This is a genomic window from Syntrophotalea acetylenivorans, from assembly GCF_001887775.1.
GTDB lineage: Bacteria > Desulfobacterota > Desulfuromonadia > Desulfuromonadales > Syntrophotaleaceae > Syntrophotalea_A > Syntrophotalea_A acetylenivorans.
Map to the genome: position 1 here is coordinate 519043 of NZ_CP015519.1, position 57671 is coordinate 576713.

Here is a 57671-nt window from a genome sequence, read left to right on the forward strand (position 1 = left end):
TTAGCCGCCGATTGCTTAGCCATATTTATATCCTTGGCAGTGGCGAGGCGGAGTACACTCTTTAGTTTGTCAGGGGCCTGGGAGGGTTCGCATTCCCTGGGCGAGGAAACGACGGTACCAAGGGATTGGCCGCGGTCTGTCTCAACGATGACTTGGTCTTGAGCAGCAAGGTCCAGGTTTTTGCACAGGAAGTCGTATTGTTTTCCGGCAGTGCGGAATTTAACCGAAACGATTCGAATCATAAGGCGTGTCGAATTGTCCTATCTGGGGAAAGCGGGTTTATAAAGCCGTGGTTGGTTTGCTCAAGCGACCAAGCGCATGAGTAAAACTTCAACGGCCAGTTGTCGATTGACGTTGCGGGCAAGCTGTCTGCGTGTCTGGTCCAGCGCAGACAATTTACCAAGCAGCGAGGATGTTGATTCTTCACTGGCGACTCGATGTATTTTGTTCATCAGGTCGATATTGACCAGTTCGTTTTCGGAACGCCCGTAGTGATAGAGGAGCAGGTCCCGATAAAATGCCTGAAAAATCTCGAGGATTTCCGGCAGAAGTTCTTTGTTCTGGGCCAGTTTTTCCGCAAAATTGAATAGTGGCAGTACGCTGCCCGGCGTCAATCCAGTCAGGGTCTTCAGCAGGTCGCGACGACCTTCTATATAGAGTTCGCGATCTTTGCCCAGGGCTTTTTTAAAGCTGCCGTTGGCTAAAGAGGTCAGGATGTGCGCTTCGGTTTCATCAATTGCCAGCTGCTCACAGAGGACCTCCATGAGACGTTTACGTTCAATGCGGGCAAAGGGCAGGCGCTGGCAACGGGAACGAATGGTAATCAACAGAGCGTCCGGCTGAGCCGACAGCATAATAATCAAGGTGTTGGCTGTCGGTTCCTCCAGAGTTTTTAGCAGGGCGTTCCCTGCTGCCAAATTAAGTTTTTCAGCGTCATCGATCACGCAGATTTTCTTGGGTGCTTCAAGGGGCCGGTAAGAAAGTTCCTTTTGCATGGTTCGAATCTGTTCGATTTTGATACTGCTGCCATCGGCTTCGACAAAATGCAGGTCGGGGTGATTGTGGTGGTCCACCTTGCGACAGGCAGCGCAGTCACCGCATCCGGTACCCTGTTGGCAAAAAACCGCTCTGGCCAGGGCCAGTGCCATAAGCCGTTTACCGATCCCCGAAGGGCCTTCAAAAAGGTAGGCGTGGGACAGCCTGTCGCTTGAAAGCGCTCGCCGGAGCAGGTCTTTCTGACGGTCGTGTCCGATGATGCTGGCAAAGGTCATGAGCCTGTTCCAGAATCAAGGTACGCTTGCAGGCAGGCGATCAGTCGTTCGCTCACCTCGGCCGGGGTGCCGGTGGCGTCGATTACCTGCATGCGCTGCGGATCTTTTTGGGCAAGGAACAGGTAGCCTTCCCTGACCCTCTTGTGGAAATCGAGAGACTCTTGTTCAAATCGCCCTTCGTCGCACATGTTTTGCGTGTCGTTGCGTTCTAAAGCCCTTTTCAAGCCGGTCTCGTGGGGCATGTCGAGTAACAGGGTTAGGTGAGGCCGACAGTCGCCACTGGCCAGTGTATTCAGCTCCTCGATAAGATCAAGGTCGAGACCGCGACCATAACCCTGGTAGGCTAGAGTCGCATCGGTATAGCGATCACAAAGTACGATTTGCCCCTGCTTCAGGGCCGGTTGTATGACTTCCGCTACATGCTGGGCTCTAGCCGCAGCGTAGAGCAGTAGCTCAGCGCGATTCTCAAGAGCATCGTTGGCGGGGTTAAGTAAAATTTCTCGTATGGCGTTGGAGATAGGGCAACCTCCCGGCTCACGGGTGGTAACAACATTATAGCCTTGGCCACGAAGAAGTTCTGCCACCTTAGCAATCTGGGTTGTTTTTCCGCTGCCTTCAATGCCTTCAAAGGTAATGAAATGTGCCATGCGCAGAGTGCCCCTTAAGTAAATCGTGCAATTATAGGAACGGGCCGGTCAAGAATCAAGAGTAAAAGCTGTAAAGGGTCAGCATGTTGTTGCCTTAATCGGACCCATTGTGTAAGATTATCGCTTGTTCTCAGCCGTTTAACCTCTAAGTTTTGCTCGATTTGGAGATGCTTTGCAAACAGATCAAGACATGCAGTGTCTGCAGGATAATCTCGGCTATCGGTTTTCCGATAGTTCTTTGTTGATCGAAGCTCTGACCCATAAATCGTATAGTAACGAACAGCGCGGAGATCTCGTAGCTTGTAATGAGAGGCTGGAATTTTTGGGCGATGCGGTACTGGACCTGGTTGTCAGTCGCTATATGTTTCGATGTTTCCCTGCAGCCCAAGAAGGAGAGCTTACCCGGATTCGGGCCGAGGTGGTTAGCGAAAAAGGTCTCTCCATAGTCGCCAGGACATTGCAACTCGGCCACTTTTTACGTCTTGGGCGGGGCGAAGAGCGCAGTGGCGGTCGAGAAAAAGACAGTCTGATGGCCAATGCCCTTGAGGCCTTGCTGGGTGCGGTATTCAGCGACGGCGGTTTTGATTCGGCCTGTGTCCTGGTTGAGCGGCTGTTCGCCAAGTCAATCGCCGAGGCGGCCCAGCGTAAACATGGACTCGACCATAAGACCCATTTGCAGGAGATAACCCAGGCTCGTTACGCTCAGATTCCCGACTATGTGCTCGTTAGCGAGGATGGGCCAGAACATCGGCGACACTATACTGTCGAGGTACGGTTGGCTGATAAACCTCTCGGTCAGGGGCAGGGCAGTACAAAGAAAAAGGCCGAGCAACTAGCTGCTTTGGTTGCTATCTCCAGATTATCGGATAGCGAGGGATGAAGGTCTACCCCTTTTTTATTCCTCATGTGGGCTGTCCTCATCGATGCCGGTTTTGTCAGCAACAGAAAGTGTCCGGCCATTCTTCAGTTCCATCGCCCGAACAGGTCGCTAATGACCTGCCCTTGCTGTTGCCCGAGAAAGGCACCGGCGAGGTAGCTTTTTATGGGGGCAGCTTCACTCTTCTGGAGCCAGGCTTGCAGATGGATTATCTGCAGCAGGTGGAGCCTTTTATCGCGAACGGTCAGGTTTCCGGTGTTCGAATTTCGACTCGACCGGATGCGATCGGCGAAGAGCAGCTTAACCTGTTGCAGCAGGGCGGTGTAACCACGGTGGAGTTAGGCTGTCAGTCTTTTTCCGGTGAAGTGCTGGAGGCCGCTGGAAGAGGGCACGGTCCGCAAGTAGTAGCGCCTGCTGTTGCTCTGCTTCGTTCCCGATCTTTTCAGGTCGGGCTGCAATTGATGCCCGGCCTGCCGGGTTCAGACTCAGGGGAAGCCCTGCAATCGTTACGCAAGGCTCTGGATCTCAGGCCGGACTTTTTGCGTATTTATCCAGCGGTTGTACTGCGAGACACAGCACTGGAAAATGATTTCCTGCAAGGGCGGTATCGGCCTCTTTGTCTAGATGAGGCCGTCGACCTCTGTGCTGAAATGCTTTGGCATTGTCGAGAAGCCGGTGTTCCGGTTATTCGTTTAGGCCTGCAGTCCACCGCTTCTCTTGTGCCCGATGAGGCGCTGGTCGCCGGGCCTTTTCATCCCGCTTTTGGTGCTCTGGTGCGATCTCGCCTCTGGCGGCGGGCTTTGACCACGGTATTGGCAGGGCAGGGGAAGTTTCCGGTTCAGGTACATCCTGCCGATCTGAGCGATGTGCTCGATCAACGACGGGGCAATCTGGATTTTTTTGAAACACGGGGTCAATATTTGGTACTGCAAAGCGACCCTGGAATGGGGCGGGATCATTTCGAGGTTAACGGCCAAATCCATGCGTTGCAGACAGCTGTAAATTTTCCTCCCATTCAGACTTTTTGAACACCTTTCGGTTGCGGCATGGCCGACAACAATAAGAAGGCATATGCACATGAGCACAGATGCAAAAGGATTTCGCTCGGGATTTGTTTCCATTGTCGGCCGGCCCAATGTAGGAAAATCTACACTGCTTAACGCCCTGTTGGGACAAAAAATCGCCATTGCGAGCGACAAGCCACAGACGACCCGTAATCGCATCCTTGGTATCTATACCCGGGAAGAAACGCAGATTCTGTTTCTGGATACTCCCGGAATTCACAAGGCCAAAGGCAGGCTCAATAAATTCATGGTCGAGCAGGCCCTGTCGACCTGCAAGAATGTCGATGCGGTGCTTTTTTTGGTAGAGGCTACCGACCAACCTGGCGGCGGAGACGATTTTATTCTGGATCTGCTGTCCAAAGGCAAAGTACCGGTAATTCTCGGAATCAATAAAGCGGATCTGGTCGACAAGCCTGCCTTGCTGCCTCTTATCGCCGCTTATGCCGAACGGTTGGACTTTGCCGGTATCTTACCCCTGTCCGGTCTTACCGGCGAGGGAGTCGAGGGGCTGATCGATCTGGTGCAGGGGCTGCTGCCGGAAGGGCCCCATTATTATCCCGAAGATATGATCACCGACCAGCCAGAGAGATTTATCGTTGCCGAGATGATTCGGGAGCAACTGCTCAAGCAAACTCACGACGAAGTGCCCTACGGCGTGGCGGTGGCAGTAGAGCGGTTCACTGAAAAACCGAATAAAAACCTGGTTGTGATCGAGGCAGTGATTCACGTTGAACGGGAAGCCCATAAAAGCATTGTGATTGGTAAAAAGGGTGCTAAATTACGGGCGATAGGGCAGGCTGCTCGTTATGACATCGAACGGATGCTTGGAACTCGGGTGTTTTTAGAACTGTTTGTACGGGTCGAGAAGAATTGGACTCAGTCCAATCGATTGTTAAAGGAATTCGGTTACGAATAGCCGCCCGTATTGTCTGTCCGTTGTTTTTTGTTTCTTCCTGTTGAGAGGTAAGGTTCACCATGTCCGTAGTTGCTATCGTCGGTCGTCCGAATGTGGGGAAATCGACACTTTTTAATCGTATTATCGGCCAGCGTCGGGCCATTGTCGAAGATGTGCCTGGGGTAACGCGCGATCGCAATTATGCCGAGGTGACCCGCTATAGTACGCCATTTATCCTCATCGATACCGGCGGCTTTGAACCGATTAGCGAAGATCGTTTGCTGGTACAAATGCGCGAGCAGTCGCAGCTGGCAGTAGAAGAGGCTGATGTCATTCTGATGGTAATGGATGGCCGGGAGGGTCTAACGCCATCTGACGTTGAAGTAGTTTCTGGTTTACGTCGTGCCGGAAAACCGGTTTTTTATGTAATTAATAAGGTCGACGGTCCCAAGCAGGACGCCGAAACCGTAGATTTTTATTCCCTCGGTGTTGATAAGGTGCATGCCATATCGGCGGAACATGGTCGTGGAGTCAGCGACCTGATGGATGAAGTCCTGGCCGTTCTGCCTCATGATGAATTGGCGGCCGAAGAAGAGGCTTCGGAAGTACGACTGGCAGTGATTGGCCGACCTAACGTTGGCAAATCATCACTGGTCAATCGTTTGCTCGGCTACGAAAGAGTGGTGGCAAACGCCACCGCCGGGACCACTCGGGACAGCATTGACTCCCCCCTTGAATACAATGACCAGCGTTATGTGCTGATTGATACGGCCGGTATCCGCCGCAAGGGCAAGGTAAGCCAAAAGCTGGAAAAGTTCAGCGTGGTGCAGGCTCTTAAGGGTATGGACCGGGCTCATGTGGTCCTTGTGGTAATTGACGCCTCCGAAGGGGTTACCGAGCAGGATCTGACCGTGGCTGGGTATGCCTACGAAAAGGGTCGCGCGGTAATCTTGGTGGTCAATAAGTGGGATCTGATAGTTAAGGACCACAAGACCATGGGGCAATATACCGCTGATTTGCGCGATTCTTTCAAGTTTTTGCCTTTTGCCCCCGTATTGTTCGTCTCAGCTTTAAGCGGGCAGCGCACAAATCGGATTATGGGTATGGTGGAGAAGGTGGCTGCGGAGTTTAATCGCCGTATTCCTACACCGGAACTGAACCGGGTTTTGAAAGAGGCTACGATCAGTCACGCACCGCCTATGTCTCAGGGCAAACGGGTCAAATTGTTTTATATCACTCAGACAGCGGTAAGGCCACCGACCTTTGTAGCCTTTGGCAACCGGACCCAGGGCATACATTTTTCCTACCACCGCTATTTGGTGAACCAGTTGCGCGAGGCCTTTGGTTTTGAGGGCTGCCCCATTCGACTCTTCTTTAAGGATCGCGAATAAATGAGTCTTTCTGGTCGCCTGGAAGATCTACAGTTAAGGGATCTGTTGCAAATCCTTGGATTAAGCCGGAATAGTGGTCTTCTGCAACTGACCAGCGGCGAAAATAGGGCCGAATTATTGTTTAGTGAAGGCTTGGTTGTTTCTGCTTTGCAAAACGTGGAAGAGAGCAGTCACAATGCCCCACTTCCCAGCAATAGCGATGATATGGCATTGCGTCGCCGCGCCATGAGCCAACTGGTCAGAGAATTAATGCATTGGGATCAGGGGGACTTTTCTTTTAAAGCTGTCCAGGTAGCGGAGACTATTCATCATACTGCCTCAGAAGAGCATGTTTGTCTTGATCAAGGGGTGAGTCTGGACGAGCTACTTCGTGAAGAACCTATTGTGTTACCTCTCTCCGGGAGTGCGCCCGAAGAACCGATTCTGGTCCATAAACAGAATAATAGTGTTAAGCCTGAGTCCGTAGGCCGTGCGGGTACTATGCCAGATGTTCTGCTGGTCGACGATGATGCAGGGGTTGCAGAGAATTTGGTTAAGGCCTTGGTCCGGAAAGGACTCAACGCGCGAGCCTTTAGCTGCGGCAAGGCTTTCCTCGATGCTGCAACGTCTGCCTGGAAAGACGATCACTCTCCGCTTCTTATAATTGATTTGATTATGCCCCGTTTGCATGGCGGTGGCATTCTCGGCGGGCTGGAACTGGTCGAGCAGGTTCATTCTTTGCGTCCTGATCAATTGTGCCTGGTGTATAGCGACACTCCCTGCCCTGAAGTTGAACGGCGTTTGCAGAAATTAGGGGTGGCCGAACTTCTAAGTAAGCCAATGTCTCGTATATCCGGCGGTGACGACGATTCTGCTGCAGTAAATGATTTTTGTGACGCTATTGCAAAACAATCAGCCGTTCTTTTAGGAGTACCTTCTCCAGCCCCTGAAGAGAATTCTTTGGAAGAGACGGCCTCCGCCGCATCCTCTGTTGTGTCTTCAGCCAATAGCGGAACTATGATGGATGTTCCTAGTGCCGGGATGGGGGTCCTTAAAGGGATGCTGCAAGAGTTGCAGGCTGCCGAGAGCAGAGAGCAGGTAATGTTGCTGGTCCTGCGATTTGCTTCGGAAGTGTTAGGCAGGGCGGTGCTGTTTTCTGTCGGCAAGGAACATATTGTCGGACTCGGTCAATTCGGCTATGGGAATGCCGAGGTTTCGGTTGACGAAAAAGTGCGCAAAATCAGGTTGCCTTTGGCGGAAACCAGTTCTCTTTCCGATATTCTTGAACGGCCTGGAATCCGATACGGGCTGTTGGGAGAAGGGGCTTGGGACACTTATTTGCGCCAGGAACTTGGACTTAGCAAGGACTGCGAGGTTTTTATTGGCTCTCTTGTAAGTGACGGCCGGGTTTTAGCTATCCTTTGTGGCGACAAACAGGACGCTCAGCAAGACATAGCTGATAGCTATGCCCTTGAGATATTTCTTCAGCAGGCAGGAATTATTCTCGAAAATCTGCAAATACGTGGTCAACTGCAGGGTCTGGCCGATTTGCTGGGTAAAACCTTTGATTGTTGAAGGCCGTTTTTTGTTGTGCCTGCCACTGGACAAATGCTTGATAGTTGCCATAATTAGTCCTCTGAAAACATAGAGTACTTCTGCGCATAAAAAGCATAGATTATAGGTTCCAGATAAAATGTCAGCTTGTAATTTGGCACACTGACAGGTTAGTCTTACTTGCCTGTCTGATGCTTTGTTGTCTTAACGGTAAAGAAACATTCGATATCCCTGTTGGTTCGAGGGCCAAAAAGGAGCTTCCCTGTGGGAAAGAACAAGATTCTGGTTGTCGAGGACGAAGAAAGTCTACTCAGGCTGGAAAGTATTTTGTTGACCTCGAAGGGATATGATGTCATCGGGGCCAGTAATGGCCAGCAGGCCCTTGATGCGGTCATCTCAGATCGTCCCGACCTGGTATTGTTAGACATCATGTTGCCGGAGATTGACGGTTTCGAAGTCTGCAATCGCATCAAGAACAATCCCGAAACCAAGGGAATTCCCGTTATTATGGTAACTGCCAAAAAAACCGGGGAAGATATGGCTCGCGGCGAAGCTGTTGGAGCTGACTGGTATATCACCAAGCCTTTCAAGTCAGCCATGGTAATCGAAACAATTCAGCGTTTTCTCCCCTGACCACTCAATTGTGCACGGTTTCGAATGTTCCTGTTGAGCATCTGCCGATAGCTCATAGGTGCGGGACTCTCTTCCTTAGGAACTTCCCCTCAGCGAGCCCGACGGACTGCCAGGTATGATTATCGCCTTCAAGGGGCGGCTGCCTTATAGCGGTGTTGCTTGAGGGGACAAAGGCCTATTCGTAAAACATTTTATCTTGCCCGGGTTTAGCACTATTTCTTGACAATAGCCTGGGAGATTATGTTAAATATTGCAGGTTTGTAGCCCATTTTTAACGATTTTAATATCGGACCATCTGAAGGAGGCTCCATTGGCAAAAGAAGAAGCGATCGAAGTCGAAGGCGAGGTTGTAGAGCCGTTACCCAACGCCATGTTCCGGGTCAAGCTCGACAACGGACATGTTGTGCTGGCGCATATTTCCGGAAAAATGCGCAAATTCTACATTCGCATCCTGCCCGGTGACCGGGTAACCGTAGAATTGTCCCCCTACGATCTGACTCGGGGCCGGATCACCTATCGCGAAAAATAATCGACCATACCCTGTCGCCCGTCTCTCGAAGGCTTGTCCCTCCGGACACGCTTTTTTACCGTTGCGGTTTTTAGACACGCGACAGTCCTGATTTTGTTTACTTTTATGTGATGCCGGCGCAGGCCGGCTTTACTGTTTTATTTGACGGCCCTGCAGTGGGTGCGGAGGAATTATGCAAGAACGCTACGATGCAGCTGCCATTGAAGAGAGATGGCAACAGCAATGGGATGAACAGCAATCTTTTGCCGTTACGGAGGATTCCGCCAGGCAGAAATATTACCTGCTGGAAATGTTTCCCTATCCCTCGGGGCGTATCCACATGGGACATGTGCGCAACTATTCCATCGGGGATGTTGTGGCGCGTTTCAAGCGCATGCAGGGCTTCAATGTACTGCACCCCATGGGGTGGGACGCATTCGGTATGCCAGCTGAAAATGCGGCTATCCAGCATGGCACCCATCCGGCCAAGTGGACCTACGAAAATATCGCCCATATGCGTTCGCAGCTGAAGAAGATGGGCTTCGCCTACGATTGGCAGCGGGAGTTTGCCACCTGTGATGTCGATTATTATCGTTGGGAACAGCTGATCTTTCTTAAGATGTACGAAAAGGGGCTGACCTATAAAAAGAGTTCTTTCGTCAACTGGTGCGAGCCCTGCCAGACCGTACTCGCCAACGAGCAGGTTGAAGACGGCCGCTGCTGGCGTTGCGATTGTGAAGTCGAGCAAAAAGAACTGGAGCAGTGGTTTTTTAAAATCACCGATTATGCCCAGGAACTACTCGATGAAACGTACAATCTCAGTGGTTGGCCAGACCCTGTATTAACCATGCAGCGCAACTGGATCGGCCGCAGCACAGGCTGCGAAATCGATTTTCCAGTGGATGGCTCCGATAACGCCATCACCGTTTTTACCACCCGGCAGGACACCCTTTTCGGGGCGACCTTTATGAGTCTTGCTCCCGAACATCCCATGGCCCTTGAACTGGCCTCGGCCGAACAACGGTCGGTCGTGGAAGCATTCATTGCCAAGGTAAGACGCCAGGATAAGACCAAACGGGCCAGCGGTGATTATGAAAAGGAAGGGGTTTTTACCGGAGCCTTTTGTATCAACCCGGTAACCCTGCAGCGAATCCCTGTGTATCTGGCTAATTTCGTGCTTATGGATTACGGCACCGGCGCGGTCATGGCTGTACCTACCCACGATCAGCGGGATTTTGAATTTGCTGGCAAATATGACATCCCATTACAGGTTGTTATTCAGCCCGAAGGCGAGGCTTTCGATCCCGCAACCATGACCGAAGCCTGGACAGGCCCGGGCGTGATGGTTAATTCCGCCCAGTTTGATGGCCTCGACAATGAAGCGGCTAAAGAAAAGATCGCCGATTACCTTGAACAGGAAGGTATCGGCAGGAAAACCGTTAATTTCCGTCTTCGCGACTGGGGAGTTTCTCGGCAACGATACTGGGGAACGCCGATTCCGATTCTTTACTGCGACGTATGCGGGGCGGTGCCGGTCCCGGAAGACCAGTTGCCGGTTGTGTTGCCTCAGGATGTATCGGTCTCCGGTGAAGGAGGCAGCCCCCTGGCCCGCCATGAGGCCTTCCTCTATACCGATTGTCCCCAGTGCGGGGGCAAGGCCCGGCGCGAAACCGATACTTTTGACACTTTTGTTGAAAGTTCCTGGTATTTCGCCCGTTACGCCTGCCCGCAATTCAGCGACGGTCCCATTGACCGCTCGGCCGCCGATTACTGGCTGCCCATCGATCAATATATAGGCGGCATCGAACATGCGGTCATGCATCTGCTCTATGCGCGCTTTTTCACCAAAGTATTGCGGGACCTGGATATGATGACCGTCGATGAGCCTTTTACCAATCTGCTCACTCAGGGCATGGTCTGCATGGAGACCCGGTCCTGCCCCGAGCATGGATGGCTCTTCCCCGAAGAGGAAGTGGATGGTTGTTGCAGCAAGTGTGGTCAAAAGGTCATCCTCGGCCGTAATGAAAAGATGAGCAAATCGAAGAAAAATGTTGTTGATCCAGATCAACTCATCAATCGCTATGGCGCCGATACTGCCCGACTTTTCTCACTGTTCGCCGCACCGCCGGAAAAAGACTTGGAATGGAACGAGCAAGGGGTAGAAGGTTGCTACCGCTTTCTTAACCGCGTGTGGCGGGCGGTTTATGATAACTTCGACCTGGTATCCGATGCTTCGCTGCAAAGGGAATCCAGCGATGGGGGCAAGGCTCTGCGACGACAGACCCACCGCACTATCAAGAAAGTTACCGAGGATATCGATGGTAGCTTTCATTTCAACACAGCAATCTCCGCAGTGATGGAGTTGGTCAATGCCATCTACGGTTTTGACGCCAAGGAACAGTGCCCCGGCGTCATGCGAGAGGCACTGGAGACAGTGGTACTGCTGCTGGCGCCCTTCGTGCCCCATTTCAGCGAAGAGCTTTGGTCGGTACTTGGCCATACTGGTGGGATAGAACAGGCCGGATGGCCCACCTTTGATCCTGCAGCTTTGGTGGAAGATGAAAAAACCATCGTGGTACAGGTTAATGGTAAAGTGAGGGGCAAGGTAACGGTGCCCGCCGATGCCGCCGAAGAGGCAGTCCAGGCTGCGGCCCTTGCAGAAGATAACGTCATCCGGTTTATAGAAGGTAAAACCGTACGAAAGGTGATTGTGGTTCCAGGCCGTTTGGTCAATGTGGTGGTCTCATGAGCCGGTTTATTGTTTCGTTAATTCTGGCGGTGTTGCTCTTGTCCGCATGCGGTTATCGATTGCAGGGGCGATCTGATTCCCTGCCGGGAGATGTCCGCAGCCTCCATGTGGAACTGTTCCGGAACGATACCTATGAGCCCCTTATAGAAAATAGCGTCACCAACGAGGTGGTTGAGCGGTTTGCTCGCCATGACCGGTTGGAGCTCGTGGAAGAGCCATCACGGGCCGAAGGTATTCTCGGTGGCCGCATCGTTAAATATTCCAACCGCGCTATTTCCTATGATCGGGATGATGATATTGCCGAAAAAAGATCTCAAATGACTGTTGAGGCAGTATTGCGCCGCGTTGGCAACGGTGAGGTGTTATGGAAGGGGACTGTTGTGTGGCAGGAAGATTATTCCGTCAACATCGATAAGGTAGTGCAGGATGATCGCGAACAAGCCGCTATCCAGGTAATCAGCCAGCGCTTGGCCGATGAGCTCTTTTCGCACATGATCGATAAGTTCTGAGTGCTATGGCAAACAAGCCGATGACTCCCGGTGAGTTAAAAAGGGCTTTAAAAGCTCGTCAGTTTCCTTCATTGCTTCTGCTTTACGGTGAAGAACGCTTTTTTTTAGAAGAAACCCTGGAGAAACTGCTAAAGCTGGTTGTCCCCAGCGAAAGTAGTGATTTTAACTACAATTTGTTTCACGGCAAAACGGCCAGGGGATCCGAGGTTTATGATGTAGCGCGAACCTTTCCCGTTTTCAGCTCGTTGCGGCTTGTGGTGGTGCGGGATGTCCAGTTGCTGCCTGCTGCCGAACTCGATAAATTATTGCCCTATCTGCAAGATCCCGTGGCTGAAACCGTTCTGGTGTTAACCGCCGATAAAATCGATGGCCGACGTAAATTTTATCAGCAATTTAAAAAACGTGGAACTCTGGTTGAATTCAAGAAGTACTACGACAATCAGATTCCAGCCTTTGTAAAAGATCGTGCAGGACAAAACGGGATAACCTTTGCAGAACCGGCCATGGCTCTATTCTGTAAAAGGGTTGGAAGCAACCTGCAGGAAATCGCCGGGGAGCTTGATAAGTTAACAACCTATCTTGGTGACCGTACGGTAGTCGATGTGGCCGACGTGCAGACGATTGTTTCTGACACGCGCGTTGATAGCGTCTTTGAGCTAACGGACGCCATAGGGCGGCAGGATTCCAAAAGGGCTCTCTCTTTACTTAATCGTCTTTTGGCTGATGGAACAGCGCCACTTGTCGTATTAGCCATGTTGGCTCGGCATTTCAGACAGATGTGGAAAGCCCACTACTTGTTGGAACAGCGCCTGGGAAAAAAAGAAGTTGCAAAGGGGATTGGGATTAATCCATATTTCCTTGACGGCCTGCTTCAGCAGGTCCGTGTTTTTCCGGCAGCACGATATCAGGGGATTTTTGAGCAGATGCTCGAGGTCGACCTCGCCCTCAAGTCTAGTGGGGCGCATGCCTCGGCTTTGTTGGAGCAGATGGTGCTGGGTATCTGTCAACAAGATCAGGGTATATAAAAAAAGGGGCTGCAACGCAGCCCCTTTTGATATTTATTCAGAAACTGATTAAGCCAGGGTATTAACCAGCTTATTCAAGCGAGAGATCTTCCGGCTTGCGGTCGCTTTGTGAATAATCCCCTTGGTGGCAGCTTTGTCGATATAGGGCACGGCCCGGTTCAGGGCGGTTTGAGCTGCGTCCTGATCGTTGTTGGAAACGGCTGTGCGAACTTGCTTGACGAGGGTGCGCATGGTGGTGCGAATATGGGTGTTGCGGGCAGTGCGAACGATAGTTTGTTTATTGCGTTTGATTGCAGATTTGTGATTAGCCAATGTGGATGTCCTCCGGTTTGATAAATTGGGTCTCCAGCTGTGCTGGGATGTGAATTTCGCTAGTTATATCATTTGCCATAGGCCTAGTCAAGATAAGAAAATAGTAATGAAGTTCGTGGAAACAACGAAAAATCAACTAATTAGGACGATGGTTGATTGTATTATATAATTTTCATCACATAGAAACGGTAATTCGGGAAGAAACCATATGTCGGAAAAGAAGCAGATATCGACAGCGACGGCCGTCATGGGCGCAGCAACTGGATTGAGTCGTATTGCCGGATTAGTGCGCGATATGGTAGTTGCCAGTCTGTTTGGTGCCGGTTTCGGGACCGATGCTTTTTTTATGGCTTTTACCATCCCCAATTTGTTGCGACGATTCTTTGCCGAGGGCGCTCTGACTGCAGCTTTTGTTCCGACCTTTTCCACGGTCTATCACAAACAAGGGGCTGACGAAGCACGGAAAGTTGCCGATATATGCTGGACTTTGCTTTTGTTGGTCATGCTGGGAGTGACCCTTCTTGGCATATGGGCATCCCCTGTTATTGTGCGTGCTATTGGAGCTGGCTATGGCGCTGTGGCCGGCAAGTTGGTTCTGACCGACTTTCTAAATCGGTTGATGTTCCCTTATATCTTTTTTGTAAGTTTACTGGCCTTGGTCACCGGTATACTCAACGTCCTCGGCCACTACTTCTTTCCTTCTTTTTCTACTGTTCTCTTAAACGTAAGCATGATCGTCTGTGCTGTTCTGCTGGCTCCGCTTTTTCCTGTACAGCCGATTGTTGCACTGGCCATCGGAGTTTTGATCGGTGGGTTTTTGCAGTTGGCACTTCAGTTTCCTGTCTTGCGTCGTAAGGGGATACGTCTTCGCTTTAATTTTAATTTTTCCCATCCGTCTGTTAAAAGGATAGCTCAGTTGATGCTTCCTGGTCTGGCGGGCGTGGCTATATATCAGATCAATGTGGTTGTTTCCCGTTTGCTGGCATCTTATTTGCCCGAGGGAAGTGTTTCTTATCTTTATTATGGCCAGCGTCTCTTTGAACTCCCTCAGGGAATCTTTGTCGTCTCTTTAGCGCAGGCGGTTCTGCCAGCCATGAGCCGGCAGGCGGCAGGAGGCGATCACGATGGGCTCAAGGAGTCACTGCGTTTTTCGTTAGTGTTGATCAGCATAGTCACTTTGCCGGCTGCTGCAGGCCTTATCGTTTGTGCCGTCCCTGTCTACAGCCTGTTTTTCATGCGGGGGGCCTTTAGTTACCAAGATGTCTCTCAGACTGCATTGGCTCTGGGCGCTTATGCTCCTGGATTATTATTCGTCGGTGTCAGTCGAATTCTGGTCCCGACCTTTTATGCTCTGCAGGATACCAGAACGCCGGTTTGGGTTTCATTTTGGACCTTCCTCGTTAACGCCATCCTTGGGCTCATACTGATGGGCCCCTTACGCCATGTCGGACTTGCTCTCGCCCTCAGCCTGTCTTCGGTCTGTAATTGTTTGTTGCTGGTTTGGTTGTTGCGGGGAAAGATCGGTTCATTGGGGCTCTTCGCTGTCAGCAGTTCATTGTTGCGGGCATTCCCGGCTACTTTGTTCATGGCCGGCTGTACTTGGTTGATATTGCAGACGGTAGATTGGCAAATGCCAGGACTGTCATTGGGGAAAATGTTGGTTCTTGGCTGTGCCGTTGCAGTCGGTATTGCAATCTATTGTGGCGCTTGTCTAGTGTGCGGTGTCACAGAAATCCGCGATGGTCTGCAACTGGTCTGGCGCAAGCTTGGACTTGCGGGCAAGGCTTAAAAAGCTGTCCTTTGTTCATCGTTTAAGCCGTGAATGTTGCAAACGTGTTAAGGGAGGGGACGGTAATCCTCTATAGATCAAATCATCCCTTTTCTATTGGGCCTCTCTCATTCTGTCCGGTTGTAGATGAGTACGGTAAAAAATAGTGGCTATCTACTAAAAGGTCTTGACATGACTGGGGTTACTTTGATAGAAATTGCCACGTTGTTGGGACGTAGGCACGTAGCTCAGTGGGAGAGCACTACCTTGACACGGTAGGGGTCGGCGGTTCAATCCCGCCCGTGCCTACCAGCACCTACAAAACGACGACTCGCACCGATCGAGGCATCTCCGGATGCCTCTTTTCATTCGTGGAGAATACTATCGTTATGCTGCGTGTAGAATTGCCGGACGGTTCGGTAAAAGAAGTTCCCGCTGGGAGCACCGTGAAGGATGTTGCTGAAGGAATCGGCGCCGGATTGGCAAGGCAGGCGATTGCAGGAAAGATCAACGGTCAGTTGACCGATTTGGCTTCTATGGTCGAAGATGGATGTCAGGTCGAAATTATCACCCTCAAAAGCCCTGAGGGCCTTCAAATCTATCGTCATACCGCCGCCCACCTAATGGCTCATGCAGTAAAAGACCTGTTTGGAAAGGACGTTCAGGTCACCATCGGTCCCTCTATAGAAAACGGCTTTTACTACGATTTTTACACTGAAACCCATACTTTTTCGCCGGACGACTTTGAGCGCATTGAAAAGAAAATGCAGGAATTGGCGAAGACTGATCAGCCTATAACGCGGGAAGAAATCAGTCGCGATAGCGCGATCGAGTTGTTTCGTGGCATGGGCGAAGAATATAAGGTGCAACTTATAGAGGATTTGGCCGACCCGGTTGTGTCTCTGTATCGACAGGGCGACTTTGTTGACCTCTGCCGCGGCCCACATTTGCCCAGAACCGGCCTTATCAAGGCCTTTAAGTTGACGAGTGTGGCTGGCGCCTACTGGCGTGGTGATGAAAAGAACGCCATGTTGCAGCGTATCTATGCCACTGCCTTTCCCGATAAAAAACAACTCCGGACTTACCTTGCCAAGGTCGAAGAAGCGCGTAAGCGTGATCATCGGAAAATTGGCAAGGAGCTTGATCTCTTCTCCTTTAGCGAAGAGGCGGGTGCCGGGTTGGTACTTTGGCATCCTAAAGGCGCGTTGCTGCGCACCTTGCTAGAGGATTTTGAACGTACTCAGCATCTTAGGCGGGGGTACGATCTTGTTCTCGGTCCGCAGATTCTCAAGACCGATTTGTGGCAGACCTCCGGCCATTATGAGAACTACCGCGAAAATATGTATTTTACCGAGGTAGACGAACAGGGCTATGGTCTCAAGCCGATGAATTGTCTGTCTCATATGTTGATTTATAAATCGCATATGCGTTCTTACCGCGATTTGCCAATACGCTACTTTGAGCTCGGCACTGTACATCGTCACGAAAAATCGGGGGTTCTTCACGGCTTGCTCCGAGTGAGGGGTTTTACCCAGGACGATGCTCATATCCTCTGTACCCCGGACCAGCTCGATAGCGAAATCAAAGGTGTTCTGCAATTCGTTCAGGACGTGATGGAGATTTTTGGCTTCGAGTATGAAGTTGAAATATCGACACGCCCGGAAAAGTCGATCGGTAGCGATCAGGACTGGGAGTTGGCTACAAACGCTCTGATGGGTGCTCTCAAAGATTCCGGTCTTGAGTTTGAAATAAATGCCGGTGATGGAGCTTTTTACGGACCTAAGATCGATATCAAACTGAAGGACGCTCTTGACAGGAAGTGGCAGTGTGCTACAATCCAGTGCGATTTTACGCTGCCAGAGCGGTTTGACCTGAGCTATATTGGTGCCGACGGTGAAAAACATCGGCCAGTCATGTTGCATCGAGTCATTCTTGGTGCCATCGAGCGTTTCATCGGAGTGCTGATCGAGCATTACGCTGGAAACTTTCCTCTGTGGATTTCCCCTGTCCAGGCAGTGATTGTAAATGTTACCGATAATCAGGCCGAATACGCCGATCAAGTCTGGCGTGAGTTAAGGAATGCTGGGGTTCGGGTCGAAAAAGATCTGCGCAACGAAAAGCTGGGTTTCAAGATTCGAGAAGCTCAGATGGCTAAGATTCCTTATATGTTGGTTGTCGGTGATAGCGAGATGGAGAGCGGAACTGTCGCTCCCCGATACCGTACGGGCAAGAGTCTTGACGCCATGTCGGTCGCTGACTTTGTCCAGCATGTGCAGGACGAGTGCAGTCAATATAATTAGGAGGTGCTACCATAGCTAAGCAAGAGACACGCATAAACCGCGACATTCGTGCCCGGCAGGTTCGGGTCGTTGATGACGAAGGGGAGTTGCTCGGTATTTTGACCGTGCCTGAAGCCCTGGCTGCCGCCGAAGAGCGTGGCCTCGACCTGGTTGAGGTTTCGCCTAATGCCGATCCGCCTGTATGTCGGATCATGGACTACGGCAAGTACAAGTATCAGGCCAGTAAAAGGGCGGCTGAGGCAAAGAAAAAGTCTGCCAAGGTTGAGGTCAAAGAAGTCAAAATGCGCCCCAAGACCGAGGAACACGACTTTCAAGTCAAATTGCGCAATGCTCGTCGTTTTCTTGATGACGGAAACCGCGTCAAAGTGACGGTTATGTTTCGAGGACGGGAAGTAACACATCCCGAGTTCGGCCGCCGGTTGATGGAAAAGCTTGCCGAGCAGGTATCGGACATCGCACAGGTGGAAATGACCCCACGGATGGCCGGTCGCTTTATGACTATGGTTGTGGCACCAAAAAAATAAACGATAAACGGTTTTTGTCCTTACCGTAATGCGCGGTAGCAGGCAGACTTGTTAGGCCGTTGTCGATAGCAAACGATCAAGGAGAAATTTCTCATGCCCAAAATTAAAACCAATCGCGGCGCTGCCAAGCGTTTTCGCAAAACCGGTACTGGTAAGATTCGTCGCAATAAGGCTTTTACCAGCCACATTCTGACCAAGAAGTCGACCAAAAGAAAGCGCGATTTGCGTCAAGCCACTTTGGTGGCCAAGGCAGACGCTAGCAATATTGCCCGCCTTATCCCTTACAAGTAGACGGGATCATACGGGCTTGGCTTAAGACCGAGAACTGAGGGGACAGGTCTCCCCCTTCAGATCCGGCAGCGGTAATACCGCCATATCCAAGAACAACGAAGGAGTAATTCATGCCAAGAGTAAAAAGAGGTTTCAAAGCGAGACGTAGAAGAAACAAGGTTCTTAAGCTTGCCAAAGGTTATCGCGGCGCACGGGGTAAACTGTTTCGCAGTGCCACCGAAGCTGTCGATCGCGGATTGAAATACGCTTTTCGCGACCGTAAGGTCAAAAAGCGGGATTTCCGTGCCCTGTGGATTTCGCGTATTAATGCGGCTTCCCGGGAAAATGGTCTGACTTACAGTCGACTCGTATACGGGTTGAAAAAAGCCGAAGTAGGCATTGACCGTAAGATTCTGGCTCAGCTTGCCGTCTGTGACCCGGCTGGCTTTACTGCTATCGTTGATAAAGCCAAGGCCCAGATGCAGTAAATAACCAAAAAAAGAGATGAGGGCCTGCCTCATCTCTTTTTTTTTATGGTTAATACAATGGAAGCCGATGGGCTTCCTTTCCTTTTTTACGGACAACGCAATGGGATTGCTATGAAGGAACAACTCGCAGAATTGTTGAAGCAGGGAAGGGCGGCGCTGTTGGCTGCCGAGTCTTTAGATCAGTTACAGGAGGCGCGGGTCGGTCTGCTGGGCAAGAAAGGCTCCATGACCGCTGTTATGAAGGGGATGGGGCGACTTTCTGCGGAGGAACGACCTGTGATTGGGGCCCTGGCCAATTCCGTCAAGGTCGAAATCGAAGATCTGTTCGAAGAGCGGTCCGCTGCCGTACGTGAGCAAGAATTGCAGCAACGCCTGGCCTCTGAACAAATTGACGTCACCCTCCCCGGGCGCACTGCTGCGAGAGGCACCAAGCATCCGATTACCCTGGTTACAGAAGAGATTACGGAGATCTTTTCTTCTCTGGGCTTCGGGGTTGAAGAAGGGCCTGAGGTGGAACAGGACTTCTATAATTTCGAGGCGCTGAATATGCCTAAGGACCACCCTGCCCGCGATATGCAGGATACCTTTTATATCTCTGAAGATGTGGTCCTGCGTACTCACACTTCCCCTGTTCAGATTCGGGCTATGCTTAAGCATGCTCCACCTGTTCGTGTTATAGCGCCGGGGACTGTTTATCGGCGCGACTCCGATCTTACGCATACTCCGATGTTTCACCAAATAGAGGGTTTCCTCGTCGACAGAGATATTACCTTTGGAGACCTTAAGGGGATTCTGACGACCTTTATCTCTCAGTTTTTCGGTAAAGGGATCGGGGTACGTTTTCGACCTTCTTTCTTTCCCTTCACCGAGCCGAGCGCCGAAGTTGACATCCAGTGCGTCATTTGCGGCGGCAGCGGCTGCCGTGTTTGTAAAAAATCGGGCTGGCTGGAGATTTTAGGCAGCGGGATGATCGATCCGGAAGTTTTCAAGTCCGTCAATTATGATTATCAGAAATATAGTGGATTTGCTTTTGGAATGGGCATCGAGCGTATTGCCATGCTCAAGTACGGGGTTAATGACCTGAGGCTCTTTTTTGAAAATGATACACGCTTTCTGCGGCAGTTCTAGCCTGACAATTAATCATTAAAAAACATAGGGTTGTCTGCAGTTATATGATAAAGGACTTGAAGAAATGATCGTATCCTACAATTGGCTGAAGGAATTTGTCGAGCTTGATCTCACCCCGGAAGAATTGTCCCATCGCCTGACCATGGCAGGTTTGGAGGTCGATGCCATGGACTATCTCGGGGCGGGTCTCGATACGGTCATTGTTGCGCGCCTGAATACTGTTGAACAGCATCCCGATGCTGATCGCCTGACTCTTTGTGAGGTAGATACGGGTAATGACACCATGCCTGTAGTCTGTGGCGCCACAAATCACAAGGTCGGCGATCTCATTGCTCTCGCCCAGGTCGGCAGTGTTTTGCCCGGTGATTTCAAAATCAAAAAGGGAAAAATCCGCGGCCAGGTCTCTATGGGCATGCTTTGCTCAGAAAAGGAACTCGGGTTGGCTGATGAATCAGCCGGAATCATGATTTTGCCAGCTGGATTGCCCCTTGGGCAGCCGGTGTTTGAAGCTCTTGGTTTAAAGGATGTTCGTTATGAACTGGGACTTACGCCGAACCGACCTGATTGCCTGAGTATCGTCGGTGTCGCCCGGGAGGTAGCTGCTATCGTCGGTCGCCCCTTGCAAGTCAGCCATCAGACCCCTGTAGAAAATGGTGAGGCCATTGCTGACAGCACCTCTATACATCTTGAAGAGAAGGGACTTTGTCCCCGGTATGCCGCTCGATTGATTCGAGGAGTCAAGATTGGACCTTCGCCCGAATGGCTGGTTCGGCGGTTGGATGCCGTGGGAATGAGATCCATCAACAATGTCGTGGATGTGACCAATCTGATATTGATGGAGTTGGGTCACCCCTTGCATGCTTTCGACTTTAACCTGCTGCGTGACCAACGCATTGTGGTTCGTCGGGCCGTCGATGGCGATAGTTTTACAACCTTGGATGGCCAGGAACGTTTGCTTTGCAGTGATGATCTGGTGATCTGCGACGGCCAGGGACCTGTCGCCCTGGCTGGTATTATGGGGGGACAAAACTCAGAAGTGGGCGATGAAACAACGGATATCCTCCTAGAGAGTGCCTATTTCAATCCTGCTACGATTCGTCGGACCAGCAAACGTCTTGGTATGCATACCGAAGCTTCTCACCGTTTTGAGCGTGGGGCCGATGTCGACATGGTACCCATAGCGCTCGACAAGGCCGCATCCCTGATTGCCGAAGTGGCCGGTGGGGGTCTCGCCAAGGGGATTATTGATTGTTATCCCGAGCCCCTGGTTGAGAGACAGATCACTCTCGATGTCACAAGGGCTAACAAGGTCCTGGGTCTTAAGCTGGCAAGCGACGATATCCTTGGTTTGCTGCGGGCTATCTGCCTCGATGCACAGCCGGCCGCTGATCGGGACAATGAAATTCTTTATGTCAAAATTCCCGCCTTTCGACCCGACCTCGAGCGTGAAATTGATCTGATCGAGGAAGTCGCCCGTCTGCACGGCTACGATCAGATACCCGTTACCATGCCTGCCAGCCGTATGATCTGTCATCGTCCTGCCCCTCAGCAACGGTTGGTGCGTCGATTGAGAGATGTCATGGTGGCAGGAGGCTTTTCCGAAACCATTAATTATTCTTTTATCGCTCCCGAATGGGACCGTTTGAACTTATCTGAAGACGATTGTCGCCGGCAGAATGTAAAAATTCTCAATCCTCTATCGGAAGATCAATCGGTTATGCGCACCAGTCTGGTGCCAAGCATGCTCGAGAGCGTCTCCCGTAACCGGGCCTACAGGTCATTGGATCTGAGGCTCTTCGAATTGCGGCCGGTTTTCCAACCTGTGGATGGAGAAGAGTTACCTCGGGAAAGCCTGCGTCTTTGCGCTGCAATTTGCGGTCGTCGTGAGCCTCTCGGCTGGGCCCAAACTTCAGAGGAGGTAGATTTTTTTGATCTGAAGGGCCAAGTAGAAAAATTGATGGAAGAGTTTCGCCTCGGCCCGATAAGCTGGGATAATAGCCTGAGTGAAGCGTTTTATCATCCGGGGAAATCCTGTGTTCTGAAAAGTCGATCGGGATTGTTGGGCAGTATCGGTGAGATTCATCCCCAGGTCCTTGAAAACTTTGACATTGACCAAGCTGTGTATCTGCTCGATCTCGATCTCACTGCATTTTTCTCCGCCATGCTTACAGATAAGAAATTCCAGTCGCTTTCTCGTTTTCCCGATGTTTGCAGGGACAGCGCGTTGCTGGTTGATAACGAAATCAGTGCCGAACAAGTGTTCGCCGTTATCGACCAGGCTCGAGGGCGTTTTGTGGAAGACTTTACGTTGTTTGACACGTATCGCGGGCCCGGAATCCCCGATGACAAAAAGAGCCTTGCGATCAGGGTTCGCTATCGCAGTTCTGACAAAACTCTCACTGAAGAAGAGATAACGGCCGGGCATGAGCGCATTATCAAAGCTCTCGGAAAAAAGCTCGGGGCGGAAATTCGTTAAAATAATCGGTTGATTGCATGATATTCCTATGATATAAAGTGTTGGATGTTCATGGACTTACGTTATCTGAAGGGGGCAAATCTATGACTAAGGCGGACCTTGTAGAGAGTGTTTACCTGAAAACCGGTTTTTCAAAAAAGGAGTCCGCGCAGATTGTTGAAACGGTTTTCGATCTGATGAAGTCGACTCTGGAAAAAGGCGAGAAAATCAAACTGGCCGGTTTTGGCAACTTTGTTGTTAAAAACAAGGCGACCCGTAAGGGGAGAAACCCCCAGACCGGAGATGAAATCGAAATCAGTTCTCGCAAGATTTTGACTTTCAAGCCCAGTCAGGTACTCAAGTCTGTTATTAACAGTCAGGATTAAGAGGGCCTTCTCCAGCTTGGCTGATTATGGATAAGTCCATCCCCGACAAGCTCTATTTTAAAATAGGCGAAGTTGTCAGCCTTACTGGCATCAAGGCCCATGTGTTGCGATACTGGGAGTCTGAGTTCGGTGCGGATATCCGTCCTGTTAAGAGCAGCGGTCGGCAACGTCTCTATCGCAGGCAGGATATTGATCTCATTCTGCAGCTGAAAGACCTTCTCTATCGGCAGGGTTACACCATTGCTGGTGCAAAAAAGAAATTGCGCACCAAAGCCAGTGACGAGGATACTCCCACTCAGGCTTCCGAGGCCGAACAGAGTACCGAATTGTTAAAAGAATTGCGGAGTGATCTTGTCAGGCTTCGCAAGATGTTAAAGAATTGAACACCTATTCCCATTACTTCTTTCCTGTAAGTGGCTTTTAGAGGCCGTTATTTGCTGATTCTGGTAACCAACGATGACGGCGTCCATTCTCCCGGCTTAGCTTCCCTGGCTTCTACTCTATCAGAACTTGGTCAGGTGGTGATTGTCGCTCCAGACCGTGAGCGTAGCGCCATCGGACATGCTCTTACTCTCCATTCTCCATTACGTGCTGACCTGATAAAGTCGGATGTTTATGCCGTGGACGGCACTCCCACCGATTGTGTCAACCTTGGCATTCACGGGCTTTTTAACGCTCGACCCGACCTGGTTGTCTCGGGGATTAATCGAGGGGCTAACATGGGCGAAGATGTGACCTATTCCGGGACCGTATCCGCCGCCATGGAGGCAACGTTGATGGGGGTACCTGCCTTTGCCGTTTCTCTGGATATGTCCGCCGGGGATAATTCCGATTATGTCGCTGCAGCATCTTTTGCCAAGGATTTGGCAACGAAAATCATTCGCCATGGTTTGCCCAGCGATACGTTTCTCAATGTCAATGTCCCAGCGGGAACTCCTGCAGGTACTAAAATAACCCGCCAGGGCAAGCGCCGCTACGACGATATGATTGTGGAGAAAGTTGACCCAAGAGGACGCAAGTACTACTGGATTGGCGGTGGTCAGTGTCAATTTGAAGAGATCCCCGGAAGTGACTTTCTGGCTCTGGCCGAGGGCTATATTTCGGTGACCCCTCTTCATCTGGATTTGACCAACTATCGCTCTTTTGAAAGCCTGCGGCAATGGCAGTCCACCGCCGATAAGGCCTTTTTTTCTACCGATAACGATTAAGGAACACGGTATAATGGACTATTCAATAGCCCGCCGCCTGATGGTTGAAAGGCAGATTGTGGGGAGGGGTATTCACGATCCCCTGGTGGTTGAGGCAATGAAGAAAGTACCCCGTCATCGATTTGTCGAAGAAGCCTTGTGGGCCCAGGCTTATAGTGACAATCCTTTACCCATAGGTGAGAAACAGACTATTTCTCAACCCTATATGGTTGCTTTGATGACGCAGGCCCTTGAACTCAAAGGAGGGGAGAAGATACTTGAGATCGGTACGGGTTCTGGATATCAGGCGGCCATCCTGTCTCAAATTGTCTCCCGTGTCTACAGTGTAGAGCGCATTTCGGCTTTGGCGAGGCGTGCACGTAGGGTCCTTGATGATATCGGTTGTCGAAACGTTAATATTAAGCTGAGCGATGGAACGATCGGCTGGGAAACAGAGGCCCCCTTTGATGGCATAATTGTCACCGCCGGCTCACCTAAGGTACCATCCCATTATCTTGAACAACTGACTATCGGCGGCCGCCTGATCATTCCCGTCGGTGGCCGAGGCTGCCAGGTTCTGAAACGCATTGTTCGCCTTGGCCAAGTGGATTATAAAGAGGAAGATCTTCTCGATTGTCGTTTTGTGCCGCTGATAGGGAAGGATGGATGGTCCGAAGGGGAGGGTCCGTTATGATTTTATTGCGCCGTCTTTACGATTGGGTATTGCACTGGGCGCATACTCCTTATGGCGTCCCTGCTTTGTTTCTATTGGCTTTTGCCGAATCGTCTTTTTTCCCTCTACCTCCCGATATCCTGCTGTTGGCGCTGTGTTTGTCCTTGCCTGCTCGATCTTATCGCTTCGCCTTCATCACTACAGTTGGTTCTGTCGTCGGTGGTATGGTCGGGTACTTTATTGGGTCGACCCTCTGGGGGGCGACCTCCGATCTTTTTTATCAGTATGTGCCCGGATTCACTCCGACTGGCTTTAGCCATATTCAACAGTTGTTTTCTTCTTATGACTTCTGGGTAATATTTACGGCTGGATTTACTCCGGTACCATACAAGATATTTACCATCGGGGCCGGGGTTTTTGAAATAAACTTTCCGCTTTTCGTAGTGACCTCCGTGATCAGCCGTGGCCTTCGTTTCTTCATTTTAGCTTGGTTAATTCATACGTTTGGCGATAAAGTTAAAGCAGCTATCGATAAATATTTCAACCTTTTGACCCTGATTTTCATGGTCTTGCTTTTGGGGGGCTTCCTACTTTTTACGGGGTTGCGATGATCTTTGGTCAGGGTTGCAGTCGTAGTTCGCTGGGATGCCAATCGGATATATCGGCTTGGAGAGGACGCTGATCCATGTTTAGTGCGTTGCGCTTGGCGCTGCTGCTAGCGCTATTCTTGTTTTTTTCTGGCTGTGCTGCGCCCAAAGGCGTCTATCACACAGTTAAGCGTGGTCAAACGCTCTACCGGATTGGACACGTTTACCGCGTCGATGTAAATCATATAGCTCGTATCAATAGGTTGACGGACCGGTCTCAACTTGAGGTGGGACAACGGCTGTTTATCCCTGGCGCTGATTCAGTAAAATATGTTCCCCCCATGGCGGTTGCCAGAAGCAAAAAATCGGTTAAACTACCTACCAGAAAATCCCAAAAGCCTGTGGCTCGACAAGCAAGCAGGCCTGCGACAAAGAAACAATCCAGCAAACCGGTTTCTCGTTCAGTGCCACGCCCTGTTCAGCCTACAAAGAAAGCCATGGCGACAAAAGGCGTTTTTGTGTGGCCAGTTCAGGGGAAGGTGATTAAAAAGTTCGGCCAAAATGGAAAGCATGCCAATAAAGGCATTGAAGTCTCCGCTAGAGGCGGTAGCGCGATTGTTGCCGCAGCTGCAGGCAAAGTAACCTATAGCGGCGATGGCATTAAAGGTTTTGGTAATCTTATTATCTTAAAACATGATGATTCTTATTTTACCGTATATGGATTCAATCAGGCGAACCTTGTCAAGTCCGGCAGTTTTGTAAGTCAGGGGCAGAAAATCGCCTTGGCGGGGAAGCCTCCTGCCGGGGGGAATCCCAGGCTGCATTTTGAAATAAGGCGCGGCAAAGAGGCGGTCAATCCCTTAGCGTTGTTGCCTTAAAGTTCCAAAGCGAACGTTAATCCCAGTTTTGGAGGTGTGCTCAGTTATGACGGATCAATCCAATTTCAGCGAAGACGAATTAACCGATAGCAGCAGTCCCGCCGATGCAGAAGACTCTGAGAAGGAAGAATTGGCATGCGCTCCGGTAACTAAAAAGAAAAAGCGCACGGCTGAAGATGAAGATACTTCTTCTGGTGATGATGCGATCAAGCTCTACCTGAAAGAAATTCAAAAGACCAAACTTCTCACAGCCGAAGAAGAACGTGCCCTGGCTCGACGCATTGCTTCCGGAGATATGGCCGCACGCGATCACATGATCGAGTCCAACCTGCGCCTGGTTGTGAAAATTGCTAAGCGTTACATGAACCGAGGGTTGCCCTTTCTGGATTTAATCGAAGAAGGAAACATGGGGCTGATCAAGGCGGTCGAACGTTTCAAGTTAAGCAAGGAATGTCGTTTTTCCACCTATGCTACCTGGTGGATAAGGCAGTCCATTGAAAGGGCCCTGGTTAATCAGAGCCGTACTATACGGCTCCCGGTTCATGTGTCCGACGATATAAACAAATTTATCAAAATTAGCCGGGAATTAGTTCATCGGTTTAATCGGGAACCCCAGGTTGAGGAAATTTCCGAGGCTATGGGTGTTGAGCCTGCCTATATCCGACGCCTTATGGTCCTGGTAAAAAAGACCTATTCTATTGAACACCCCATGGGCGAGAATCGAGATTATAGCCTCATAGACACCATCGAAGATACCAATGCTGATGATCCTTCGGTTTTCCTTGAAGATTTAGACAAGTTCGCTCACATCCAGGAATGGCTCGAATCTTTAGCAGACAATGAACGAGAAATTCTGGTGCTTCGTTTTGGACTTGAAGATCGGGAACCACAGACGTTGGATACTATTGGGCAAAAGTTCGGAGTTACGCGCGAAAGGATTAGGCAGATAGAAGCCAAAAGCCTTGACAAGTTACGTAAGATCATGGAAGAAAAGGAAGCAGAAAGCAGGGCCTTTATGGAACAGGACCTAGCAAGCAGACAGTGATTGTCACAGGTAAAGTCTTTTTATTTGTTATTGGTAAATATTATCTGTTTTGCCGGAGGGGAAACTGATTGTGGATGACTTGAAAAATGCTATTCGGGATATACCCGATTTTCCTAAAAAAGGAATTGTCTTTAAAGATATAACCACTCTTTTGGCAGACGCTAAAAGTTTTCATCGCATGGTAGATCTGATAGCACACCGTTACCTTGATAAAAAAATTGATCAGGTTGTCGGTGTTGAGGCACGAGGTTTCATTTTAGGAGCTGCGTTGGCCTATAAGTTGGGATGCGGCATTACTTTGGTGAGAAAACCCGGGAAACTGCCCTATAAGACCGTTTGCAAGAGCTATGAGCTCGAGTATGGAACTGACACCCTGGAGATTCATGAAGACGCTTTTCATAAAGGGGACAGGGTCATCGTCGCCGATGATTTGCTGGCTACTGGGGGTACGGTATCGACGGTCGTGGCTCTGGTCGAACAGCTTGGTGCCGAGGTCGTTGAATGTGCCTTTTTGGCCGAATTGGATTTTCTAAAAGGGCGTGATCGTTTGCCTGAAGGAAAAGTTTACAGCCTGCTGCGGTATTAACGCCACAAGAAAGGCCTTGCCAATCTTTTTGGCATACGCTATAAAATTTCCTTTTGGCTCCGTAGCTCAGCTGGATAGAGCAACCGCCTCCTAAGCGGTAGGTCTTGGGTTCGAATCCCGACGGGGCCGCCAAATATTTCAGCCACTTAGCAGTTTTTGCTAGGTGGCTGTTTTGTTTTGGGTAGCGAATTGGGTAACAAATTCAACGGCCAATTGGCCATAAAAGAAAAATGAGCCGGGAGGGGGAAGCTTACGATATAAACGGAGAATACTTTTCAGGCGGACCGGATTAAGCGGGAGGACTGCTTTGGTATGGGCTATTCTTGACAGTTCTTCTTTTGTCCCCCCGAGTCCGTCGGCCTCTTTGGGATCACCAGCGGCCCCTTGATCGCCTCCATGACTTGGGAAGCAGGGTACCCGTGCTCCAGAAGGGTGGTCATCGCCCGCAGGTATTTACGGATGTGGCGGAAAAACTTCCGGTAGCCGGCGCAGAGATAGTGTAGGCCAGATTCGTCGTAAGGACTGCGGGCAAAACGGTGCTTGGGGCATCCGCCCTGGCAGGCCGCCAACACCTCGCAATCCCGGCACCAGCGCGGCAGGGAGCTTTCCTTGTTCTGGCCGAAACCCGACTGCAGCGACGTGTCGACCATTCGGGCCAGGTCGTCGGAGCTGATGTTGCCGAGCCGGTATTCCGGATAGACATGGTGATCGCAAGCAAACAGGTCGCCGTTGTGCTCGATTACCACCGATCCGCCGCACTGTTTGGCGTGGATGCATACCGGGGAGGGGTTGCCAAGCCACGCGTTAAGCGCCCACTCGAAGTTCATGACGAAGGTTTGACCGACGTCGTTGCGCACCCAGTCCTCGTAGATGGCGATGAGAAAATCGCTGTATTCTTCCGGAAGCACTGTCCAGGAGGTGACCGCTGTGTTTGTTTCCTCCCGGTCGAGGACTGCCGGTCCGGCCAGGTTGAGACCGAGTTCCTGTTCGGCCGCGGCCGGTAGTCGTTCGATAATCGGAACGAACTGGATGAACTCGACTCCCTCGTCTTTGAAGAAGCGGTAGACCTCCAGAGGCTTTCGTGCTGTCTCACGGGCGACGCTGGCCATGACGTTGTACTCCACGCCATGCTTCTGCAAAAGCTTCAGCCCTCGCATGACGGCGTCGAAACTGCCTTCCCCCTGGCGGTCGCGCCGGTAGCGGTCGTGTATCTCCCGTGGACCGTCGAGGCTGAGGCCGACCATGAAGTGATGCTGCTTCAGAAAACGGCACCAATCGTCGTCGAGCAGGGTGCCATTGGTCTGCAGGACATTGGTGATGGTCTTCAGGCTTGCGAAGGGCCTTTGCAGTTCGACCACCCGACAGAAGAAATCGACGCCTAGGAGGGTCGGTTCCCCTCCCTGCCAGACGAACTCCACCACCGGGGTCGGCTGGGTTTCGACATAGTGCCGGACGAAGGTGGCCAGCGTCTTGTCCGACATCCGGTAATTTTCGTTGGCACGGTAAAGAGCTATCTTCTCCAGATAGAAACAGTATGCGCAACTGAGGTTGCAGAGCGGCCCGATCGGCTTAGCCACGATGTGAATACCCTGAGCTGCGCATGCGGCGTTATCATCCGCTGAGCTGTTGCTTATCAAAACTTCCCCTTTTCTGTCCTCAGCGGAACTTGCCAGATTTGTGTCTTTGCTTAAATTGATAGGATGCCGGGTCTCTCAGCGTTCACTTAGTCGATCCAGCCTTGTTCCTGGAAGCGCATCTTGAGCACCTCTGCTAGTTCCTTGGCGGTTTGCTTGGCCCGACCCTCCACCTTGCCGCTACCGGTTTTTTCTTCATGTAATTTCACACCGGTGCTGACAATGAGTCCCAGCGGATTGGCCGTGGCGATCCAGGCAGCAGCTCCCACTGCGGCCCCGGGAGTTTTTCCGCCGCCGGCCTCGGTCGTGCCACCACCCAGCTTGCGTAGCCCCTGATTCGTCATCTGAAAACCTTCGACCGCTACATTCAAATGGGACGAACCGGAGCCCAATCCGACCAGAACGCGCTTGGAGGTTTCCCCTTCTTCAAAGGAAACGATATAGCCCTGGATGACGAGGTCATTGAGTTGCAGTCTTGTGCTTCCGGTTGCATGTTGCGCAATTAAACCCATGTCGCGGATCTGAGATACCAACTCCCTCTGGATTTCAGCACCCAATGCATGCCCTTCGGCGATATGCTCGGCCGTTTGGGGGGTGCTGTGTTCGGCATACTGCGCGGCCAGCGTGGAGTGGATCGGAAGATCGGCCGGCGTAGCGGCGAAGTCATATACCCAGATGTGCGCAGGGCGGGGCAGCTTGCCGCTCACGACTTGTTTGCGATCTACCTTGGTCGAGGCGCACCCGGCGGCAACGATCATGGTGATCAGGCAGGGAACGACTATCGCGATCTTTCTCAGATAATCCGAGTGGAATTCGGACAGTTTCTTGAATTTTTGATTGCCCATGACTGCCTCCTTTTTTGAGGAAAAACTATTGAACCTTCCGAATTATTCTACCGAAGCGAAGCCTGGCGGCGCTTTGTGCCAGGGGTAGCCCTTGGCGGCCATTTCGTAACCTACCTCGAAAAGCTGGCGCATGTATTCTGTATCGAATTCCTCTTCGTGAGGTGCATCGAAGGTTGCCGGGATAAAGGCAAGGTTGAAATCCGCTTCGTCCCGTTTCGCGATCAGGTAGATTCGATCCAGATCACCTATGCCCTGGGTCTGGATCAGGGAGGATATGGCCCGGCCGACAATCGACAGGGTCCGTCGTTCTACCTGGCTCCATTCCGGATCCAGGCGACTGTTGCGAATGACATAGACCATTCTTTCGCGCTGATGCGTGGCCGCCTGGACCTCCTCAATGTGTATAGAGGGGGGGTAGACAAAGACCTGGTTCGTGGCACCGCCGTCAACATGCATTTCCTGATAGTGCTTGCCATCAACGGTCACGTCGATCAGTACCGGCGGAAAAGCTCCCGGAATGGCCGCGGAGGCGATCATGATGGTCCGGAACAGTTTGAGCGCTTTGGGGTCGTCGCTGGCGGCGATTTTGGTCATGTTCCAGATCACCGGTTGTTGCGCGTCCAGGTCGGTGGTGCCGACCAACAGAAGCCTTCCTCTGGAGAGGTATTCAGCAGCGATGGCGTCCAGCATTTCACGAGTGATATGCTTTTCCAACAGGCGCCATAAAGGAGCGTTGTCCGCCATGGCGTCGCTGAAAATGGCGGCCAGGATATTGCGTGGTTTCGCGATGTCCTGGCCGGATATGTTCGTATATACCTCCTTCAGCGTGTCGTCGTATTGCGGTCCCAGAAAAGCAAAGGGGGCAATCAGGGCACCGGTGCTGATGCCGGTCACCAGCTTGAACTCCGGCCGGTTGCCGGTAGCCGTCCAGCCGTTCAACAAGCCGGCGCCGAAAGCTCCGTTGTCGCCGCCGCCGGAAATCGCCAAAGCAATGGCCGGCGGCATGGGGGCTTCATGGCCGAGGACTGCCAGGTAGGACAGTTCTCTTTTGTTGCACTCGATTCCCTCCAGGGCCATTTCGGTATTGTCTATTCCGACCCGATAGCGTACGCCGGGAAGGCCGGGGATTTCCCCCCGACCTTGCAAGGCAGCGGGCAATGCCGTATGCCGTTCGAGTTGGGCGCACCCTGGTACAAAAACCATGAAAGCGACAACTGCCATGCAAATACGGGTTAACCAACAGTCTTTTTTCCATTTCATAAAATGCGTCCTTTTGCCAAAGAGGATGGTCTTGCTACAGATATTTTGGCTAGTTCCTTAGCTGAGGAGACTCATTTAAAATTATCAGAAGAAAGCGGATGAACAATCGAGGTGACTCATTTTATTCATGACCTTGGTCAACCCGGGTTCCAGAGGGGCCAAAAAATATGCGAGCCATGCGCTCACGGCCTAGAATTCTAATAAGTTCCCGTAGCGAACAGAAAACGAGAAAAATAATCAACAGCCAGATCTGAATGGCCCAGAAATGTGGCCAAACGACCTCGTCAAGCAGGTGCCTGTTAGCCCGAGCAAGGTCTCCATGTTCCCGCACAAAGTGAAGTAGTTGCTCGATATAACTTACCAACAGTGCAGCGATCATGTAGATGATGGTTTTCCACAGCACTCCGAAAATAAGCGGCTTCTTACGAAATCGACTCATAAACGGCAGCAAGTCCGCCAGAAGAACCACCTTGGCGACAACCAGCGCCGCGATGGTTGCGGTCACAAAGGTGGATACCTGGATACCGTACTGCCGGAGCATAAGTGCCTGCGTAAAAGCGATCACCTGAAACGCAATAAAAAAGAACACTGCCGCCGGGATAGCTTCGACAAGCTCGTGCTTCAATCTGGATGTTATGTGACCCATCGGCTTTTTCCTTTGCTGCCAGATAAAAAAGCCCTCCCAAGAGAAGGGCATCATGCCCTTCTCTTGGGAGACAATTTCACTTTTCAGTTTGACAATATCTTCTTGGGGTGACCGCCTTGCGGAGCTAATCCGCTTGTGCTGTTTCAGGCTTCTTTACCTCTTCCACTTCGATAGTGACCTTGGGGATTTTTCCGGTGAACTTCGATGCCCTCTCGGAGCCTATGGTTTCGACCACAGGAGTGGCCAGGTCGATGCCCACGTCGGCGGTTTCATCGGCCGAGAAGATTATCGGCTGGGTGCGGGAGATACGGCCCTGGGCGGCCTGCTTCCCGTTCACGTAAAGTGTGGCTTCTCCTCCTTTGCCTAGTCCGCCACCGTCGTAGGCGAACTCGAAACGGATGGTCGACTTGCCGGGTGGTAATATCTCCTTCGCAGAAATCGTGGTTCGATGCAGGCCGAGAAAGTTGTAATCGTAAGCCGGAACCCCCTCTTTGACATACAAGGCCCAGCCGCCGAAGCGTCCGCCCTGGACAAGAATAACGCCGTTCCCGCCATCCTCCGGCACCTCTACTACGGCGGTGATGGTCTTAGACTTGTTTTTAATATTCAGGAAGACATTCTCGGTCATACCAGTCATGCCTTCAGCGAGCGTTAGCGAAGTCCGCCCCGCCATCACATCCGGACGTCCTACCAGATCCCCATTGAGACGCATAAAGACTCGATCGTCTATAGGCAACACATAATTCTTCTCGGCCTCCGACAGGAACAGGGCCTGCAGTTCCGCGAGTTTCTGAGGTTTTTTATTTGCTAGGTCGTTCACCAGGCTGAAGTCGCTGCGCGTGTCGTAAAGCTCCCAGATATCTTCGGCGAGGCCGCGGCGTGGTTGCCTTTCCCACGGAGCTTTGTGGATGGTTCGCGCGAACCAGCCGGCGTGGTAGATAGCCCGGTTGCCGAACATCTCGAAGTATTGGGTGACATGCCGATCCTTAGCTTCGCCATCGTCGAAGCTGTAGACCATGCTCACTCCGTCCATGGGGACCTGCGGAGTGCCGTTGACCTTTTTGGGCTCGGGCAGACCGGCAGCTTCGAGGATAGTCGGCGCGACATCGATTACATGGTGAAACTGGGTGCGCATTTCGCCCTTGGTCTTGATGCCTCTGGGCCAGTGAATGGCCATGCCGACCTTGGTGCCGCCGTGGTCCGAGGCGACCTGCTTGGTCCACTTGTAGGGGGTGTCAAAGGCCACCGCCCAGCCTGCGGCCATATGCGGATAGGTCTCTGGCCCGCCCCACTTGTCCATGACCTTGATCATGTCCTCGACCTTTTCCTGTACGCCGTTAAAGTAGGTCATTTCACTGAACATGCCATTTCGACCACCCTCGGCGCTGGTGCCGTTGTCGCCGTAGACCAGGAAGATCAGGGTATTGTCGAGCTGGTCGGCACTCTCGATGGCCTTAATGACCCGGCCGATCTCATGGTCGGTCATCTCGACATAAGCGGCGAACACCTCTGCCTGGTGGGCGAAGAGCTTCTTCTCGTCAGCATTCAGGGTATCCCAGTCCGGGATAGCCGTGGGCTTGGGGGCGAGCCTGGTGCCCTTGGGAACAATGCCTTTCTCTATCTGTCGCGCCAGGATCTCCTCGCGCAGCTTGTCCCAACCCTGATCGAACTTGCCTTTCCAGCGGGCGATCCATTCTTTCGGCACATGGTGCGGCGCGTGAGTGGCGCCCGGCGCAAAGTACACAAAGAAAGGCTTATCCGGGGTCAACGCCTTCTGGTAGCGGATCCAGGCGACCGTCTGGTCCGTCATGTCGTTGAGAAAGTGGTAGTTCGGATCCTCCGGCAGTTCGACCGGGTGCACCCCGTCGTAAATGAACGGCGCCCATTGGTTGGTCTCGCCGCCGAGAAAACCGTAGAACTTGTCGAAGCCCTGGCGGGTCGGCCAGCGGTCAAGAGGGCCGGCGATACTCGCCTCCCAGGCTGCGGTTTCGTGCCACTTGCCGAAGGCCGCGGTGCTGTAGCCGTTGAGGCGCAGCATCTCGGCCACAGGCGCAACGCTGTTCGGGATCTGGCCGGTATTACCGGGAAAGGCCGTGCCGGTCTCGATGATTCCGCCCATGTTGTTGACGTGATGATTGCGCCCGCTCTTAATGGCTGCCCGGGTCGGGGAGGAAACGGCAGTGGTATGGAAGTTGTTGTAGCTGAGCCCCTCTTCAGCCACATGATCGAAAGTAGGGGTTGAAACCGGTCCGCCGAAGGTGCTGGTCCCCGCAAATCCCAGGTCATCAACCAGAACGATTACCACATTTGGCGCTCCGTCAGGGGCTTTTACCTCGAAGCGAGGCGGTGGTGTGGCATCCCTGACATCCAGGGTGCTGCTGTTCGGATACTGGGGGTCAGGAATCGGTAAGGTGGTGCGATCCAAGCCGGTCTGTGCCGTGGCTGCGCAGGCTGTTCCCAGCGCCAGGCTGAATAGGCCAAAAGCTGCTGTTTTTTTCATTCGCTGCCTCCGTTATTCGACTGCCGTCAGATATGGAATTTCGTTGTCCTGGAATCCATTTAGCTCATCTTTATCTATCTACTGAAAACCCCAGATCCTCAACCGAGACTTTTCCGGGGAACCTTTAAAAGGTTCCTCCCAAACCAAGAATAAAGCCGTGGAAAGCGGCATCGAATTTGTTGCCGCTGCTGCCTTCGGTGTCATAGTAGAGACGACGGTACCCCAATCGAGCAATCCAGGTGTCGTTGAAGTGGAATTGGAACTGCGGCTGCAGTTCATAGGTCAGGTCCGAGTCGCCTGCGCCGACTGAAAGAGTTGGATTGAATCGCCAGCGCTTGCTGAGCTGAAAACTTGGGCGGACAACCAGTACTCCATCATAGATGTCGGTTTTCCTGCTGCCCGAGGCGGAGGCATTTCCGGATATGGTCAGCTCGTTGTCCATGCGCGTATAACGAAGCCCGCCAAGAATGTCAAAGGTCATGCCTTTTTTCCAGCCATCGACCTGGATGCCCGTTGCAACGGTCAGAAGCAAGGTGTCCGATTCGACTTCAACTTTGGAGCCCTCGATTTTGCCGACGTTTTCGTCATCGCTGATCTCGAAATAATCCACCTGCAGCCAGTTTACCCAACGCCCCTTTTGAACCACCGCCAGCAGGCCGCCGGCGAAATCGACCTTGTCGATCAGATCCTCCACGCCGACATCGACCTCGACCTTCGTTCCTTTCACGGTAATGTCGCCATCAATGCCTACCCCCCACATGTAAGGGGCTATCTCGCATTTCCAACCACCAGCGGCTGCCCAGACTGGTGTGGTTAACAGCCCTAAGACTAAAATTGCCAGCAAGCACCAACATTTTTTCATTTTTCCCCTCCTCTTAAACCCGGTTGTGGCATGGGTGTGCCTGGGTTGAATAAACAGTGCCCTGACGTCCATGCCGAGCGGTTGGAACGCGTTGCCCTCACCTAGGATCAAGGCAGGCGCCGAACACCATGAACCCGTGACCGTCGCCAGCAGCACTCAGGGTCAGATTGCCTGATTCTTTTCCCAAGGCAATGCTCCACCCTCTTTGCTCAACCCCCTGTAGAACAGTAATTTCCTCCAGCTGCTTGATCAGGTTGATCTTGGTATCGTTCCTTTTGACCGCTTTGTCGAGGGAGACGATGGTCTGTTTATCGAGGTCGATCCTTACGAAACGGGGCAGGGCCATCTCCTCGATGGTCAATTCGCCGCACTCTCCATCCGCGGTGCATTCGTAGGCCCTGGTAAGAGTGCAGAGGCGGGAGGTCATCTCTTCAGCAGCGAGCGGGACAGCCACCAGGAGTATCGCAAGTGTGTAAAGCAGTGATTTTCGTATCATGACTTGCTCCTTATGAGTTTATGTGCCGGGAAACCCCGGGCTACCTCACCGTATAGCCTTTGCCCTCCATGCAGGCTCCCCAGGCCCGGTTGTACTGGCCACGCTGCTGCTCGTAGCTTGCCTGCTGCTGTTGGGCCCACTGCTCCTGTTGTTGGCTGCTCTGCCGGCGCCGGGCACCGCCGATAATCCCTCCGGAGGCCGCTCCGATGGCCGCTCCTGTACCTGTATCACCGGCAATGGCCCCCACTGCGGCCCCTAGCAGAGCTCCGCCGGCGGCACCTTTCAATGCGCCTCCCTTCTGCTGGGGGGGAGGGGTCTGCGCCGTTGGAGGTTGCATGGGGTCGAAGCCGGTCTGCTGCCTGGCCCACTGGTAACAATCGTATTTATCTTTTTCTACCTGGTCCGGGGCCTGTCCCTGGCTCGGATAGACGATCGGCTCCTGAGCTCTGCACATTGGTGTCAAAGCACCGCCTGTGCCAATCAGCACAGCAACCGCTACCCCAAAAGCGACAACCCACCATGTTCTTCCAGCAATTTTCATACTGTGCCTCCTTATTGCTCGTATGGTGTGATGGTTCACCCTGCCTGCGCAACTCAACTCGTGAATGAAACAGGATGGGAAACTTTGTTTTTCATGCACTTACAAATGCTTAGCCTAAATTTAAGCTTAATATTTATTATTGTTAAATCAATTGAATTTTAAAAACTTAGATTTTTTCATCAAGATTAACCTAATGGGCAAACAGGTAAGCTTCTACGATATGTCACGTTTACCAGAACGTCGAACGGCCCAACTTATGGAAACAGGTTGGGCCGTTCTGCATTTTGTATTAAATTGATTCTAGCGTTGTCAGGATTTATTAGTCATCAGAAAGATACTCAGCGGACCTGATTCCTGACACTATCTATATAGGTTTTTAGATAGAAATACGCGGATGCAGCTTTTGCGTCAGAGGAGGGGAGGGCAATGACTTCAAATAAATGCCAGTATTTATTGCATCGGACAGTAAGCATGTTTTGATGGATTAAGTGAATTGCCTTGAAATTGTTTAAAAAAAACCTATGATGGAAAGGACTGGTCGACGATTCGTCAGGGAGTTGTTACGAACAAGGAGTGTTCATGTTCGAATCTGCTGAACTGGGTCATCGGATTGACAAGGAGGTCTACAAGCAGCAAGTTCCCTCCTTGCGAGAAAACCTGCTCGATGCGCAGCTCGACCTGTTGCAGAGTAAAAAGTTCTCGGTGCTGATCCTGATTGCCGGTGTCGATTGCGCCGGTAAAGGCGAAACAGTTAACATCCTGAATGAATGGCTTGATCCACGCCATGTGGAAACCCATGCTCTGCGTGATCTTACGGATGAAGAATTGGAACGTCCTCCCATGTTTCGTTTCTGGAGGGCGCTGCCGGCCAAGGGTAAAATCGGTGTCTTTATCGGTACCTGGTACTCCACGCCTCTGATTCAAAATGTTTATGGCAATATCAGTAACGCTGAATTCGATCAGCGCCTCGACCGAATCATTCGTTTTGAAAACATGTTTGTTCGGGAAGGGGGCTGATTCTCAAGTTCTGGTTACATTTGTCAAAAAAAGAACAGAAAAAGCGTCTTAAGGAACTCGAATCCGATCCTAAAACCAGCTGGCGAGTCACTAAAACTGATTGGCGTCACTATAAGTTGTACGACAGGTTTCGACAAATTTCCGAACGCATGTTACGCACCACCAGTACTGTCGAAGCTCCCTGGAATATTGTGGAAGGGGCTGATTCACGCTATCGTTACCTGACTATCGGACAGTTGATCCACAAGTCGCTGGTACGGCGTCTTGGTGTCACAGTAAAGACTTCCGGCGCTGAAACGTTACCACCACTGACGACTGCCATTGACGGGCTGAGGATTCTACAGTCCCTCGATTTACAACAGTCGTTTAAAAAGAGCGACTATCGTGATCGGTTGGCCAAATGGCAAGGGCGGTTAAATCTCCTCTCCCGTCACCCGGATTTTAAAAATATTTCCGTGATGGCCGTCTTTGAAGGCAATGATGCTGCTGGTAAGGGGGGCAGCATTCGACGGGTCATACAGGCCCTCGATGCTCGTTCCTATCGGGTTGTTCCGGTTGCCGCGCCCACCGATGAAGAACTTGCCCAGCCCTACCTGTGGCGCTTTTGGCGAAATTTGCCGCGCAGGGGACGTTTTGCGATCTTTGATCGGTCCTGGTACGGTCGGGTGCTTGTCGAACGGGTAGAAGGCTATTGTTCTCAGGACGACTGGATGCGTGCCTATGGCGAGATCAATGATTTTGAGGAACAGATGGCACGCCACCGAATAGTGGTGGTTAAATTCTGGCTCGCCATCAGCAAGGAAGAACAGTTGAGGCGCTTTAAAGAACGAGAAAAGATTGGTTTCAAGCGATTCAAGATTACCGACGAAGATTGGCGCAACCGCGAAAAGTGGGATGAATACCAAACGGCGGTCTGCGACATGATTGACCGTACCAGTACTGAAATCGCGCCTTGGACTTTGGTAGAAGCCAACAATAAATATTTTGCCCGAATCAAGGTGTTGCAGACTCTTTGTAAACAGATTGAAGGAGCTCTGGCCGTTAAGGCATAATGTACGGACTTGTTTTTCATTTAGGATGCCTTTGATCAAAAGGGTGCTATGGTCGGAAACGTCCAGCAATTCATGAGGCAAAGGGTTCGCTGCTCTCATCGGAAGAAAAAGATTCTTGTCAGGCTATTGCCGCCGAGAAGTCCGGGTTAGCCAGCCAAAGTGTCGTTGGTTTGCTTGCTCTGGCTGGAGGCACAACCCAGCTCAAAGCAGCGGAAACTAGCGGTTTTCCATCGGCCAGAATTGCTATCTGCTGGCGATTTTCCGCCGTAAGGGGATGGCGGTTTTCCCCGTTGATAACATAGGGTCACCTTTTTCGCAGGGCGGTGACGGGCATCCTGATCCCACCATTTTGGTCGAACCGACCTCGACAAAGAAAACAGTTGCGTTGAACTAAAAAGAAAAAAGTTTTCAGCAAAAACAGAAAAAGGCAAAACCAAAGGCGCAGGTAATGGTCAGGACAAGCAGTCCAAAGACGATTAGCCTAAAGACAAGAAGACTACGGAAAAAAGCAGCAAGAAGAAAGGTAAGATGAGGAAAGGCAAGTAGAGGGGCATTTGCTCGGGATAGATTCTTGAAGTCCGGCGCAGTCACTAGTTTTGCCGTGCGCCGCATCCACTACACTGACAGCTTGTTTACCGAAAGGACACAACATGAACAAGGAAGATTTTATCCTTTTCAGTGGCGGGGCCAAAGGGGCGGAGGCTGAGTTTGGTGCCAATGCCGAACGCCATGGTATCGAAGAAGTTAATTTTACCTTTGAAGGGCATACCATCGTTCGTCAAAGGGGTTTGCGTGTTTTGCATCACGAAGAACTGAAAAATGGTGATGTGAGCCTGGAGTATGTGTCACGATTACTTAATCGGCGCTATACTGCCAGCCCTACGATCCGTAAGATCCTGCAGACCATCTGGTACCAAATCAATCATGCCCAGCAGATCTTTGTTATAGGGGAGATCCTGGACGATAAGACCGTCAAGGGTGGTACCGGCTGGGGAGCTGAGTTTACCAAACTTTGCAATAAGCCTTTATATGTTTTCGATCAAAAACAAGATGGTTGGTACCATTGGGTCGAATTCGATTGGGTCGCCCTAAGCGGCGATCAAGAGCCTGTCATCAGCGATGTGCACTTCGCCGGCACCGGTACTCGATATTTACAGGAAAACGGTCGTGAGGCGATAATCAGCCTATTTGAACGCTCCTTTAAATAGAAGGATTGTTCACCGCATAGGTCGTTAAGACAAAAGCCGCTTCGATATTCTCGAAGCGGCTTTTGTCGTTTTTACTTTGTTACTCTAAATAGATGCGATAAGGAGGATTATCTTCCGCAGTCACCGATGCGCTTGCCGGTTAGGGTATAGGTCATAGTCATATTGCTCGGTTCCATGGTGGCCGTCATGTTGCCCTGCATCTTGTTCTTTTCGTAGGTGATGGAGCTGTTAGCTTTCATCGTGTTGCCTTGGGACGAACAGACCATGTCATAGGTCACCGTGTTGCCGGTAGTAGTCATATTGGAGATATCGCATTGCTGATCGGGTTGGTCCGGTTGCTGCGTTTGTGGGATCAGGTCATCCTGGCTGATGCATTGGGTGGATTTGACCGGCGGCATCTGCATGGGCATGCCAGGCAGTTTAATCACGGTGGTAATTTCCCATAATCCTTCTTGTATGTCGACTTTTGGTTTGTCGGCCTGGCAAGCGACGGAGCATAACATCACTAATGCGATGGTAGTTAAACAAAGGCATTTCCGGAACATGGTAGACTCCTATTGTAGAAGAGGTTGCAGACAATGGAGTAAATTTAATGGAAATGGGATATTAAGGCAAGATAAACAATGTAGCTATAGATAGTAACAATAAGTTTTGAAATTAAACAAAAAAACGACCACAATAACTGTGGTCGTTTTTTTAATTCTTTTTGGTGCCGAAGGCGAGACTCGAACTCGCACGACCGTTAAGTCACCGCCCCCTCAAGACGGCGTGTCTACCAGTTCCACCACTTCGGCATCGAACGGATTGTTTTATACTTTGTTGCGTCAGACCTGTCAATAATAAATTTCTGACAAGTCGAAATTATTTGGTTTTTTCAGGGGGTGTTGCTTCCTCGGCGTTCGGTACGACAACTGGCTCGGCAGTAGATTTTTCGGTTTGCGAAACTGCCTGGCCGATCGACTCGGGCATAATGCTGTCAGCACCGGGTTTGGCGTAGTAATAGGCGAGGAGCAGGCTGGTCAACATGAATATGACGGCCGCCCCGGTTGTCAACTTGCCCATGAAGCTTTGACCTCCGGTGGCTCCAAAGACCGTCTGGCTGGATCCTGCGCCAAAAGTCGCACCGATGTCGGCCCCTTTTCCGCCTTGCAAAAGGACAATTAGAACCAGGGCAAAACAGACTACTATATGAACAATTAACAGCAGGGTGGTCATAGACGGAAACTCTCCTTAAATATAATTACATTGAGACCCGTAAAATTAACATAGATGGCCTGGGCAGGGAAGAAAAAAGTCAGCTTTGTTTAAACCGGGCGATTCGAATAAAGTCGCCTGCCTTAAGGCTGGCGCCACCCACCAGGGCCCCATCGATATCCGCCTGGCATATAAGACCGTCAATGTTTTCGGGCTTAACACTTCCGCCATAAAGAATTCTGGTGTTTTCTGCTACGGACGAATCAAACAGGTTTCCAAGTAGTTCGCGAATAAAGTGGTGTGCTTCCTGGGCCTGTTCGTTGCTGGCGGTCTGACCGGTGCCGATAGCCCATACCGGTTCATAGGCTACAGTCAGGCGATTCATTGATGCGCTATCAAGACCTGAAAGACCATTGCGGGTCTGGCTTTCCAGAACTTCGAAGGTGCGGTTTTCGTTGCGCTCAGTCAAGGTCTCACCTATGCAGAAAATGACCCTAAGTCCCGCAGCCAGGGCGGCCTTAATCTTCTGATTGATAAATTCATCAGTTTCTGCAAAAAGATGGCGCCGCTCAGAATGACCTATTATGACAGCGCGGCAACCGACATCCCTCAGGAGGGTGGGGGAGATTTCTCCGGTATATGCGCCCTCCGCTGGATAGCAGTTCTGTCCTGCAAGAAGGATAGGGCTGTCCTTAAGGGCTTCCGCCAGCGGTGCCAGGGCCGTGAACGGGGGGGCAACGATAATTTCAACATTCTTCAGATCGTTCAGTTGTTCCTTGAGGGCTTTGGCAAGCCCCAGAGCTTCGTCAACTGTTTTGTTCAGTTTCCAGTTGCCGGCGATGATCGGTGTGCGCATAAGGTCTCCTTCTTAATAACCTGATCGACTACTTCGATGCGAGGCAGCCGGTATTGTCGAGGGATAGTGGAGATCAGGGTTTGTCGTTCAGGGCCATAATACCAGGCAGCTCTTTGCCTTCAAGAAATTCAAGGGAAGCGCCACCTCCAGTGGAAATATGGGTCATGCGATCGGCAAGTCCGGATTTGTTCGCTGCCGCCACTGAGTCGCCGCCACCGATAATCGATACAGCTTTAGAGTCGGCCAAAGCCTGGGCAATGGAAAACGTGCCTTTAGCAAATGCCGGAAATTCGAAAACCCCCATTGGGCCGTTCCATAGCACGGTGCCCGCCTTTGATACGATTTGGCAGTATTCTTCTATGGTTTGAGGGCCGATATCAAGCCCCATCCGGTTGTCAGGGAAGTTGTCGTTGCCACAAACCTGATGGTCTGCTTCCGCGCTGAACTCTGATGCTGCAACATGATCCTGTGGCAGCACCAGGTTAACGCCGTGATCTACTGCTCGCCTCAGAAGGTCCTTGGCTAATGCAATGCGATCTTCCTCTACGAGGGATGTGCCGAGGTTGAAGCCTTGAGCACGCAGGAAGGTATAGGCCATGCCGCCGCCGATGAGCAGAGTGTCCACTTTATTGATCAGATTTTCTATGGCCGGTAACTTGTCGCTTACCTTTGCGCCGCCGATAATGGCAACCAGGGGACGGACCGGTTCGGCTACTGCTTGTCCAAGGTAACGGATTTCTTTCTCAATTAAAAAACCTGCTGCAGCCGGGGAGAGGAGTTGTGCGACGCCGGCTGTCGATGCATGGGCGCGATGGGCGGTGCCAAAAGCGTCATTGACATAGAGCTCAGCCAGGCTGGCAAGTTGGTCGGCAAAATGTGGGTCATTGGTTGTTTCGCCAGGATGGAAACGGACATTTTCCAACAGCATGACTTGCCCATCTTGGAGGGATTTGGCGAGAGTCTCTACTTCGGCGCCGATGCAGTCTGGAGCCATGATGACGGGGAGGTTGAGCAGCTTTGATAAATGCTCAGCGACAGGCTTTAAGCTGAATTCGGTCTTGGGCTGTCCTTTGGGGCGACCGAGGTGGGAGGCAAGGATTAAGCGGCCACCCTGGTCAAGAATGTGGCGTATGGTTGGAAGTGCGGCAACAATACGGTTGTCGTCGCTGATGCAGCCGTCGCTATCCAGGGGTACGTTAAAGTCAACGCGGCAGAAAACCCGTTTACCTCGGCAGTCGATATCCTTGACCGTCATCTTGTTCAGCATAGACAATCCTCCCTGATAAAATAAAGCTGTATCGCATGTTCGCTGCAAAGGAACAGCCGGCTTGTGGTGGAATAGTGAAAGTTCTTAAGTATTGTAGACAGCTATGCCCTGTCAGGAATAGCAAATATGGCGCAGAAGTTCTACTACCCGGTTGGAATAACCCCATTCGTTATCGTACCAGGCCAGAACTTTAACCATGTTGCCGCCTATGACGTTCGTTGACAAGGCATCGACGATAGAAGAAGCCGGGTTGCCATTAAAGTCTATAGAAACGAGGGGTTGTTCGCAATATTCAAGAATTCCCTTGAAGTTTGAAGTGGCCGCTATTCGCAACTTATCGTTAACTTCGGTAATGGAAGTTGGATGCTTGGTTTCGACTACCAGCGAAATCAGGGAGACGTTTGGAGTCGGCACCCGCACCGAGATGCCATCAAGGCGACCTTCCAGTTCAGGTAATACCCGGGCCACACCACGAGCAGCACCGGTGGTGGTAGGTATGATGGACAGCGCGGCAGCACGGGATCGACGGGGGTCCTCGTCCAGGTGGTCGAGGATCTGCTGACCGTTGGTGTAAGCATGGACGGTGGTCATCATTCCCTTGATAATGCCGAAATTATCCATTAATACTTTGGCCACGGGGGCCAGACAATTGGTGGTGCAGGAGGCATTGGAAACGATGCGATGGCGCTGCGGGTTGTAAACGGATTCGTTGACACCCATGCAGATGGTGACATCAGGGTCTGTTCCGGGTGCGGTAATGATAACCTGTGAGGCTCCAGCCTGCAGGTGGGCCTCTGCCTGATGTCGTGCGGTAAATTGACCGGTAGCTTCTATGGCGACCTCGATACCAAGTTCACGCCAGGGGAGGGCGCCGGGGTCCGGTTGGGTCAATACGGCAATTTTCTTGCCGTTGATCAACAGGGAGTTGCCTTCGGCAATAACCTCGGCGTCAAAAATGCCCTGTACCGAATCATATTTTAATAGATGGGCTAAGGCAGATGCATCGCTAGTGTCGTTGATGGCGACAATATCTATATCATCGGCAAGCCAGGCTGCGCGAAAGATGCTGCGACCGATACGGCCAAAGCCATTGATTGCCGCTTTTATCGCCATGTTTGAGTCGCTCCGCATTGCTTCCGGGAAAAAAGGGATGAGCTTTCTGAAGATAAAACCATTTTAAATTCAATAAGTTAAGCAGTTAGTTAGATGTTTCCACAAAATGGCAATAATAACGAATTGCCTCTAAACCGTCAACCGCTTTTGCCATTTGAAATTTAATTGAAGTGGGATTTGTCCGGTTGTACTTTGGTGCCTGTTATGGTATGAAAAGACCGCCTCCTAGGGTGTCAATAAAGTCATGGTGAAGAGTCCGTTTGCGGCTTGCCCTTTTGGCCCTCCGGTTGGTTTGCCTGGATTCCTGGTAAAATGTATAGATTTTAGACGTTTGCGCTCTCATCCCGGGCGCTGGAGAGTTTGTTTGCGGGTATGTTTGTTAGCCAGCGGCAGTAAGGGAAATGCCATCCTTGTTGAATCAGGAGGCAGTCGATTGCTTATTGACGCCGGACTGTCGGCTCGTGAAATCAATCGCCGACTGGAGTTGGTCGGGGTCGACGGGCACTCTCTTGATGCGGTTTTGGTGAGCCATGAACATGGTGATCACTGCCGGGGACTGGGGCCCATGGCGAGGCGTTATAAACTGCCGGTCTTTGTTCATCATAAAACTCGTTTGGCGTTGCGCAACCCGGGCCGCCTTGATGATTGTCGTGAATTTGATGATGGCAATACCCTGGTGTTTCAGGATGTGCAAATTGAAACGGTGCCCCTGACCCATGATGCCGTGGCTCCTGTCGGCTATCTTGTCGACACGCCTGCCGGCAAGGTCGGCGTACTGACCGACCTTGGCATGACCACTCGGCTGGTTGTAGAGCGCTATCGACACTGTCGGGTGCTGATTCTTGAGTTCAATCATGACCAACAGATGCTTATGGAGGGTCCTTATCCTTGGCATCTTAAGCAACGGATTCGCAGCAATCATGGCCATCTGTCCAATGAATCGGCCGCCGGCTTGCTGTCCGATCTGGTTTGGGACGGTCTTGAAGGGGTCTTCCTGGCCCATCTGAGTGATACCAATAATTGTCCGCAATTAGCCGAAGTTAGTGCTCGTCAGGTTCTGTCGGCCCAGAACAGCTGTAACCCCCAAGTAATGATCGGAACTCAAGCACAGCCCAGTAGCTGTTTCGTGGCCGAATAATCCAGGCCTTTTCTACTTATTGGCTGTCGTCTTGATTAATAATTAGTTGTTAAGGAGTATGATATGGCTTGGAGAATCGAAGTCGGATTGAAAAAAGGCGTGCGTGACGCCCGCGGCGAAAGGGTCCGCCGTGAGATCGCAGAACATCTTGGTATACATCTGGAAGGGGTTCGGACTATCGACGTCTATACCGTCGATGCCGAACTTACTGCCGAGCAGATCGAAGCGGCGGCCAGCGGCCCTTTCTCTGACCCTGTGATTCAACAAGTGGCTATTGATCGGCCCTTAGCTTCTGATTTTGACATGCTTGTCGAGGTGGGATATCGACCCGGTGTTACCGACAACGTCGGTCGTACTGCCGGCGAGGCATTGCAATACCTTACCGGAAGAGAGTTGGTAGCCGACGAGGGGGTTTATACATCGGTTCAATATCTCCTTAAAGGGCAGCTTGACCGAACTGTCACCGAACGTATTGCGTCGGGTTTTCTCGGTAACGGTCTCATTCAACGCTGGGAGATCATTTCTTCCAGTGAGTTTGATCACAGCAAAGGCGTGCCTGTCTCTGTCCCCAAAGTGGTCAGTACTGCCGAGCCCAAGGTTCAACAGATAGACCTTGCCGTGGCCGACGAAGAATTGCTCCGGATCAGCCGTGACGGTGTTTTGGCCCTTAACCTCGAAGAGATGCAGGAAATCCAGCGGTTTGCTGCCGATCCCGCTACTTCCGCAGAACGTGCCAAGGTCGGCCTTGGGGCTTCCTTGACCGATGTCGAGTTGGAAGCCTTGGCTCAAACCTGGAGCGAGCACTGCAAGCACAAGATTTTTGCCGCCAATATTGAATATGATGATGGCCAAGGCAATAGCGAAACCATCGACTCCTTGTTTAAAACCTATATCGTAGGCGCGACCCGTACCATCCGGGAGGCCATGGGTGACAAAGATATCTGTTTGTCAGTCTTTAAGGACAACGCCGGAGTTATTCGTTTCAATAACGAATGGAGCCTGGTGTTCAAAGTCGAGACGCATAATTCTCCGAGCGCTCTCGATCCCTACGGCGGTGCCTTGACCGGTATTGTTGGCGTTAACCGTGACCCCTTCGGTACCGGTATGGGGGCCCGGTTGATGTTCAATACCGATGTCTTCTGCTTCGCTTCCCCATTTTACGCCCATCCCCTGCCGCCGCGACTGCTCCATCCGCGCCGTATCTTTGAAGGGGTCGTTGAAGGAGTAGAGCATGGGGGCAATAAAAGCGGTGTTCCTACCGTCAACGGCTCTATTGTCTTTGATGACCGTTTTGCAGGGAAGCCTCTGGTCTACTGTGGGACGGCTGCCCTGATGCCCCTTGAGTTGCATGGTCAGCCTGGCCATGTGAAAAAGGCCCTGGCTGGCGACCGTATTGTCATGACGGGTGGTCGTATCGGCAAAGATGGCATCCACGGGGCTACTTTTTCATCCGAAGAGCTGCATGAGGGATCACCGGTTACTGCGGTACAGATCGGCGATCCCATTACCCAGCGACGGATGTTTGACTTTCTGCTGATTGCTCGCGATCGTGGCCTCTATCGCTCTATTACCGACAATGGAGCTGGTGGTTTGTCGAGTTCGGTGGGCGAGATGGCCGAGGATACCGGCGGTTTTGAAATGCATCTGGACCGGGCACCTCTTAAATACACCGGTTTGCAGCCCTGGGAAATTCTCATCTCCGAGGCCCAGGAGCGCATGACCCTGGCGGTACCGCCGGAAAAGATGGCAGAATTTATCGACCTGGCCAAGCAGATGGACGTGGAAGCTACCGATCTCGGTGAGTTTACCGATTCGGGTTACTACCACTGTTTATATGCCGGGAAGACCGTTTGTTATCTGCCCATGGACTTTATTCATGAAGGTGTCCCTCAGCTCCAGCTTAAGGCCCGCTGGGAAGACCGTGGTCACAAAGAGCCGGAAGTCGCTCAGCCCCTCGATATGAACGCCACTTTGCATAATCTGCTGGCGAGGCTCAATATCTGTTCCAAAGAGAGCGTGGTGCGGCGCTACGACCACGAGGTTCAGGGTGCTACGGTCCTTAAGCCGCTGGTCGGCGTGGAAAACGATGGACCCGCCGATGCGCCCATGATTCGGCCTTTGCCCGATTCCTTCGAAGGCATCGTTACCGCCCACGGTATCTGCCCCCGATACAGCGATATCGATACCTACCATATGATGGCCTGTGCTATCGACGAAGGCCTTCGCAACTATGTGGCTGTCGGTGGCAACATCGATCATGTCGCCGGTCTCGACAACTTCTGCTGGTGCGACCCGGTTCAAAGCGACCGTACTCCCGACGGGGAATACAAGGCCGCCCAGCTGGTGAGGGCCAATAAAGCCCTTTACGACTACTGTGTCGCCTTTAACGTGCCGCTGGTTTCCGGCAAGGATTCGATGAAGAATGATTACCAGATCGGCGACACCAAAATTTCTATTCCGCCGACGGTGCTCTTTTCCGTTATAGGCAAGACCGAGGATATCCGTAAAGGGGTGACCATGGACGTTAAGCGTCCTGGCGACCTGGTCTACCTGCTCGGCACAACCCTTGACGAACTTGGTGCTTCCGAGTACTACGACATGTTGGGTCACCTCGGTGCTAATGTACCGAAAGTTGATGCTGCTACGGCCTTACAGCGCTACCGCACCCTTAATCGAGCTCAGCAAGAGGGGTTAATCGCTTCCTGTCACGATCTGTCCGATGGCGGATTGGGTGTTGCCCTGGCTGAAAAAGCCTTTGCAGGGGGGTTCGGCATTCGGGCAGATCTGCGCAAGGTTAAGCGAGAAGAGGGAATACGAGAAGACGCGCTGCTCTTTTCCGAATCGCAGAGCCGTCTCCTGGTAACCGTGCGACCTGCCAATCAACAAGCTTTCGAGTCCCTGTTTAACAATCAGGATGTTTCCTTGCTCGGCGAGGTGACCGAAGATCAGGAATTGCGGATCGTGGGACTGAAGGGAGAGGTACTGGTTCGCTCCACTATCGATGATCTCAAAGAGGCGTGGCAATCGCCGTTAAGGGAGATGTAAGGAATGTCCAAGCAAGTTAAAGCCATCGTTATTGCCGGCAACGGGACCAACTGTGAGCGGGAGACGGCTCACGCCATTCGTCTGGCCGGCGCCGAAGTGGTCGATATCGTCCACATCTCTGAGCTCCTTGCGGGCCGGGTGCTGCTTTCCGACTATCACTTTCTTAATCTGGCCGGCGGGTTCCTGGACGGCGATGACCTTGGTTCGGCCAAGGCCGGCGCCAATCGCCTGTTGCATGCGCCAGTAGCCGGTAGCGGTGACCATCTTAGTGATCATCTGCGGCAGTTTATTGCTGACGGCAAGCTGATCATGGGGGTTTGCAACGGCTTTCAGCTGATGGTCAAAATGGGGTTGTTGCCCGCTCTGGACGGTGAGTTGCGCCAGTCCGCCACGTTGACCTTCAATGATAACGGTCGCTTTGAAGATCGTTGGGTTTACCTTAAAACCGATCCGAATTCCCCTTGTGTCTTTACCCGCGGCCTGGACGGCATTTATTTGCCGGTACGTCACGGGGAAGGGAAGTTGGTTGCCGAATCGGATCAGGTTCTTAAGGATATTGAGGCCAAAAATCTGTCCGTTCTAAAGTACAGCACCGCCGATTTTGCACCGACAATGGAATATCCAGCCAATCCCAACGGTTCTGCTGCAGCGATCGCCGGATTGTGCGATGAAAGCGGTCGCTTGTTTGGCCTTATGCCTCACCCGGAAGCTTATGTCCATCGCACCCAGCATCCTCGCTGGACCCGTGAGGAAGATCTTCCGGAAGAGGGCATGGGTTTGTGGCTCTACCAGAATGCTGTTAAATTTATTCGTGAAGAGTTGTTGTAGCCACAAGAAGAGTTCGATATTGACGTTTTACAAACTGGTGCTATGTAGCGCTGGGATGCATACCAAGGTGAGTCAGATTTGCTAGGCATATCGCATGCCGGGAAGTGGTTTTATGTTCGATAAATTTAACGATGAATGTGGTGTCTTCGGTATATTCGGTCATCCTGAGGCCGCCAATTTGAGTTATCTTGGGCTTTATGCTCTGCAGCATCGCGGTCAGGAAGGCTGCGGCATTTCCGCTTCTGACGGTTCGAGTGTTCGTACCCATGTTGGTGGTGGTTTGGTTTCCGATGTGTTCAAAGACAACAAGATTTTCAATAGTCTTCCCGGGCAGGCGGCTATCGGCCACGTTCGTTATTCTACGGCGGGCGGGGACAGTCTTAAAAACTGCCAACCCATAACGGTTAAATACTCCCGCGGCAGTATCGCCGTAGCTCATAACGGCAACCTGGTCAATGCGCAGGAAGTGCGGTGTGACCTGGAAAAGAACGGTTCAATTTTTTCCACCACGGCCGATACCGAGGTCATAGTTCATCTTCTCGCTCGTTCTAAGGCAGATGCCCTTGCTGACCGTATAGCTGAAGCTTTGCGGGCCGTAAGGGGCGCCTACAGTTTGGTCTTTCTGAGTGAAACGCGGATGGTCGCCGTGCGTGATCCGAGCGGTTTCCGGCCACTGGTCCTCGGAAAAGTCGACGGCGCATACGTCGTTGCATCTGAGACCTGTGCTCTAGATCTTATCGAGGCTGAATATGTTCGTGAGGTCCAGCCTGGAGAAATGATTGTTTTTGACAAAGACGGCATGACCTGTTCGCATCCTTTTAAAGAAAAAAAATTATCTCAATGTATTTTTGAATTGATCTACTTCGCTCGTCCGGACAGCACTGTTTTTAGTCAACAGGTCTATGAAAAACGTAAAGATTTCGGTCGGCAATTGGCGCGGGAACATAAGGTTGATGCGGATATTGTGATACCTGTTCCGGATTCCGGGGTGCCGGCTGCAATCGGTTATGCCGAGGAGTCTGGGCTTTCTTTCCAAATGGGGCTGATCCGCAATCATTATGTCGGTCGTACCTTTATCGAGCCGCAACAGTCTATTCGTCACTTCGGTGTTAAAATCAAGCTGAATGCCATTCGCGAGGTATTTGAGGGTAAGCGGGTCGTTGTTGTCGATGATTCCGTGGTAAGGGGTACCACCTCACGAAAAATCATCAAAATGATTCGCAAGGCAGGCGCAAAGGAGGTACATATGAGAGTATCTTCGCCGCCGACCAGTTATCCCTGTTTTTACGGAATCGACACGCCAACCCGTAAGGAATTGATATCTTCGTCTCACACTATCGACGAGATTTGTAAATATATTACGGCCGACACCCTCGGTTATCTGTCCATTGAAGGCATGCGCAAAGTAGTGGGGGTCGAAGACGGTACCTGCGGTAATTTCTGTGATGCTTGTTTTAATGGCGAATATCCCGTAAAATTTCCGCGACTTACCGACGACGATCAATTGGGGCTTTTTTAGGGAGAGATCAGCAGGTGGGTTGCAGCTCAATAATCATAGAGTAATTTCTTAGCGAGTGGAGGGAAGGGTTTGACAACCGAACGTGATGAACTAAAGCAAATTGTGCGTCAAGTGTCTTATGAAGAGAGGGAAGTCACTCTGGCTTCGGGGCGCAAAAGCACTTTTTATTTTGACGGTAAGCAGACCACCTTACATCCTCGAGGAGCGGTGCTGGTGGGGAAAGCTTTTTTTGACGAATTAAAACATTTCCCCGGTCCCATCGATGGTGTGGGTGGGCTGACCATGGGTGCCGATCCCATTGCCACTGCCTTGTCCATGACAAGTTCGTTGGCTGGTGATCCAATCCCCGCTTTTATTATTCGCAAAGAGCCCAAGGGCCACGGCACCGGCCAGTGGCTTGAAGGGCGGAAAAATCTGGCCCCCGGGGCCCGTGTGGTGATTGTCGAGGACGTTTTGACTACCGGCGGGTCGGCACTGAAGGCTGTTGAGCGTGCGAGGGAAGAGGGTCTGGAAGTCGTAGGTATCATTTCCCTTGTGGACCGTGAAGAGGGGGGTCGTGAAGCGGTAGAGGCCCAAGGTTTAGCATTGCGGGCTATCTTCACCAAAAGTCAGGTGGTTGGTGACAATAATTGATGTGACCGACAGATTCAAAAAAAGGGAGGCTGCCATCTGGCAAGCCTCCCTTTTTTTTGGATTAACCCTGCTACTCATCAGGAATCTTGAACACTTCAAGCACTCCGGGTAGTGAACGTAGCTTTGCAACATCGAAATGACTGGTTTCGCCGATAATTCCGAGAATGATCCGGTCAATACCGGTCGACTGATGAAAGTCGAAATCGAGATCGATGAGGTGTTGTTTCAGCTGTCGCAAGTCCTCATCCGAAGCAGATTTTTTCATTACAACCAACATGGCCTTATTTTCCTTTCGTCAAGAGGCGCTCAAGGCTCCTTGATTCATCAATCACTCTTTCAAACAACCGGACGATTGCGCTGTTGTCCAAGGGTCCATTATTGATCTTTTGCATGCGGGTAAAGATGCGTTTCTCCCGGCTGGGATCGTACACGGCCAGGTCTTGCTCTTTTTTGATTTCACCGATCTGCAAAGCAAGGGCTGCTCGTTTGTTGAATATTTCCAGTAACTGATCATCCAGTTGATCGATTTGTTTACGAATGCTATCGATATCCAATATATACTCCAACTGTTAGCGTGTTAGAAGGCGATACGAATGGTCGTATCCCGTTTCCAGTTAAGGTCGTCAGTCTCTGGATAGTCTATGTTGAAATGCAACCCACGACTTTCTTTGCGTTGCATGGCACAGCGAACAATTAATTTTGCCACAGTAGTGATATTGCGTAATTCAATAAGATCGGATGTGGGGTAAAAGTCCCAGTAGTATTCGGCAATTTCTTGCTGAATCATTTCCATCCGGCGCAATGCCCGGGCCAGGCGACGATCGGAACGCACGATACCGACGTAATTCCACATGCAGCGACGGATTTCGTCCCAGTTGTGGGCCACGACAACTTCTTCGTCACTGTCTGTCGCCTGTCCATAGTCCCATGGCGGAACCGTGGGGTAGGGTGTGGCAGTTTCCTCCAGGCGTTCGAGAGAACGTTGTGCCACTCGGTCGGCAAAAACCACGCCTTCAAGCAGGCTGTTGCTGGCCAAGCGATTGCTGCCGTGCAGACCGGTAAAAGCGACCTCGCCAATGGCAAAAAGATTCTGCAGGTCCGATTCCCCCCATATGTCGACCTTGACACCACCGCAGAGATAGTGGGCGGCGGGTACTACAGGGATCGGGTCGCGAGTCATGTCGATATCGAATTTGAGACAGGTTTCATATATGTTGGGGAAGCGGTTGCGAATGTAGTCGGCATCACGATGGGTGATATCAAGGAAAACGCTGTCGTCGCCATGCACTTTCATCTCGTTGTCGATGGCCCTTGCCACGACATCCCGCGGAGCCAGGTCCTTGAGCGGGTGGTATGCTTCCATAAAGGCGGTGCCGTCACGACGGCGCAGGACAGCTCCCTCTCCGCGGACAGATTCTGAAATTAAAAAAGATTTGGCGTTGGGATGGTAGAGGGTGGTGGGATGGAATTGCATGAATTCCATATCGGCAATGGTCGCACCGGCACGATAGGCCATTGCCACGCCGTCCCCCGTAGCCACGTCAGGGTTGGTGGTATAAAGAAAAACCTTGCCGGCACCACCTGTGGCCAGTACGGTGACTCTGGCGCCAAAAGGTATGACCTCCCGGCCTTCGATGTCCAGGACATAGGCACCTATACAATGGCTTGGATACTCCTTGCGGCCAGTGGTTTTTGTGTCAGTAATTAGATCGACGGCAATATGATGTTCGTAAATTGTGATATTGGGGTGATTGCGGGCCGCAGACACCAGGGCACGTTCGATTTCTCGGCCGGTGATATCTTTAGCATGCAAAATGCGCCGTTTACTATGCCCGCCTTCACGAGTCAGGTCATAGGTGTCGTCATCTTTTTTGGTGAACTTTACACCCCAGTTGATCAGGTCATGAATGGCTTTGGGGCCGCTTTCAACAACCAGTTGCACAACATCTTCGCAGCAAAGATTCGCCCCCGCTATCATGGTGTCCTTGAAGTGGGAGGCAAAAGAATCTTCTGTCGAAATGACTGAGGCGATACCGCCTTGGGCCAAATTGGTGGCAGTCTCGGACATCTCTCTTTTAGTTACAAGGGCAACGGTGCCTCGCTCGGCGACTTTCAATGCATAAGAAATCCCAGCAATGCCGGTGCCGATGACCAAAAAGTCTGACGTAATCTTCAAAGGAAAAGCCTCGTCGATTAAAGAAAAAACGTAAAAAGGCGATATAAATTAAATCGAAGTAGCAAAAAAGCCACTGACAAAAGAGTCTATGGCCGATTACTTGCTGCTTCGAGGGATTTATTATCTAGGCCCAGTTCCATATTGTCAAGAATTTTGCCTTTGGTAAATCTGTTGTAATACTGAGGCTTTCAATATATATTTGCTGAAAATTTCGTTTTTGGATAGTTCTATGAAAGTAATTAAGCTTGTTTTAATTGCCGGTGTGTTTTCTGCGATGGTGGTCTGTACTTCTTCTGTCGCAGGTTGGTGCGACATATATAAATATGTGGACTCTGATGGAGTGGTCCATTTTACGAATACCCCGACAGGAAACAAATTCAGGTTTTATTTAAAGGAATCTCCTCGGCCCGAGGCCGGCAGCGGGACTTTGAATGATCAAATTGCTCGATCGGCCAAGGCCTTTGACCTGGACGAAGCGTTGATAAAAGCAGTCATCAAGGTTGAAAGTAATTATAATCCTAAGGCGGTATCGGCCAAAGGAGCTCAAGGGATCATGCAACTGATTCCTTCCACTGCACGGGAGATGCAAGTACAGGATCCCTTCAATGCGGCGGACAATATTCGTGGTGGCAGTCGTTATCTGCGGCAGATGCTTGATCAGTTTGGCGGTAACCTGGAATTGGCCTTGGCAGCATACAATGCCGGGCCGGGTAATGTGCGCCGCTATGGCGGTGTTCCGCCTTTTGCCGAAACACAGAACTATATACAGCAGGTAAAAAAATACCTGCAATTCTATCGTTAGTTAAGAAAGTCTTTTATGGATTGCCGTACAGGGTCTTTGAACCTGCCAAACCTGCTTACTCTAGGGCGTATAGCGTGTATTCCCCTGCTTGTCTCATTTCTTTTTTTCGATGGAAGGGGCAGTTCCTTTGGTGCAGCGCTGATTTTTTCTCTAGCAGCCATTACTGATTGGCTTGATGGTTATCTTGCACGAAAGTGGCAAGTAGTTACTGTCTTGGGGAAATTTCTCGATCCCCTGGCAGACAAGTTGATAGTCATGGCTGCATTGATTATGCTTATCCCTCTTGGGAGAGTTCCGGCCTGGGCAGTTTTTGTGATTCTTGCTCGTGAGATTATCATCACAGGCCTTCGTTCGATTGCCGCAACTGAAGGGATAGTTATCGCCGCAAGCAATCTGGGTAAGTATAAGACCATTTTGCAAATGGTCGCCATCATCGGACTGTTGCTGCATTATGACTATTACTGGTTTTTCGGCATGCGCTATGAGTGGTTGCATGTTTCTATGCACCGCATCGGTTTAGTCTATTTCTATCTGGCATTGGCCTTGACCCTCTGGTCGGGTATCGACTACCTGGTCAAGTTTTTCAGGGTCATTAATCGTTAAGGAAATAATGAAGATAAAGTTCGAAATTTTAGTTGACTTGGAAAATGCCTTTTGCTATTAATAGGCCCGCTCGCAACGGCGAGTGGTTAAACAATTGAGCGGGAGTAACTCAGTGGTAGAGTGCAACCTTGCCAAGGTTGAAGTCGCGAGTTCGAATCTCGTTTCCCGCTCCATGAATTCAAGGCCTCAGGACAAAGTCCTGAGGCCTTTATAAAATATTTGATAAAGTTAGACCGCGGTTACAGCGCGGGACAATAAAAATGATTGAGCGGGAGTAACTCAGTGGTAGAGTGCAACCTTGCCAAGGTTGAAGTCGCGAGTTCGAATCTCGTTTCCCGCTCCACTATTTCAAGACCTTGGGACCTTGTCTCGGGGTCTTTTTGTTTCGAGTAATTCCAGGCCTGGCTTGATTTGCTGCGCTGTTTTCATTGTGGCCGACAGGGAGAGGGGCTGAATTCTCGGATGTTCTTTTTTTGATAGAGGTTTGTCGTGTTTACCGGCAGATGGCCCTGTCTGCAAGGCCTTATCTGCTGTGATTTCTAAATCTTAAAAAACAGCTCGTGCATCTATCGAAAAAGAAGTTGCCTTTTTCTATGTTGCATGTTAGAAATTCGTTTTTCGGGGCGTAGCGCAGCCTGGTAGCGCGCCTGGTTTGGGACCAGGATGTCGGAGGTTCGAATCCTCTCGCCCCGACCACTTTTTTAACACCTGTTGGCTGAATGAATTGCCCGTTATCAGTCATCGGTTTTGAGGTAAGCAAGTAGCAACCGTTTCGCCATACAAGTTAAGTGTAGAGAGTCGGCTCATGCGCCAGTAGCTCAGCTGGATAGAGCATCGGCCTTCTAAGCCGAGAGTCCCAGGTTCGAGTCCTGGCTGGCGTGCCACATTCTCTATTCAGACATATTTTGGTTGACAAGCGGTCGGGTAGTTTTGTAGACTGCCGCAGCTTTTACGGTGGGTGTAGCTCAGTCGGTAGAGCACTGGATTGTGGCTCCAGTTGTCGAGGGTTCGATCCCCTTCACTCACCCCATTTTACAACGACTGCCCGTCTCCCGGTGATCCGCGGGCCGCTATCGAGAGATTAGCGGTTGGATCGTCAATGACGGGCTTTTTGTTTTTCAGTCGGCGTTATTTCTATCAGTTTTGTTCCTTGGCAGCAAAACAAGTTCCTTCCCAATTTGAGGATTGATTGAAAAACCTATATTCTTACCTGATGCGAGAGTGGCGGAATTGGCAGACGCACTGGATTTAGGATCCAGCGGGTTAAACCGTGGGGGTTCGAGTCCCCCCTCTCGCACCAAGTCTTCTGTTTGAATTTACGTTTTACCAGAGCTTTATCTATATGGTTGGCCTATGCCTTCAAGGCGTCCAGGCCGCTAAACATTTATCCATTTATCCTGTGAGGTAGTTAGTAATGAATGTGAAGGTTGACGATATTAGCAGCGTAAAGAAACAACTTTCCTTTGAGGTGCCTGCTGGCCGGGTTGATGAAGAAATTGATTCGGCCTATAAGGAGCTTGCCAAAACCGCCAAGGTCAAAGGTTTTCGGCAGGGTAAGGTGCCTCGCGCGGTACTAGAGCGTCATTATGCCGCCAGCATTGAATCTCAGGTATTGGAACGTCTGGTCAGTGACAGCTACTTCAAGGCGCTTAAGGATGAAAAGATCCTGGCTGTGTCCGGCCCGGAGATTACCGACGGTGGTGTTTTGGAGAAGGGCAAGCCCTACACCTTTAAAGCACAGGTTGAAGTTCAGCCCGAGGTTGAAGCCAAAGATTATCTTGAGCTCCCACTTAAGAAGGAAACTTTCAAGGAGGATGAGACACTGGTTGGTGCCCGCCTCGAAGAGATGCGCCTTGGGAGTGCCCAGCTTGAAACCACCGATCGGGATGAAGCCCAATCCGGAGATACTGTCCTTATCGACTTCGAAGGATTCATTAATGGTGTCCCATTTGAAAACGGTGCGGCACAAGATCATTCTCTCGATTTGGGTTCCAATACATTCATCCCCGGTTTTGAAGACCAGCTTGTTGGGATGAAAGTAGGGGAAGAAGGGGAGATCGCTGTCACGTTCCCCCTTGATTACGGCAAAAAAGACCTGGCTGGCCAGGATGCGACCTTTAAGGTAAAAATAAAAGAGATTAAAGAAAAGGTTCTCCCGGAACTGAATGATGAGTTTGCTGCCCAGATGGGGTTGGCGTCTCTTGACGACCTGCGTGCTCGGGTTAAGGAAGCCCATGAGTCACAGGAGCGTTCTCGTATTGAGCAGGAATTTCGGGATCAGCTTGTTGACCTGCTTATCGAGCGCAATCCTCTTGAAGTACCTGAGAGTATGGTTAAGAGCCAGCTCGATTACATGTTGGAAAATCTCAGTAATCGGATGCAATCCCAGGGTATGAGCCTCGAAGCCATGGGAATGACCCCGGATTCCTTCAAGGAGGTTTATCAAGAGATTGCCGTTAAGCAAGTTAAGGGCAACTTACTGCTGGAGGCTATTGCTCTGCAGGAATCGATTAAGGTTGAAGAAACCGAGATCGAAGAAAAACTCGAGGAAATTGCCGAAAAGCACAACGCCAGTAAAGAAATGGTAATGAACTTCTATTCCGATGAATCCAAGCGGCGCGGCCTGGTGGCGCAACTTGCTGAAGAAAAGGTCATCCACTACCTGACCGGCAAGGCGAATATCGAAATGGTTGAAGAGTCGATTGCGGCCGAAGCCGATCAGGGCAACGATAAGGAGTAACTCCATG

At 51.3% G+C, this 57671-nt stretch carries 55 protein-coding genes, 9 tRNA genes and 1 pseudogene (2 of these 65 only partly in view); 44 read left to right on the top strand and 21 right to left on the bottom strand.

The genetic code is table 11. The annotated features are described in order from the left end of the window. The 3 genes in view from A7E78_RS02375 to tmk are tightly spaced (at most 60 nt apart) and all read right to left on the bottom strand, a layout consistent with a single transcriptional unit that may run on beyond the window. On the bottom strand, nt 1-242 hold the 5' end (the start) of the coding sequence (locus A7E78_RS02375; RefSeq protein WP_072282756.1) for a PSP1 domain-containing protein. It extends 805 nt beyond the left edge of the window; the window shows 242 of its 1047 coding nt (coding positions 1-242); its start codon is at nt 240-242; the stop codon falls past the left edge of the window. 60 nt (nt 243-302) lie between these two features. Then, a complete protein-coding gene (holB, locus tag A7E78_RS02380) occupies nt 303-1271 on the bottom strand; it encodes a DNA polymerase III subunit delta' (protein WP_072282757.1) in 969 nt (322 codons plus the stop codon). Continuing rightward, nucleotides 1268-1918, bottom strand: a complete 651-nt coding sequence (gene tmk, locus A7E78_RS02385) for a dTMP kinase (RefSeq protein WP_072282758.1) — start codon at nt 1916-1918, stop codon at nt 1268-1270. Before tmk ends, holB begins: the two co-directional genes overlap by 4 nt. Before the next feature lie 172 nt (nt 1919-2090). On the opposite strand from tmk, the gene rnc reads away from it, so the two are divergent. The 10 genes from rnc to holA all read left to right on the top strand — a co-directional run bounded on the left by rnc (nt 2091) and on the right by holA (nt 13102). After that, entirely contained in the window at nt 2091-2798 is a 708-nt protein-coding gene (gene rnc / locus A7E78_RS02390; RefSeq protein WP_235606784.1) for a ribonuclease III, read from the top strand. After that, entirely contained in the window at nt 2795-3823 is a 1029-nt protein-coding gene (locus tag A7E78_RS02395) for an elongator complex protein 3 (RefSeq protein WP_072282759.1), read from the top strand. Before rnc ends, A7E78_RS02395 begins: the two co-directional genes overlap by 4 nt. Before the next feature lie 49 nt (nt 3824-3872). Next, the gene (era, locus tag A7E78_RS02400; RefSeq protein ID WP_072282760.1) at nt 3873-4775 is read left to right on the top strand and encodes a GTPase Era; all 903 of its coding nucleotides are present in this window, start codon (nt 3873-3875) and stop codon (nt 4773-4775) included. A gap of 59 nt (nt 4776-4834) precedes the next feature. Next, nucleotides 4835-6145 carry a ribosome biogenesis GTPase Der gene (gene der / locus A7E78_RS02405; protein WP_072282761.1) on the top strand — a complete coding sequence of 437 codons (1311 nt, stop codon included), beginning with the start codon at nt 4835-4837 and terminating at the stop codon, nt 6143-6145. Continuing rightward, a complete protein-coding gene (locus A7E78_RS02410; protein WP_072282762.1) occupies nt 6146-7699 on the top strand; it encodes a DUF4388 domain-containing protein in 1554 nt (517 codons plus the stop codon). A 243-nt stretch (nt 7700-7942) separates the two neighbouring features. Then, a complete protein-coding gene (locus tag A7E78_RS02415) occupies nt 7943-8311 on the top strand; it encodes a response regulator (protein ID WP_072282763.1) in 369 nt (122 codons plus the stop codon). Between the two features lie 310 nt (nt 8312-8621). Further along, nucleotides 8622-8840, top strand: coding sequence for a translation initiation factor IF-1 (infA, locus tag A7E78_RS02420; RefSeq protein ID WP_072282764.1), 219 nt, complete (start codon nt 8622-8624; stop codon nt 8838-8840). Between the two features lie 172 nt (nt 8841-9012). Further along, a complete protein-coding gene (leuS, locus tag A7E78_RS02425; RefSeq protein WP_072282765.1) occupies nt 9013-11568 on the top strand; it encodes a leucine--tRNA ligase in 2556 nt (851 codons plus the stop codon). Next, nucleotides 11565-12077 (top strand): LPS-assembly lipoprotein LptE, encoded by a 513-nt coding sequence (locus A7E78_RS02430; protein ID WP_072282766.1) that lies wholly within the window; start codon nt 11565-11567, stop codon nt 12075-12077. Before leuS ends, A7E78_RS02430 begins: the two co-directional genes overlap by 4 nt. Before the next feature lie 20 nt (nt 12078-12097). Next, the gene (gene holA, locus A7E78_RS02435; protein ID WP_072282767.1) at nt 12098-13102 is read left to right on the top strand and encodes a DNA polymerase III subunit delta; all 1005 of its coding nucleotides are present in this window, start codon (nt 12098-12100) and stop codon (nt 13100-13102) included. 48 nt (nt 13103-13150) lie between these two features. Here the strand turns inward: holA and rpsT are convergent, their stop codons facing one another. Beyond that, the gene (rpsT, locus tag A7E78_RS02440; protein WP_072282768.1) at nt 13151-13414 is read right to left on the bottom strand and encodes a 30S ribosomal protein S20; all 264 of its coding nucleotides are present in this window, start codon (nt 13412-13414) and stop codon (nt 13151-13153) included. A 208-nt stretch (nt 13415-13622) separates the two neighbouring features. On the opposite strand from rpsT, the gene murJ reads away from it, so the two are divergent. The 17 genes from murJ to A7E78_RS02525 all read left to right on the top strand — a co-directional run bounded on the left by murJ (nt 13623) and on the right by A7E78_RS02525 (nt 27821). Next, complete coding sequence (murJ, locus tag A7E78_RS02445) at nt 13623-15203, top strand: murein biosynthesis integral membrane protein MurJ (protein WP_072282769.1); 1581 nt, start codon at nt 13623-13625, stop codon at nt 15201-15203. A 216-nt stretch (nt 15204-15419) separates the two neighbouring features. Next, nucleotides 15420-15494 (top strand) — tRNA-Val (locus A7E78_RS02450). Between the two features lie 77 nt (nt 15495-15571). Then, complete coding sequence (gene thrS, locus A7E78_RS02455) at nt 15572-17482, top strand: threonine--tRNA ligase (RefSeq protein WP_072282770.1); 1911 nt, start codon at nt 15572-15574, stop codon at nt 17480-17482. 11 nt (nt 17483-17493) lie between these two features. Continuing rightward, the gene (infC, locus tag A7E78_RS02460) at nt 17494-18006 is read left to right on the top strand and encodes a translation initiation factor IF-3 (protein ID WP_072282771.1); all 513 of its coding nucleotides are present in this window, start codon (nt 17494-17496) and stop codon (nt 18004-18006) included. Between the two features lie 93 nt (nt 18007-18099). Beyond that, nucleotides 18100-18297, top strand: a complete 198-nt coding sequence (gene rpmI, locus A7E78_RS02465) for a 50S ribosomal protein L35 (protein WP_072282772.1) — start codon at nt 18100-18102, stop codon at nt 18295-18297. A 110-nt stretch (nt 18298-18407) separates the two neighbouring features. Then, nucleotides 18408-18764, top strand: coding sequence for a 50S ribosomal protein L20 (gene rplT, locus A7E78_RS02470; protein ID WP_072282773.1), 357 nt, complete (start codon nt 18408-18410; stop codon nt 18762-18764). Between the two features lie 111 nt (nt 18765-18875). Beyond that, nucleotides 18876-19892, top strand: coding sequence for a phenylalanine--tRNA ligase subunit alpha (pheS, locus tag A7E78_RS02475; protein ID WP_072285008.1), 1017 nt, complete (start codon nt 18876-18878; stop codon nt 19890-19892). 64 nt (nt 19893-19956) lie between these two features. Next, complete coding sequence (pheT, locus tag A7E78_RS02480; protein WP_072282774.1) at nt 19957-22368, top strand: phenylalanine--tRNA ligase subunit beta; 2412 nt, start codon at nt 19957-19959, stop codon at nt 22366-22368. Between the two features lie 83 nt (nt 22369-22451). After that, nucleotides 22452-22733, top strand: a complete 282-nt coding sequence (locus tag A7E78_RS02485) for an integration host factor subunit alpha (RefSeq protein ID WP_072282775.1) — start codon at nt 22452-22454, stop codon at nt 22731-22733. 26 nt (nt 22734-22759) lie between these two features. Next, complete coding sequence (locus tag A7E78_RS02490) at nt 22760-23116, top strand: MerR family transcriptional regulator (protein WP_072282776.1); 357 nt, start codon at nt 22760-22762, stop codon at nt 23114-23116. Between the two features lie 51 nt (nt 23117-23167). Then, a complete protein-coding gene (gene surE, locus A7E78_RS02495) occupies nt 23168-23941 on the top strand; it encodes a 5'/3'-nucleotidase SurE (protein ID WP_072285009.1) in 774 nt (257 codons plus the stop codon). Nucleotides 23942-23954: 13 nt separating this feature from the next. Beyond that, nucleotides 23955-24614: a protein-L-isoaspartate(D-aspartate) O-methyltransferase gene (locus tag A7E78_RS02500; RefSeq protein WP_072282777.1), complete on the top strand. Its 660-nt coding sequence runs from the start codon at nt 23955-23957 to the stop codon at nt 24612-24614. Further along, nucleotides 24611-25204: a YqaA family protein gene (locus tag A7E78_RS02505; RefSeq protein ID WP_072282778.1), complete on the top strand. Its 594-nt coding sequence runs from the start codon at nt 24611-24613 to the stop codon at nt 25202-25204. Before A7E78_RS02500 ends, A7E78_RS02505 begins: the two co-directional genes overlap by 4 nt. A gap of 74 nt (nt 25205-25278) precedes the next feature. Further along, nucleotides 25279-26058, top strand: a complete 780-nt coding sequence (locus A7E78_RS02510; protein ID WP_072282779.1) for a peptidoglycan DD-metalloendopeptidase family protein — start codon at nt 25279-25281, stop codon at nt 26056-26058. Nucleotides 26059-26104: 46 nt separating this feature from the next. Then, entirely contained in the window at nt 26105-27103 is a 999-nt protein-coding gene (locus A7E78_RS02515) for a sigma-70 family RNA polymerase sigma factor (protein WP_072282780.1), read from the top strand. A gap of 70 nt (nt 27104-27173) precedes the next feature. Beyond that, nucleotides 27174-27689: an adenine phosphoribosyltransferase gene (locus A7E78_RS02520; RefSeq protein WP_072282781.1), complete on the top strand. Its 516-nt coding sequence runs from the start codon at nt 27174-27176 to the stop codon at nt 27687-27689. Nucleotides 27690-27744: 55 nt separating this feature from the next. After that, nucleotides 27745-27821 (top strand) — tRNA-Arg (locus A7E78_RS02525). Between the two features lie 185 nt (nt 27822-28006). Here the strand turns inward: A7E78_RS02525 and A7E78_RS02530 are convergent. From A7E78_RS02530 to A7E78_RS02565, 8 genes are all read right to left on the bottom strand, one after another. Then, complete coding sequence (locus A7E78_RS02530; protein ID WP_201258025.1) at nt 28007-29326, bottom strand: anaerobic sulfatase maturase; 1320 nt, start codon at nt 29324-29326, stop codon at nt 28007-28009. Between the two features lie 86 nt (nt 29327-29412). Further along, nucleotides 29413-30168 (bottom strand): DUF4410 domain-containing protein, encoded by a 756-nt coding sequence (locus A7E78_RS02535; protein WP_083552567.1) that lies wholly within the window; start codon nt 30166-30168, stop codon nt 29413-29415. A gap of 42 nt (nt 30169-30210) precedes the next feature. Beyond that, nucleotides 30211-31428 (bottom strand): patatin-like phospholipase family protein, encoded by a 1218-nt coding sequence (locus A7E78_RS02540; protein ID WP_201258026.1) that lies wholly within the window; start codon nt 31426-31428, stop codon nt 30211-30213. 121 nt (nt 31429-31549) lie between these two features. Then, the gene (locus A7E78_RS02545; protein WP_083552569.1) at nt 31550-32128 is read right to left on the bottom strand and encodes a hypothetical protein; all 579 of its coding nucleotides are present in this window, start codon (nt 32126-32128) and stop codon (nt 31550-31552) included. Nucleotides 32129-32198: 70 nt separating this feature from the next. Further along, complete coding sequence (locus A7E78_RS02550) at nt 32199-34574, bottom strand: arylsulfatase (protein WP_072282782.1); 2376 nt, start codon at nt 34572-34574, stop codon at nt 32199-32201. A 124-nt stretch (nt 34575-34698) separates the two neighbouring features. Beyond that, complete coding sequence (locus A7E78_RS02555; RefSeq protein ID WP_072282783.1) at nt 34699-35436, bottom strand: outer membrane beta-barrel protein; 738 nt, start codon at nt 35434-35436, stop codon at nt 34699-34701. Nucleotides 35437-35533: 97 nt separating this feature from the next. After that, on the bottom strand, nt 35534-35932 hold the full coding sequence (locus A7E78_RS02560; RefSeq protein WP_072282784.1) for a hypothetical protein: 399 nt from the start codon (nt 35930-35932) through the stop codon (nt 35534-35536). A gap of 40 nt (nt 35933-35972) precedes the next feature. Then, nucleotides 35973-36473 carry a glycine zipper family protein gene (locus A7E78_RS02565; RefSeq protein WP_072282785.1) on the bottom strand — a complete coding sequence of 167 codons (501 nt, stop codon included), beginning with the start codon at nt 36471-36473 and terminating at the stop codon, nt 35973-35975. Between the two features lie 579 nt (nt 36474-37052). On the opposite strand from A7E78_RS02565, the pseudogene pap reads away from it, so the two are divergent. Continuing rightward, nucleotides 37053-38542, top strand: a pseudogene (gene pap / locus A7E78_RS02570) (polyphosphate:AMP phosphotransferase). 650 nt (nt 38543-39192) lie between these two features. Further along, nucleotides 39193-39750, top strand: coding sequence for a hypothetical protein (locus A7E78_RS02575; RefSeq protein ID WP_072282786.1), 558 nt, complete (start codon nt 39193-39195; stop codon nt 39748-39750). 107 nt (nt 39751-39857) lie between these two features. Here A7E78_RS02575 and A7E78_RS02580 read toward each other — a convergent pair whose 3' ends face one another. The 6 genes from A7E78_RS02580 to gap form a co-directional block, all read right to left on the bottom strand. Further along, nucleotides 39858-40295 carry a DUF3617 domain-containing protein gene (locus A7E78_RS02580; protein ID WP_072282787.1) on the bottom strand — a complete coding sequence of 146 codons (438 nt, stop codon included), beginning with the start codon at nt 40293-40295 and terminating at the stop codon, nt 39858-39860. Nucleotides 40296-40457: 162 nt separating this feature from the next. Further along, nucleotides 40458-40544 (bottom strand) — tRNA-Leu (locus A7E78_RS02585). 67 nt (nt 40545-40611) lie between these two features. Then, nucleotides 40612-40965: a preprotein translocase subunit SecG gene (gene secG, locus A7E78_RS02590; protein ID WP_072282788.1), complete on the bottom strand. Its 354-nt coding sequence runs from the start codon at nt 40963-40965 to the stop codon at nt 40612-40614. A gap of 79 nt (nt 40966-41044) precedes the next feature. Then, a complete protein-coding gene (tpiA, locus tag A7E78_RS02595) occupies nt 41045-41800 on the bottom strand; it encodes a triose-phosphate isomerase (RefSeq protein ID WP_072282789.1) in 756 nt (251 codons plus the stop codon). Nucleotides 41801-41873: 73 nt separating this feature from the next. Then, nucleotides 41874-43067, bottom strand: coding sequence for a phosphoglycerate kinase (locus tag A7E78_RS02600; RefSeq protein ID WP_145924829.1), 1194 nt, complete (start codon nt 43065-43067; stop codon nt 41874-41876). A 111-nt stretch (nt 43068-43178) separates the two neighbouring features. Then, nucleotides 43179-44180 carry a type I glyceraldehyde-3-phosphate dehydrogenase gene (gene gap / locus A7E78_RS02605; RefSeq protein WP_072282791.1) on the bottom strand — a complete coding sequence of 334 codons (1002 nt, stop codon included), beginning with the start codon at nt 44178-44180 and terminating at the stop codon, nt 43179-43181. Between the two features lie 376 nt (nt 44181-44556). Between gap and A7E78_RS02610 the strand changes: the two genes are divergently transcribed. From A7E78_RS02610 to pyrE, 5 genes are all read left to right on the top strand, one after another. Further along, a complete protein-coding gene (locus A7E78_RS02610) occupies nt 44557-45318 on the top strand; it encodes an MBL fold metallo-hydrolase (RefSeq protein WP_335743855.1) in 762 nt (253 codons plus the stop codon). 63 nt (nt 45319-45381) lie between these two features. Continuing rightward, nucleotides 45382-48363, top strand: a complete 2982-nt coding sequence (locus A7E78_RS02615) for a phosphoribosylformylglycinamidine synthase subunit PurS (RefSeq protein ID WP_072282793.1) — start codon at nt 45382-45384, stop codon at nt 48361-48363. Nucleotides 48364-48366: 3 nt separating this feature from the next. After that, nucleotides 48367-49191 (top strand): phosphoribosylformylglycinamidine synthase subunit PurQ, encoded by an 825-nt coding sequence (locus tag A7E78_RS02620; RefSeq protein WP_072282794.1) that lies wholly within the window; start codon nt 48367-48369, stop codon nt 49189-49191. A 112-nt stretch (nt 49192-49303) separates the two neighbouring features. Beyond that, on the top strand, nt 49304-50710 hold the full coding sequence (purF, locus tag A7E78_RS02625; RefSeq protein ID WP_072282795.1) for an amidophosphoribosyltransferase: 1407 nt from the start codon (nt 49304-49306) through the stop codon (nt 50708-50710). Nucleotides 50711-50779: 69 nt separating this feature from the next. Then, complete coding sequence (gene pyrE / locus A7E78_RS02630) at nt 50780-51343, top strand: orotate phosphoribosyltransferase (protein ID WP_072282796.1); 564 nt, start codon at nt 50780-50782, stop codon at nt 51341-51343. 70 nt (nt 51344-51413) lie between these two features. Here pyrE and A7E78_RS02635 read toward each other — a convergent pair whose 3' ends face one another. The 3 genes from A7E78_RS02635 to nadB are packed head-to-tail and all read right to left on the bottom strand — an operon-like array spanning nt 51414 to nt 53519. Next, complete coding sequence (locus A7E78_RS02635; RefSeq protein ID WP_072282797.1) at nt 51414-51620, bottom strand: hypothetical protein; 207 nt, start codon at nt 51618-51620, stop codon at nt 51414-51416. A gap of 4 nt (nt 51621-51624) precedes the next feature. Further along, entirely contained in the window at nt 51625-51897 is a 273-nt protein-coding gene (gene pheA / locus A7E78_RS02640) for a chorismate mutase (protein WP_072282798.1), read from the bottom strand. 23 nt (nt 51898-51920) lie between these two features. Beyond that, nucleotides 51921-53519, bottom strand: a complete 1599-nt coding sequence (gene nadB / locus A7E78_RS02645) for an L-aspartate oxidase (RefSeq protein WP_072282799.1) — start codon at nt 53517-53519, stop codon at nt 51921-51923. Between the two features lie 199 nt (nt 53520-53718). Here nadB and A7E78_RS02650 point away from each other — a divergent pair, with 199 nt between their 5' ends. The 10 genes from A7E78_RS02650 to clpP all read left to right on the top strand — a co-directional run. Continuing rightward, the gene (locus A7E78_RS02650) at nt 53719-54321 is read left to right on the top strand and encodes a lytic transglycosylase domain-containing protein (RefSeq protein WP_235606785.1); all 603 of its coding nucleotides are present in this window, start codon (nt 53719-53721) and stop codon (nt 54319-54321) included. A gap of 15 nt (nt 54322-54336) precedes the next feature. Beyond that, nucleotides 54337-54924 (top strand): CDP-diacylglycerol--glycerol-3-phosphate 3-phosphatidyltransferase, encoded by a 588-nt coding sequence (pgsA, locus tag A7E78_RS02655; RefSeq protein WP_072282801.1) that lies wholly within the window; start codon nt 54337-54339, stop codon nt 54922-54924. Nucleotides 54925-55022: 98 nt separating this feature from the next. Then, nucleotides 55023-55097: transfer RNA gene (locus tag A7E78_RS02660), tRNA-Gly, on the top strand. A 95-nt stretch (nt 55098-55192) separates the two neighbouring features. Beyond that, nucleotides 55193-55267 (top strand) — tRNA-Gly (locus tag A7E78_RS02665). 276 nt (nt 55268-55543) lie between these two features. Then, nucleotides 55544-55620, top strand: a tRNA-Pro gene (locus tag A7E78_RS02670). 111 nt (nt 55621-55731) lie between these two features. Beyond that, a tRNA-Arg gene (locus A7E78_RS02675) sits at nt 55732-55808 on the top strand. A 70-nt stretch (nt 55809-55878) separates the two neighbouring features. Then, a tRNA-His gene (locus A7E78_RS02680) sits at nt 55879-55954 on the top strand. 185 nt (nt 55955-56139) lie between these two features. Continuing rightward, nucleotides 56140-56224: transfer RNA gene (locus tag A7E78_RS02685), tRNA-Leu, on the top strand. 114 nt (nt 56225-56338) lie between these two features. Further along, nucleotides 56339-57664 carry a trigger factor gene (tig, locus tag A7E78_RS02690; protein WP_072282802.1) on the top strand — a complete coding sequence of 442 codons (1326 nt, stop codon included), beginning with the start codon at nt 56339-56341 and terminating at the stop codon, nt 57662-57664. A gap of 4 nt (nt 57665-57668) precedes the next feature. After that, nucleotides 57669-57671, top strand: the 5' portion of a protein-coding gene (clpP, locus tag A7E78_RS02695; protein WP_072282803.1) for an ATP-dependent Clp endopeptidase proteolytic subunit ClpP. Its footprint extends 582 nt past the window's final position; only the first 3 of its 585 coding nucleotides appear in the window; its start codon is at nt 57669-57671; its stop codon lies off the right edge, out of view.

What these genes read in the sequence shown, in the direction of transcription:
- A7E78_RS02635 (WP_072282797.1), bottom strand. Translation starts at nt 51,620, where the DNA reads ATGTTGGTTGTAATGAAAAAATCTGCTTCGGATGAGGACTTGCGACAG.
- gap (WP_072282791.1), bottom strand. Translation starts at nt 44,180, where the DNA reads ATGGCGATAAAAGCGGCAATCAATGGCTTTGGCCGTATCGGTCGCAGC.
- A7E78_RS02540 (WP_201258026.1), bottom strand. Translation starts at nt 31,428, where the DNA reads ATGAAATGGAAAAAAGACTGTTGGTTAACCCGTATTTGCATGGCAGTT.
- rplT (WP_072282773.1), top strand. Translation starts at nt 18,408, where the DNA reads ATGCCAAGAGTAAAAAGAGGTTTCAAAGCGAGACGTAGAAGAAACAAG.
- A7E78_RS02550 (WP_072282782.1), bottom strand. Translation starts at nt 34,574, where the DNA reads ATGAAAAAAACAGCAGCTTTTGGCCTATTCAGCCTGGCGCTGGGAACA.
- thrS (WP_072282770.1), top strand. Translation starts at nt 15,572, where the DNA reads ATGCTGCGTGTAGAATTGCCGGACGGTTCGGTAAAAGAAGTTCCCGCT.
- A7E78_RS02565 (WP_072282785.1), bottom strand. Translation starts at nt 36,473, where the DNA reads ATGAAAATTGCTGGAAGAACATGGTGGGTTGTCGCTTTTGGGGTAGCG.
- purF (WP_072282795.1), top strand. Translation starts at nt 49,304, where the DNA reads ATGTTCGATAAATTTAACGATGAATGTGGTGTCTTCGGTATATTCGGT.
- A7E78_RS02580 (WP_072282787.1), bottom strand. Translation starts at nt 40,295, where the DNA reads ATGTTCCGGAAATGCCTTTGTTTAACTACCATCGCATTAGTGATGTTA.
- A7E78_RS02515 (WP_072282780.1), top strand. Translation starts at nt 26,105, where the DNA reads ATGACGGATCAATCCAATTTCAGCGAAGACGAATTAACCGATAGCAGC.
- holB (WP_072282757.1), bottom strand. Translation starts at nt 1,271, where the DNA reads ATGACCTTTGCCAGCATCATCGGACACGACCGTCAGAAAGACCTGCTC.
- A7E78_RS02545 (WP_083552569.1), bottom strand. Translation starts at nt 32,128, where the DNA reads ATGATGCCCTTCTCTTGGGAGGGCTTTTTTATCTGGCAGCAAAGGAAA.
- A7E78_RS02615 (WP_072282793.1), top strand. Translation starts at nt 45,382, where the DNA reads ATGGCTTGGAGAATCGAAGTCGGATTGAAAAAAGGCGTGCGTGACGCC.
- A7E78_RS02505 (WP_072282778.1), top strand. Translation starts at nt 24,611, where the DNA reads ATGATTTTATTGCGCCGTCTTTACGATTGGGTATTGCACTGGGCGCAT.
- A7E78_RS02510 (WP_072282779.1), top strand. Translation starts at nt 25,279, where the DNA reads ATGTTTAGTGCGTTGCGCTTGGCGCTGCTGCTAGCGCTATTCTTGTTT.
- leuS (WP_072282765.1), top strand. Translation starts at nt 9,013, where the DNA reads ATGCAAGAACGCTACGATGCAGCTGCCATTGAAGAGAGATGGCAACAG.
- secG (WP_072282788.1), bottom strand. Translation starts at nt 40,965, where the DNA reads ATGACCACCCTGCTGTTAATTGTTCATATAGTAGTCTGTTTTGCCCTG.
- pgsA (WP_072282801.1), top strand. Translation starts at nt 54,337, where the DNA reads ATGGATTGCCGTACAGGGTCTTTGAACCTGCCAAACCTGCTTACTCTA.
- A7E78_RS02395 (WP_072282759.1), top strand. Translation starts at nt 2,795, where the DNA reads ATGAAGGTCTACCCCTTTTTTATTCCTCATGTGGGCTGTCCTCATCGA.
- A7E78_RS02500 (WP_072282777.1), top strand. Translation starts at nt 23,955, where the DNA reads ATGGACTATTCAATAGCCCGCCGCCTGATGGTTGAAAGGCAGATTGTG.
- pheS (WP_072285008.1), top strand. Translation starts at nt 18,876, where the DNA reads ATGAAGGAACAACTCGCAGAATTGTTGAAGCAGGGAAGGGCGGCGCTG.
- A7E78_RS02490 (WP_072282776.1), top strand. Translation starts at nt 22,760, where the DNA reads ATGGATAAGTCCATCCCCGACAAGCTCTATTTTAAAATAGGCGAAGTT.
- holA (WP_072282767.1), top strand. Translation starts at nt 12,098, where the DNA reads ATGACTCCCGGTGAGTTAAAAAGGGCTTTAAAAGCTCGTCAGTTTCCT.
- A7E78_RS02600 (WP_145924829.1), bottom strand. Translation starts at nt 43,067, where the DNA reads ATGCTGAACAAGATGACGGTCAAGGATATCGACTGCCGAGGTAAACGG.
- A7E78_RS02560 (WP_072282784.1), bottom strand. Translation starts at nt 35,932, where the DNA reads ATGATACGAAAATCACTGCTTTACACACTTGCGATACTCCTGGTGGCT.
- A7E78_RS02485 (WP_072282775.1), top strand. Translation starts at nt 22,452, where the DNA reads ATGACTAAGGCGGACCTTGTAGAGAGTGTTTACCTGAAAACCGGTTTT.
- A7E78_RS02555 (WP_072282783.1), bottom strand. Translation starts at nt 35,436, where the DNA reads ATGAAAAAATGTTGGTGCTTGCTGGCAATTTTAGTCTTAGGGCTGTTA.
- rpmI (WP_072282772.1), top strand. Translation starts at nt 18,100, where the DNA reads ATGCCCAAAATTAAAACCAATCGCGGCGCTGCCAAGCGTTTTCGCAAA.
- A7E78_RS02535 (WP_083552567.1), bottom strand. Translation starts at nt 30,168, where the DNA reads ATGGGCAATCAAAAATTCAAGAAACTGTCCGAATTCCACTCGGATTAT.
- era (WP_072282760.1), top strand. Translation starts at nt 3,873, where the DNA reads ATGAGCACAGATGCAAAAGGATTTCGCTCGGGATTTGTTTCCATTGTC.
- tmk (WP_072282758.1), bottom strand. Translation starts at nt 1,918, where the DNA reads ATGGCACATTTCATTACCTTTGAAGGCATTGAAGGCAGCGGAAAAACA.
- A7E78_RS02620 (WP_072282794.1), top strand. Translation starts at nt 48,367, where the DNA reads ATGTCCAAGCAAGTTAAAGCCATCGTTATTGCCGGCAACGGGACCAAC.
- murJ (WP_072282769.1), top strand. Translation starts at nt 13,623, where the DNA reads ATGTCGGAAAAGAAGCAGATATCGACAGCGACGGCCGTCATGGGCGCA.
- A7E78_RS02410 (WP_072282762.1), top strand. Translation starts at nt 6,146, where the DNA reads ATGAGTCTTTCTGGTCGCCTGGAAGATCTACAGTTAAGGGATCTGTTG.
- tpiA (WP_072282789.1), bottom strand. Translation starts at nt 41,800, where the DNA reads ATGCGCACACCGATCATCGCCGGCAACTGGAAACTGAACAAAACAGTT.
- pheT (WP_072282774.1), top strand. Translation starts at nt 19,957, where the DNA reads ATGATCGTATCCTACAATTGGCTGAAGGAATTTGTCGAGCTTGATCTC.
- A7E78_RS02575 (WP_072282786.1), top strand. Translation starts at nt 39,193, where the DNA reads ATGAACAAGGAAGATTTTATCCTTTTCAGTGGCGGGGCCAAAGGGGCG.
- A7E78_RS02430 (WP_072282766.1), top strand. Translation starts at nt 11,565, where the DNA reads ATGAGCCGGTTTATTGTTTCGTTAATTCTGGCGGTGTTGCTCTTGTCC.
- der (WP_072282761.1), top strand. Translation starts at nt 4,835, where the DNA reads ATGTCCGTAGTTGCTATCGTCGGTCGTCCGAATGTGGGGAAATCGACA.
- tig (WP_072282802.1), top strand. Translation starts at nt 56,339, where the DNA reads ATGAATGTGAAGGTTGACGATATTAGCAGCGTAAAGAAACAACTTTCC.